This window comes from Tenacibaculum sp. Cn5-46 (genome assembly GCF_022347705.1).
Taxonomy (GTDB): domain Bacteria; phylum Bacteroidota; class Bacteroidia; order Flavobacteriales; family Flavobacteriaceae; genus Polaribacter; species Polaribacter aiptasiae.
This window is the reverse complement of sequence record NZ_JAKRGD010000001.1, coordinates 692,058-749,728: the sequence shown is the minus strand read 5'-3', so window position 1 is coordinate 749,728 and position 57,671 is coordinate 692,058. Positions and strand designations below refer to the sequence as shown.

The 57,671-nt window shown below is 29.2% G+C and carries 56 protein-coding genes and 3 tRNA genes (1 of these 59 only partly in view); 26 read left to right on the top strand and 33 right to left on the bottom strand.

Annotation, left to right across the window (positions count from 1 at the left end; translation table 11 throughout):
• Positions 1–99: 99 nt before the first annotated feature.
• The 13 genes from lanM to MHN29_RS03465 all read right to left on the bottom strand — a co-directional run bounded on the left by lanM (position 100) and on the right by MHN29_RS03465 (position 16,688).
• On the bottom strand, positions 100–1,575 hold the full coding sequence (lanM, locus tag MHN29_RS03525; protein WP_235272850.1) for a type 2 lanthipeptide synthetase LanM: 1,476 nt from the start codon (positions 1,573–1,575) through the stop codon (positions 100–102).
• A gap of 162 nt (positions 1,576–1,737) precedes the next feature.
• Positions 1,738–2,031: a hypothetical protein gene (locus MHN29_RS03520; protein ID WP_235272851.1), complete on the bottom strand. Its 294-nt coding sequence runs from the start codon at positions 2,029–2,031 to the stop codon at positions 1,738–1,740.
• A 103-nt stretch (positions 2,032–2,134) separates the two neighbouring features.
• The gene (locus tag MHN29_RS03515) at positions 2,135–3,052 is read right to left on the bottom strand and encodes a hypothetical protein (protein WP_235272852.1); all 918 of its coding nucleotides are present in this window, start codon (positions 3,050–3,052) and stop codon (positions 2,135–2,137) included.
• 82 nt (positions 3,053–3,134) lie between these two features.
• Positions 3,135–5,093: an adenylate/guanylate cyclase domain-containing protein gene (locus MHN29_RS03510; RefSeq protein ID WP_235272853.1), complete on the bottom strand. Its 1,959-nt coding sequence runs from the start codon at positions 5,091–5,093 to the stop codon at positions 3,135–3,137.
• 13 nt (positions 5,094–5,106) lie between these two features.
• The gene (locus MHN29_RS03505; RefSeq protein WP_235272854.1) at positions 5,107–5,427 is read right to left on the bottom strand and encodes an NHLP leader peptide family RiPP precursor; all 321 of its coding nucleotides are present in this window, start codon (positions 5,425–5,427) and stop codon (positions 5,107–5,109) included.
• A 91-nt stretch (positions 5,428–5,518) separates the two neighbouring features.
• Complete coding sequence (locus MHN29_RS03500; RefSeq protein ID WP_235272855.1) at positions 5,519–6,667, bottom strand: hypothetical protein; 1,149 nt, start codon at positions 6,665–6,667, stop codon at positions 5,519–5,521.
• 12 nt (positions 6,668–6,679) lie between these two features.
• Positions 6,680–9,595 carry an NHLP bacteriocin export ABC transporter permease/ATPase subunit gene (locus MHN29_RS03495; RefSeq protein ID WP_235272856.1) on the bottom strand — a complete coding sequence of 972 codons (2,916 nt, stop codon included), beginning with the start codon at positions 9,593–9,595 and terminating at the stop codon, positions 6,680–6,682.
• A 9-nt stretch (positions 9,596–9,604) separates the two neighbouring features.
• A complete protein-coding gene (locus MHN29_RS03490; RefSeq protein WP_235272857.1) occupies positions 9,605–11,800 on the bottom strand; it encodes an NHLP family bacteriocin export ABC transporter peptidase/permease/ATPase subunit in 2,196 nt (731 codons plus the stop codon).
• An 11-nt stretch (positions 11,801–11,811) separates the two neighbouring features.
• Positions 11,812–13,077 (bottom strand): NHLP bacteriocin system secretion protein, encoded by a 1,266-nt coding sequence (locus MHN29_RS03485; RefSeq protein WP_235272858.1) that lies wholly within the window; start codon positions 13,075–13,077, stop codon positions 11,812–11,814.
• 26 nt (positions 13,078–13,103) lie between these two features.
• Entirely contained in the window at positions 13,104–14,654 is a 1,551-nt protein-coding gene (locus tag MHN29_RS03480) for a TolC family protein (RefSeq protein ID WP_235272859.1), read from the bottom strand.
• A 12-nt stretch (positions 14,655–14,666) separates the two neighbouring features.
• Positions 14,667–15,185, bottom strand: coding sequence for a cyclic nucleotide-binding domain-containing protein (locus MHN29_RS03475; RefSeq protein ID WP_235272862.1), 519 nt, complete (start codon positions 15,183–15,185; stop codon positions 14,667–14,669).
• Between the two features lie 139 nt (positions 15,186–15,324).
• Positions 15,325–15,987 (bottom strand): AraC family transcriptional regulator, encoded by a 663-nt coding sequence (locus MHN29_RS03470; RefSeq protein WP_235272864.1) that lies wholly within the window; start codon positions 15,985–15,987, stop codon positions 15,325–15,327.
• 17 nt (positions 15,988–16,004) lie between these two features.
• A complete protein-coding gene (locus MHN29_RS03465) occupies positions 16,005–16,688 on the bottom strand; it encodes a hypothetical protein (RefSeq protein ID WP_235272865.1) in 684 nt (227 codons plus the stop codon).
• A 169-nt stretch (positions 16,689–16,857) separates the two neighbouring features.
• On the opposite strand from MHN29_RS03465, the gene MHN29_RS03460 reads away from it, so the two are divergent.
• The gene (locus MHN29_RS03460; RefSeq protein ID WP_235272867.1) at positions 16,858–17,616 is read left to right on the top strand and encodes a LuxR family transcriptional regulator; all 759 of its coding nucleotides are present in this window, start codon (positions 16,858–16,860) and stop codon (positions 17,614–17,616) included.
• On the opposite strand, the gene MHN29_RS03455 is transcribed toward MHN29_RS03460, so the two are convergent.
• Positions 17,608–18,369 (bottom strand): ThiF family adenylyltransferase, encoded by a 762-nt coding sequence (locus MHN29_RS03455; RefSeq protein ID WP_235272868.1) that lies wholly within the window; start codon positions 18,367–18,369, stop codon positions 17,608–17,610. The two genes, MHN29_RS03460 and MHN29_RS03455, sit on opposite strands and share 9 nt — an antisense overlap.
• A gap of 220 nt (positions 18,370–18,589) precedes the next feature.
• Positions 18,590–19,993, bottom strand: a complete 1,404-nt coding sequence (locus MHN29_RS03450; protein WP_235272869.1) for an exonuclease domain-containing protein — start codon at positions 19,991–19,993, stop codon at positions 18,590–18,592.
• 214 nt (positions 19,994–20,207) lie between these two features.
• Between MHN29_RS03450 and MHN29_RS03445 the strand changes: the two genes are divergently transcribed.
• The 5 genes from MHN29_RS03445 (at position 20,208) to MHN29_RS03425 (ending at position 24,468) form a co-directional block, all read left to right on the top strand.
• Positions 20,208–20,342, top strand: coding sequence for a DUF2256 domain-containing protein (locus tag MHN29_RS03445; RefSeq protein WP_235272872.1), 135 nt, complete (start codon positions 20,208–20,210; stop codon positions 20,340–20,342).
• A complete protein-coding gene (locus tag MHN29_RS03440) occupies positions 20,318–21,622 on the top strand; it encodes a DASH family cryptochrome (protein WP_235272874.1) in 1,305 nt (434 codons plus the stop codon). The genes MHN29_RS03445 and MHN29_RS03440 overlap by 25 nt, the downstream gene beginning before the upstream one ends.
• A complete protein-coding gene (locus MHN29_RS03435; RefSeq protein ID WP_235272876.1) occupies positions 21,623–23,128 on the top strand; it encodes a cryptochrome/photolyase family protein in 1,506 nt (501 codons plus the stop codon). It begins immediately after the preceding gene.
• A gap of 185 nt (positions 23,129–23,313) precedes the next feature.
• Complete coding sequence (gene hpf / locus MHN29_RS03430; RefSeq protein WP_235272878.1) at positions 23,314–23,616, top strand: ribosome hibernation-promoting factor, HPF/YfiA family; 303 nt, start codon at positions 23,314–23,316, stop codon at positions 23,614–23,616.
• Positions 23,617–23,634: 18 nt separating this feature from the next.
• On the top strand, positions 23,635–24,468 hold the full coding sequence (locus MHN29_RS03425; protein WP_235272880.1) for a universal stress protein: 834 nt from the start codon (positions 23,635–23,637) through the stop codon (positions 24,466–24,468).
• Positions 24,469–24,978: 510 nt separating this feature from the next.
• Here MHN29_RS03425 and MHN29_RS03420 read toward each other — a convergent pair.
• Complete coding sequence (locus MHN29_RS03420; RefSeq protein WP_235272881.1) at positions 24,979–25,578, bottom strand: DUF6134 family protein; 600 nt, start codon at positions 25,576–25,578, stop codon at positions 24,979–24,981.
• A gap of 361 nt (positions 25,579–25,939) precedes the next feature.
• On the opposite strand from MHN29_RS03420, the gene MHN29_RS03415 reads away from it, so the two are divergent.
• The 4 genes from MHN29_RS03415 (at position 25,940) to MHN29_RS03400 (ending at position 30,148) form a co-directional block, all read left to right on the top strand.
• Complete coding sequence (locus MHN29_RS03415; RefSeq protein WP_235272883.1) at positions 25,940–26,950, top strand: sensor histidine kinase; 1,011 nt, start codon at positions 25,940–25,942, stop codon at positions 26,948–26,950.
• A 2-nt stretch (positions 26,951–26,952) separates the two neighbouring features.
• Complete coding sequence (locus MHN29_RS03410; RefSeq protein ID WP_235272884.1) at positions 26,953–27,642, top strand: LytTR family DNA-binding domain-containing protein; 690 nt, start codon at positions 26,953–26,955, stop codon at positions 27,640–27,642.
• A 189-nt stretch (positions 27,643–27,831) separates the two neighbouring features.
• Positions 27,832–28,836: a cysteine synthase family protein gene (locus MHN29_RS03405; protein ID WP_235272886.1), complete on the top strand. Its 1,005-nt coding sequence runs from the start codon at positions 27,832–27,834 to the stop codon at positions 28,834–28,836.
• A gap of 13 nt (positions 28,837–28,849) precedes the next feature.
• A complete protein-coding gene (locus tag MHN29_RS03400) occupies positions 28,850–30,148 on the top strand; it encodes a hypothetical protein (RefSeq protein WP_235272888.1) in 1,299 nt (432 codons plus the stop codon).
• 94 nt (positions 30,149–30,242) lie between these two features.
• Here the strand turns inward: MHN29_RS03400 and MHN29_RS03395 are convergent, their stop codons facing one another.
• The 6 genes from MHN29_RS03395 to MHN29_RS03370 all read right to left on the bottom strand — a co-directional run bounded on the left by MHN29_RS03395 (position 30,243) and on the right by MHN29_RS03370 (position 35,002).
• Positions 30,243–31,691: a S41 family peptidase gene (locus tag MHN29_RS03395; protein WP_235272889.1), complete on the bottom strand. Its 1,449-nt coding sequence runs from the start codon at positions 31,689–31,691 to the stop codon at positions 30,243–30,245.
• A 39-nt stretch (positions 31,692–31,730) separates the two neighbouring features.
• Positions 31,731–32,345, bottom strand: a complete 615-nt coding sequence (locus MHN29_RS03390) for a hypothetical protein (RefSeq protein WP_235272890.1) — start codon at positions 32,343–32,345, stop codon at positions 31,731–31,733.
• Between the two features lie 247 nt (positions 32,346–32,592).
• Positions 32,593–32,666, bottom strand: a tRNA-Arg gene (locus MHN29_RS03385).
• Positions 32,667–32,682: 16 nt separating this feature from the next.
• Positions 32,683–32,757: transfer RNA gene (locus MHN29_RS03380), tRNA-Pro, on the bottom strand.
• Positions 32,758–32,771: 14 nt separating this feature from the next.
• Positions 32,772–32,854: transfer RNA gene (locus tag MHN29_RS03375), tRNA-Ser, on the bottom strand.
• A gap of 99 nt (positions 32,855–32,953) precedes the next feature.
• Positions 32,954–35,002, bottom strand: a complete 2,049-nt coding sequence (locus tag MHN29_RS03370; RefSeq protein ID WP_235272891.1) for an HD family phosphohydrolase — start codon at positions 35,000–35,002, stop codon at positions 32,954–32,956.
• A 105-nt stretch (positions 35,003–35,107) separates the two neighbouring features.
• Between MHN29_RS03370 and MHN29_RS03365 the strand changes: the two genes are divergently transcribed.
• On the top strand, positions 35,108–36,283 hold the full coding sequence (locus MHN29_RS03365) for an acetyl-CoA C-acyltransferase (protein WP_235272892.1): 1,176 nt from the start codon (positions 35,108–35,110) through the stop codon (positions 36,281–36,283).
• Between the two features lie 18 nt (positions 36,284–36,301).
• Positions 36,302–37,075 carry a C40 family peptidase gene (locus tag MHN29_RS03360; RefSeq protein ID WP_235272894.1) on the top strand — a complete coding sequence of 258 codons (774 nt, stop codon included), beginning with the start codon at positions 36,302–36,304 and terminating at the stop codon, positions 37,073–37,075.
• A 74-nt stretch (positions 37,076–37,149) separates the two neighbouring features.
• Here MHN29_RS03360 and MHN29_RS03355 read toward each other — a convergent pair whose 3' ends face one another.
• The 8 genes from MHN29_RS03355 to hemA form a co-directional block, all read right to left on the bottom strand.
• Positions 37,150–37,767: a thioredoxin family protein gene (locus tag MHN29_RS03355; RefSeq protein WP_235272895.1), complete on the bottom strand. Its 618-nt coding sequence runs from the start codon at positions 37,765–37,767 to the stop codon at positions 37,150–37,152.
• Positions 37,768–37,793: 26 nt separating this feature from the next.
• Positions 37,794–38,819, bottom strand: a complete 1,026-nt coding sequence (gene hemE / locus MHN29_RS03350) for a uroporphyrinogen decarboxylase (protein WP_235272896.1) — start codon at positions 38,817–38,819, stop codon at positions 37,794–37,796.
• A gap of 1 nt (position 38,820) precedes the next feature.
• Complete coding sequence (locus MHN29_RS03345; RefSeq protein WP_235276237.1) at positions 38,821–39,267, bottom strand: protease complex subunit PrcB family protein; 447 nt, start codon at positions 39,265–39,267, stop codon at positions 38,821–38,823.
• 18 nt (positions 39,268–39,285) lie between these two features.
• A complete protein-coding gene (gene hemL, locus MHN29_RS03340) occupies positions 39,286–40,575 on the bottom strand; it encodes a glutamate-1-semialdehyde 2,1-aminomutase (RefSeq protein WP_235272900.1) in 1,290 nt (429 codons plus the stop codon).
• Positions 40,576–40,623: 48 nt separating this feature from the next.
• Positions 40,624–41,016, bottom strand: a complete 393-nt coding sequence (locus MHN29_RS03335) for a VOC family protein (protein WP_235272902.1) — start codon at positions 41,014–41,016, stop codon at positions 40,624–40,626.
• A gap of 3 nt (positions 41,017–41,019) precedes the next feature.
• Positions 41,020–41,982 (bottom strand): porphobilinogen synthase, encoded by a 963-nt coding sequence (hemB, locus tag MHN29_RS03330; RefSeq protein ID WP_235272906.1) that lies wholly within the window; start codon positions 41,980–41,982, stop codon positions 41,020–41,022.
• A gap of 81 nt (positions 41,983–42,063) precedes the next feature.
• Positions 42,064–43,650: a hydroxymethylbilane synthase gene (gene hemC, locus MHN29_RS03325; RefSeq protein WP_235272907.1), complete on the bottom strand. Its 1,587-nt coding sequence runs from the start codon at positions 43,648–43,650 to the stop codon at positions 42,064–42,066.
• On the bottom strand, positions 43,634–44,902 hold the full coding sequence (gene hemA / locus MHN29_RS03320; RefSeq protein WP_235273655.1) for a glutamyl-tRNA reductase: 1,269 nt from the start codon (positions 44,900–44,902) through the stop codon (positions 43,634–43,636). The genes hemC and hemA overlap by 17 nt, the downstream gene beginning before the upstream one ends.
• Before the next feature lie 211 nt (positions 44,903–45,113).
• On the opposite strand from hemA, the gene MHN29_RS03315 reads away from it, so the two are divergent.
• The 8 genes from MHN29_RS03315 to MHN29_RS03280 all read left to right on the top strand — a co-directional run bounded on the left by MHN29_RS03315 (position 45,114) and on the right by MHN29_RS03280 (position 50,763).
• Complete coding sequence (locus MHN29_RS03315) at positions 45,114–46,001, top strand: helix-turn-helix transcriptional regulator (protein ID WP_235272909.1); 888 nt, start codon at positions 45,114–45,116, stop codon at positions 45,999–46,001.
• On the top strand, positions 46,002–46,508 hold the full coding sequence (locus tag MHN29_RS03310; RefSeq protein WP_235272910.1) for a TrmH family RNA methyltransferase: 507 nt from the start codon (positions 46,002–46,004) through the stop codon (positions 46,506–46,508).
• Entirely contained in the window at positions 46,508–47,527 is a 1,020-nt protein-coding gene (gene hemH / locus MHN29_RS03305) for a ferrochelatase (protein ID WP_235272911.1), read from the top strand. Before MHN29_RS03310 ends, hemH begins: the two co-directional genes overlap by 1 nt.
• A gap of 2 nt (positions 47,528–47,529) precedes the next feature.
• Entirely contained in the window at positions 47,530–48,120 is a 591-nt protein-coding gene (locus tag MHN29_RS03300) for a CopD family protein (protein WP_235272912.1), read from the top strand.
• Positions 48,121–48,188: 68 nt separating this feature from the next.
• Positions 48,189–49,100: a glutaminase gene (locus MHN29_RS03295; protein WP_235272915.1), complete on the top strand. Its 912-nt coding sequence runs from the start codon at positions 48,189–48,191 to the stop codon at positions 49,098–49,100.
• A 132-nt stretch (positions 49,101–49,232) separates the two neighbouring features.
• Positions 49,233–49,757: a hypothetical protein gene (locus MHN29_RS03290; RefSeq protein ID WP_235272917.1), complete on the top strand. Its 525-nt coding sequence runs from the start codon at positions 49,233–49,235 to the stop codon at positions 49,755–49,757.
• 403 nt (positions 49,758–50,160) lie between these two features.
• Positions 50,161–50,415: a hypothetical protein gene (locus MHN29_RS03285; protein ID WP_235272918.1), complete on the top strand. Its 255-nt coding sequence runs from the start codon at positions 50,161–50,163 to the stop codon at positions 50,413–50,415.
• A 123-nt stretch (positions 50,416–50,538) separates the two neighbouring features.
• A complete protein-coding gene (locus MHN29_RS03280; RefSeq protein ID WP_235272923.1) occupies positions 50,539–50,763 on the top strand; it encodes a hypothetical protein in 225 nt (74 codons plus the stop codon).
• A gap of 48 nt (positions 50,764–50,811) precedes the next feature.
• Here the strand turns inward: MHN29_RS03280 and MHN29_RS03275 are convergent, their stop codons facing one another.
• Complete coding sequence (locus tag MHN29_RS03275; RefSeq protein WP_235272925.1) at positions 50,812–51,168, bottom strand: hypothetical protein; 357 nt, start codon at positions 51,166–51,168, stop codon at positions 50,812–50,814.
• 165 nt (positions 51,169–51,333) lie between these two features.
• On the opposite strand from MHN29_RS03275, the gene MHN29_RS03270 reads away from it, so the two are divergent.
• From MHN29_RS03270 to MHN29_RS03255, 4 genes are all read left to right on the top strand, one after another.
• A complete protein-coding gene (locus tag MHN29_RS03270; RefSeq protein ID WP_235272926.1) occupies positions 51,334–51,546 on the top strand; it encodes a hypothetical protein in 213 nt (70 codons plus the stop codon).
• A 115-nt stretch (positions 51,547–51,661) separates the two neighbouring features.
• On the top strand, positions 51,662–52,564 hold the full coding sequence (locus tag MHN29_RS03265; RefSeq protein WP_235272928.1) for a hypothetical protein: 903 nt from the start codon (positions 51,662–51,664) through the stop codon (positions 52,562–52,564).
• Between the two features lie 373 nt (positions 52,565–52,937).
• Positions 52,938–53,393 (top strand): hypothetical protein, encoded by a 456-nt coding sequence (locus tag MHN29_RS03260; protein ID WP_235272931.1) that lies wholly within the window; start codon positions 52,938–52,940, stop codon positions 53,391–53,393.
• Positions 53,394–53,789: 396 nt separating this feature from the next.
• Positions 53,790–55,169, top strand: coding sequence for a leucine-rich repeat domain-containing protein (locus MHN29_RS03255; protein WP_235272935.1), 1,380 nt, complete (start codon positions 53,790–53,792; stop codon positions 55,167–55,169).
• Between the two features lie 61 nt (positions 55,170–55,230).
• On the opposite strand, the gene MHN29_RS03250 is transcribed toward MHN29_RS03255, so the two are convergent.
• The gene (locus tag MHN29_RS03250; RefSeq protein ID WP_235272936.1) at positions 55,231–55,695 is read right to left on the bottom strand and encodes an ester cyclase; all 465 of its coding nucleotides are present in this window, start codon (positions 55,693–55,695) and stop codon (positions 55,231–55,233) included.
• A 116-nt stretch (positions 55,696–55,811) separates the two neighbouring features.
• Here MHN29_RS03250 and MHN29_RS03245 point away from each other — a divergent pair, with 116 nt between their 5' ends.
• A complete protein-coding gene (locus tag MHN29_RS03245) occupies positions 55,812–56,129 on the top strand; it encodes a helix-turn-helix domain-containing protein (protein ID WP_235272938.1) in 318 nt (105 codons plus the stop codon).
• Positions 56,130–56,146: 17 nt separating this feature from the next.
• On the opposite strand, the gene recR is transcribed toward MHN29_RS03245, so the two are convergent.
• On the bottom strand, positions 56,147–56,767 hold the full coding sequence (gene recR, locus MHN29_RS03240; protein WP_235272944.1) for a recombination mediator RecR: 621 nt from the start codon (positions 56,765–56,767) through the stop codon (positions 56,147–56,149).
• 94 nt (positions 56,768–56,861) lie between these two features.
• On the opposite strand from recR, the gene MHN29_RS03235 reads away from it, so the two are divergent.
• Positions 56,862–57,671, top strand: partial view of an aminoacyl-histidine dipeptidase gene (locus MHN29_RS03235; RefSeq protein ID WP_235272946.1) — the 5' portion only. 651 nt of this gene lie beyond the right edge of the window; 810 of the gene's 1,461 nt are visible here — the first part of the coding sequence; the start codon lies at positions 56,862–56,864; the stop codon falls past the right edge of the window.

The window sequence follows — 57,671 nt, the reverse complement described above, 5'->3', positions numbered from 1 at the left end:
ATTAATTAGATTTCCCTAACCTAAAAAAGTAATTATAGTATTATTAGTGATAATTACTCAGTTTTTCAAGATTAATAGCTTTTTAAAAAAGTACTTGCTTTAACTTTCTATACTATCTACAATTATTTTTTTCTGAAACTCTAAATCTTCTACAGAAAACTTTCTAAGTTTTCTTTCAAAGTTTTCAATGCAACTTAACTCAAAGAAATTTTTAATAACTCCAAACTCAGTAATTAAATCTCGAGACGATGAATTAATTTCAAAATAAGGAACATCTCCCCTTAAAATTTGAGCTACTTCATGCTCGTAAATTAACCATAAATTAGAATTCTTTGGTACGTTTTTAAATGCTACTGCCAAATATTTTCTAATTTTCTGTTCGTATTCCTTTTTGTTTTTTAAATTTTTTGGAAGATTCATAAACCTCAAAATCTTACCATAAATATTTGTTGCTCTCCATATAAAACGCACAGGCACATTTTCAAAGTTTTTAATAGGAGATTTTTGGGATAATAAAAAAACTCTTTTTTCCAATAGGAATTTGTAACAACTTTCAAACCCTGAAATTAGTTCATTGATATATTCATTATAATAAACTCTTTCCCCTTTTAGCATAGGGATATTATGTTTATAAAAATTTTTAGTTATTAATCGAGAAACCATTTTCCAATCTTTGGTAAATCTATATAACCCTTCTTTTTTTAAAACTTTTTCATTGTACTTTTTACTATAACCAAAACCACATAACCAGTTAGATTTTTCAGATGTCATTTCTTTACTAGGTAACAGTAAACTGTTCAAAACCGAATCTGACAACTCTTCGACACCTATATCCTTAAAAAAATGTTTATACTCTTCTGATTTTTTGGGCTGAATAATAGTTTCATGATCTATTATAACAGGAGAAGAAGCTTTGGCTATTAAATTTTCATAATGAAAATCTGTACCATTCAATAGATATATGATACAAAGAATAAAACCTGATCTTTTATAATATTGTTTTAATTCTTCTTCAGATTTACATTCTTTATACTCAACAAACTCTAACCAGTGATAACTTTCTTTATTTAAAATATCATATTTATAATCTCCTAATTCAAAATATTTACTTATCCAATCCAATAAAGAATTATAAGCTATTGTAATCTTACCTGAACTAGGCTTATATACTATTTTTTTATTTTCCTCTAAGGTTAAGAGCGCAGTAGATTTTCCGTTATGTAAATCTCCTTGACCAATATTTATATCTTGAAATTCCTCTCCATCAAGTAAATTATCTCTTAATAAAAAATATTTATCCCTATGAAAAGCTTTTGTAATTTCTTTATATAAAACATCTATGTTCTTCTGCTGTGTTTTTAAAATATTTTCAATTGCTGGAAATTGATTATAAAAATCCTTCCAATTGGTTAACTCTAACTCTTTAAAATATTTGTCAAAACAAAAATCATCCTTTTCCTTATAAAGATTCATATGCTCTAGCAAAACCTGTTCAAAAGTTGTGCAAATGCTTTGCTTAAGCCTTGTATTCATATCTAATTGAAACGGCATTGTTTTTTGAGGTTGTTTAGTCATTGAATTCTATTTTAAGTGATAAATAATCTTTGTTTCCTAGTCTTACTAATGCTTCTTATATTTTAAAAGAAAACTATTATTAAAAGTGCTTATATAATACCATTAAATAAAAAAGAGGCTGTTTTTCTAAAACAGTCTCTCTTAATATTTTGTAAACTCTTATTAGTTTTGGTTAGATAAAATACACCAATCCCAAGATCCTCCAGCTACTTGCTCTAAATCTTCTTCAGAAAGCTCAACATCTTCTGATCTTACAAAATCAATAAATACTGTATCTTTTTGATCTTCTACAACAACATCCCATCCTTTTGGCATTCCGAATTTTGGACTAAACGCCTTTAATGCTTTTTCTGGGTCTGCTAATAATTCTTGCCTGAAAGCTGAATCTTGATTAGCTTTACTAATTACGTCGTTGATAAATTTTTGATTGTTCTTTCTGATTTCTAATGTTTCCATAATTTTAAAGTTTAAGTTTATAGTTAATATTTATTTGATTTCTATGATGTAAATATATTTTGATTACTAGTGATAAAAATGCCTAATAAACTGATGAAAATGTCTATACTCCTATCATTAAACACTGGTTGCTATATAGTTGCACTCTTTCTTTCTTAATTCTACTTTTCAAGTACAACTTTAGTATTCTTAAATTATCATGCTTATTATTTTTATAGCTTAAAAATTCATTGTAAGCCATTTCAAATGATTTTGTTCCTCCTTCTTGTTTTGTTAACAAACGATTTAGTAACACCCATTTATTAATCTGCTTTATCAATGGTTCTGATGTTTTTGTTAAAACAATAGAGTTAATCAAATTGTTTTCAGTTATCAAATTGTTTCTTACAATACTCATTATTGTATTGTTTATAATCCCTATTAACATTAAATGCTTATGTGGATTAGCACTAAAATCATGTGATGGAATAAAGTTTTCACAAAATGATGGTAAGTGATTATTTGTCAAAAAATGAATATTTTCTAGTACTATATTTTGCCATTCTTTAATTTCATTAAATACCAAATAAACTCTAGCTAAATTATCTAGCATTTGAGAGATATATACCCCTATATTATGTGATGATGAGTAGTTTTGTAAAGTCACAGCATATTCAATACTTTTTTTCACCATTGAAATTGTACTGTCTCTTTCTCCTTTTTTAAATTCTAAATAAGATTTCCCTGGTAAGTATAATAGCTGGCTGCAATAAAATTCAAAACTTTCATAATTAAATAAATCATTCATGTAAAGTATAATTTTATCAAAAGCTTTTTCTGATGCATTCAATTCCTTTTCTCTAGCCAATAAAAAAGCAGCATGAATTTTTAAGTTTAATTCTTCTATTTTTAAAGTATTAGACTCTGAAGAGTTTGCCTCCATTAATTCCTTAACTAAGGTAATTACACCTGGGACTGTATCTTTATTTTTATTTGCTAAAACTTGTGAAAGTAAGTTTTTATTTTTCTTCTGAACATCCACTCCTTATTCTCGTTATTTGATTACAGAGTAAATGTACCTTTAAGTTATTCGACAGAAATGTCAAAATAACTGACAAAAACTTTTATTCAATTTCTTTCTTTAGACTTACGAAGTACATTTCTAGTTCTCCTTTTCCTTTAGTTGATATTTTTCCTCTATATTCAAAAACTAAATCTTTTTCATCTTTAACCAACTCATACGTTTTATTACTAATGTTAACCTTTCCTACCTCTCCATTACTTTCCATTCGGCTTGCTATGTTAACTGTATCTCCCCATATATCATATTGAAATTTTTTAACACCAACTATTCCTGCAACAATAGGCCCTACATGAATACCTATACGCATATCAAAGGCTTGTTTATTTTTTTCAAAATTTTCCTGTTTTCTATTTGTTATAAACAATTGCATTTCAATCGCTGCTAAAATGATTTTTTTTACTGCATCTTTATCTGGTTTTGGTAAACCTCCTGCAGCCATATAAGCATCCCCTATTGTTTTAATTTTTTCAATATTATAATGCTCAATAATTTTATCAAAGGCTTTAAAACATTCATTTATTTCTTCTACTAATTCCTTCGGAGTTAGAAGAGATGCTTTCTCAGTAAATGATTTAAAATCAGTAAATAAAATTGACGCCGTTTCAAAATCTTTTGCATCAACATATCCTTTTTCTTTTAACTCTTTAGCTACTTCTTCTGGAAGAATATTATGTAGTAAATGTTCTGAGCGATCTTTTTCTACTTGCAATCTTTCTTTGGATTTTTTTACAAATCGCAACCTGCTAAAAATTCCAATAGCCATAATAAAGATAAAAGCTCCCACTATTATAAAAACGTTACGCTGTTTCTCTTTTTTTTGAACTATTTTTTTATGCAACAATTCTGCTTTCCTTGTCTTTTCAACATGCGCAATACTATCGAGAATCATTTCTTTTTCAAACTGCATGTTAAGTATTTTATCAGAGGTTTGCTTTAGATTTAAGCTGTCTTTCAACCTATGCATTTGTTCATTATACTGTAGAGCAGCAAATAAATTATTTGTTTCTTTATATGCCTCATACAAACATTTACAGGCCTCCTCTTGAATTGAAATAGCGTTTATTTTTTCTGCTATCTCTAATCCTTTCTTACATTTCTTTATTGCTTCAAATTTATTTTTAAGCTTTTGATCTATATTTCCTATAGCTATAAGATTTGAACTCTCATAGAGGTTATTATTTATTTCTTTTGAAAGTTTTAACGATGTTTTGTAATTCAATAATGATTTTTGATAAGCTTTTTTTAATTCATACAATTTACCCAAGTTAAATAATACTTCTATCTGAATTTGCTTCTCATTATTACTTTTCGCTATTTTTAGAGACTTTTTAAAATTATTTAAAGCAGCATCATAATTTTGCTCTTTTAAATCAACATCTCCAATACTATTTAAAACTTTAGAAAGCGATATCATTTCTTTTTTCTGATTATAAACCTCTTTTGCTAATAAGAAATTTCTTTTAGCTTTTTCTAAATCATTTAACTCTAAATAAATTCCTCCAATATTTTGAGTAGCAAAAGCAACTTGAAGTTCATTATTAAGTTTATCTTGAATACTTAAAGATTTTTTATAATAATCCAATGCCTTAGAATAATTCCCTAGGTAGTAGTATATAGCTCCAATGTTATTATGTGATGAAGCTACTCCCTTTAAAAAATTTGATTTTTCAAAATATTCTATACTTTTTGTATAATTTGAGAGCGCTTTTGAAAACTCTCCTTGGTAGTAATATGTTGTTGCTATTTTACTGTAACAATTCCCAATAAATTTATTGTTCCCTAAACTTTGATAAATAGTTAAACTGTTTTCAAGATGACTACGAGCTACTTTATAATCTCCCTCTTTTAAATACTTTCTACTTGTTTTGAGTAAACTATCTGCTACAGATTTTTGATCTAATTGACCAAAAACAGAAAAATGACAAAATAAAAAACAGAGAAGCATTATTATTAGTTTATACTTCTCTATTAAAATAATATCTTTAAATGATTTTTTCACTTAACTCATTTCTTTAACCTCCAATAACACCTGAAAGTGGATCATCTATTATCGGTGGTGTAGGATTTCCTCCTCCTGCTACAATTTCTAATTGTTCTTCAGTCAACTCTATATCATCCATATCTGGTTCTGCTGGAATATTTATATAAATAATTGACGAATCAGTTTGATCACGAACAACTATAGTTTTTCCTTCTGGTACTCTAATAGTTTCTCCTGTTAAATTCTCAATAGTTGGGATTGGATTATTAATTAGCTGTTGCTTAAATTCATTATCTTCCCATGCTTTATGAACAATTGTTTGGAATAATTTCTGTTCTCTAGTTAACTCCATAATTAATGCTGATTAAAATTTTTCATGTAATAAAATTACTCTTTTGGGTAGGTAAGAAAATGCCAAAAAGGCTGACATAAATGTCAGCAAATTATAAACTCTCTTTAAAAACCTCAACTTTTTGCTTGCTTTTATAACATTTAATCAACTCATGAAGTCCATTTTTAGAAGCCATAGTAACCATGTCTACCTCACAAATACTTTTAATTCTATTAATTTGATCTTCTGATGTTATTATTTCTCCTAACTTGGTATCAAAATTTAAAATAGTTTCACTTATTTTTCTTACTAATGTTTTTAATCCATCAAAAGCATTTATTGAAAGTTCTATTGGTTCTTGATAATTTTCTAAGCGCCCTCCTTTTCTATAACTAGGGTAATTTTCTAATCCCATAAAGCATAAAAACCACTCCTTATTAAACCGACCTGTTGCTTTGGTTATTCCAGCATAATCGGCAATAATTTCGTCATGAATATTATTAGCCATACATCCATAATATTGTAATGTAAATAAATGAGCACATTCATGTTCTCTTCTTATAATTAAAGATAAATTCTTCCAATTATTTTCTGAAACTCCAATATGTGTACTCTCGATTCCACTGTATTTTTTTGTACTTAAAACAATTAAATTGTCTTTATATAAATAAGGTTTAGGAATTATATTTTCTTTAAAAAATTTATTCCAAGTACTTGAAGAATTTTCATTTAGCCATGTTGACTTTAATCTACCTATTCTATCCCAATTATTGATACCTTTAATAAATGAAGCTCCCATTGAACTTGGTATTTTTTTAGGTTCATTTTTATTAGATAAAGCACAAATAACAGTATTAAAATCTTTATTATTTGAAACTGTAATAACTGGAACTTTGCCTATAACTGGCTTGTCATAAATTTCTAAAGTAATCTGATCAGGCTGATTTAACTCTAAATTAGTTTTGCTTTGCTTTGGTTTTCCTCTTAAAGTAACATTTTTATAATCAAGAGTTTTAGATATATTTTCTTCTACTGGGAATTGAAACTGGACTAAATACTTTTTCAAAGTTTTAAAAACACCTATTTCTTGTGACTCACAATAGTAATTTTCCCATGTTTTAACAAACTCATTATTTTGACTATAATCTTGAACTTGATTTTGACTAACAAACTTATTTTCGCAATAAATTAATAACTCTTCTACTGCTTCTTCACTTTTAACAAACTGCTTTAAGAATACTCTTTTTTCACTGATAGTCATCCTTAAATATTTTTATGCTATTTGTCGTTTAGCTAAACTGGTAAACACACCATTTTTCTGTATCAGCTCTTCATAAGTTCCTGACTCCACAATTTTTCCTTTATCTAACACATATATTCTATCTGCATTTTTAACAGTACTTAGACGATGAGCTATAACAATTCTTGTTGCTTGAAGTTTATCTAAACTTTCTGATACTATATTTTGAGTTCTATTATCTAAAGCACTAGTAGCCTCATCCATAAATAATAAGCGAGGTTTATGAACAATTGCACGAGCAATCATTAAACGTTGACGTTGGCCTCCCGAAAAAGTCCCTGCCCCTTCACTAATAACCGTATGCATTTCCATTGGCATTTGTTTTATATCTTCCTCCATACCTGCCATACGAGCAGCTCTCCATGCGTCTTCTAAAGTAAGCTCTGAATTTCCTACAATATTTTTATATATACTTCCTGACATTAAAGCTCCATTCTGAAGTACAACACCAATTTGTCTACGAACCAAATCTTTATTCATTGAATCAAATGCATCACTATCATAATAAATTGAACCATTTTCAGGCTCTTCAAAACCTAATAACAACCTCATTATTGTAGACTTTCCAGACCCGGAAGTTCCAACAAAAGCTACCATTTCTCCCCTATTTATTTTAAATGATACATCTTTTAAAACTAATGGTTGTTCTTCATGATACCTAAATGATACAGAATTCATTTCAATTTCTCCAACAAGCTCTCCTGGATCTGTACTTTGCTCTGAAGATTCAGGTGTTTCTTCTAAAATGGGTTTTACCCTCTCATAAAGTGTAATAATATTAAGCGAAGTAATTAATGCTAAACTCATTTTTAAACAATCTCTTAGAAATTGATTAAATGCACTAATAAAAGCCATAAACGCTCCTACTGAAATCATAGTTCCAACTACAGTAGCACTACTCACAGTATAATAAATAAAGGCAAAGAAAAAAATACTTGTAAATAATGGATAAGAACTATTAAATACTTCAACAAAATTTTGATAACTTCCTGAATTAAAACCTAATTGTTTCAATGTAGAAAACTTATTAGCCCATAGTGTAAAAATTCTTTTTTCTCCTCCTGTAATTCTTATCTTAGAAACCCCTGATAAAAACTCAAAAAGAAAACCTTGTAAATCACCTTGAACATCTGAAATTTGTCTATCATATTTTAGTTTTAACCAACCTATAATTGCCATGAACATAATTGCAACTATTGCTAATCCTACTCCAATCCATGCTAAACTAGATTCATAATAAAACAGCAAAATTAAATTTACAAATGAGAAAGCTCCACTTAAAACTGCTGTCATTACAGTAGTTGATAAAATTTGGCGTATTCTATTAATACTTAAGGCTCTATTAGTTAAATCTCCTGCCGAAAACTTTTTATAAAACGTTACAGGTAGTCTCAATAAGTGATCCATAACACCTGCTTGCATATTAATACTCGATTTAGTTTCTACTCTAAGTTGTAAAGCTCCTTGAACCAACTGTAATCCGGCGGTTACTAAACCAAGTATTAGCATAATGGCAAACACCTCGAAATGAAGCGATTTATCAGCTGTAGGGATTACATCATCAAACATAACACCTGATAAAATTGGCACTAACAAGCCTATTAAACTACCTAAGCAAGCAGCTAAAATTAAATATTTTAAATCCTTTTTAATCCCTTGAGAAGCAAACTTCACTATCTTTTTTACTGAAGTCATTGTATTATTAAACCCATAAAAAAACATATAACTTATCGGTTCTAGTTGCTCTGCTACTTCATAATTAACTTTTTGTTCTTCTCCTGTATAAACATCTTTTAAAAGATAAATACTAGGGCTACTTTGTATTAGAGCTACTGGTCTTTTGTTTTCCTTATAAAACGCTAATAAATGTCCGTTTTCTTCTTTCCACCAAGTTCCTCTAAGAATTATTTTTCTTACTCTTACTTTTGAAGATTGTGCTATTGCATAAAGCTGATTTGCCGTGCTATTTTTATACGACTCCATGTATTTAGGTGCTTCAAATTTAAAACCTACAGCACTTCCAATAAGCTTACAGGTTTCAAATAAGTCACTATTTACTTTCTTATCCTTGGATGATAAGGAGAATTCTTCTTGTTTTTTACCTGTTACAATTGTTCTTAACTGATTTAGTGTTTTGCTTAAATCAGATTCTTCTGATGTCACCTTATCAATAATACGGTTTTGCTCCTCTTCTTTTTCTAACTTACAATTTTCAACCAGTTTTGTATAAAAATGATTTTGTAAATCATTCATTGACAGCATAAAGTAAATTTCGTCTTTAAGAACCTCTCTTGTACTTAATATTTTTTTTACTTCTATATTTTTATTTTTGACTTGTAACCATAAATCATTTGAAACTGCAAAAGGGTATTTAAAATTTTCATTTGAAACAATCAAATTTGTATTTGCATACTTTGAAAACTCTCCATGACTTATTACACACCATACTAAACCTTTAGATGGATAAGCAACTGTTTCTTTTTTTAAAGTTATAGCTTCAGATAATGTTAATGCTTCATATAACCTAGGTGCAATTACTTGCTGTATTACCTTTGCTGTTTTCAAAACCCATTTATCAATCATACTTTTTAGGAAAAGATGATCTATTTCTAATAGTTTATTTTTATTTATTGCTATTAAAGAAGCTCCCTTACTTACTAATAACAACTTAATATTTTCCTCTTTTGATTTAGATGTTATTAGACTAAATAATATTTCTCCTGATTTAGCACTATACAAGTACTTCAAAGCACTTAAATATTCTCCATTTTCATCTACAACTGCGTAAAAAACATCTACCTCTCCAGAAGTAATCATCCAAAATCTATCATTCTCTCTAAGAATTAACGAATGATTTGCTGCTAATTTTATTTTCTTATTTTCGAACATATACCTCTATTATTTTGAATCAATTAATTTGGCATATGAGCCATTCATATTTAACAACTCCTGATGAGTGCCTCGTTCTACTATTTTTCCAAACTCCATCATAATTATTTCATCACAATCAATAATAGTACTTAACCTATGTGCAACAATTAAACATGTACAACCTCGTTTTTTTATATTATCCATTACAATTTTTTCAGATTTAGGGTCTAAAGCACTAGTAGCTTCATCCATTATTAAAATAGTTGGATTTAAAGCTAAAGCTCTTGCTATCTCCAGTCGTTGGCGTTGACCTCCACTAAAGTTTGTACCTCGTTCTAAAACCATACTATCATAAGCATTGGTCCTCGCTGCAACTACATCATGAATTGCAGCATCTCGAGCAGATTGGATGATATGTTTTTCTGGTATTTTCGAATCCCAAAACGATATGTTTTCTTGAATAGATCCTTTGAACATTAAAACTTCTTGATCTATTACAGCTATTGATTCTGTAATTACAGCTCTAGGAATTTCTCTCCTTAATTTATTATCAAATCGTATTTCTCCTTTCCATGGTTCGTATAAACCTGAAGCTAATCTTGCAACGGTAGATTTTCCACTTCCGGATCCTCCTACTAGAGCAACTCTGCTTCCAGGTTTTAAGCTTAAACTAAAATTCTCTATTAAAGCAGGCATAGTAGTATTGTAACCAAAAGTTACATTTTTCATTTCAAAATGTCCTGTCAACTTATTTAAACCAACTTGGTCTTTACTAGTCTCGTTTTTCTTTTCTTTTTCATCAAACTCACTAGCAACCTCATAATTTAAAACATCGTCAATACGTCCCATGTCCCCTTCTGTTTCTTGAAGAAGCCTTCCTACACTTACCAATTGATTTACAGGTTCCATAAAATTGCTCATTAAATACAAAAAGGCAACAAGCATTCCTAAAGTCATCTGTCCATCCATAACTCTCATTGCTCCAGTTCCCAAAACAACAGTTGTTGTTAATGACATTAATAAAGGAGGAATTATATTTAAACGTGTAGTTAACCACCCCAACTCTTGTTGGGCATTCATCACTTTTGCTAAATAACCTGTCCATGTTGTAAAAAAATCATTTTCTCTTCCAGAAGCTTTTAAAGTTTCAATCATACTTATTCCTGAGGTTGTAGTTCCAAGGAGTTTTCCATTCTCATTCATAAATCTTCGGTTTCCCTCTTTACGTGCTCTAGAAATATATTGTAAAGCAACAATATTCAATGCAGCCATAACTATACCTATAATAGTGAGGACAGCATCATATGAGAACATTAACATCGCATAAAAAACAACTACTATTGCATTTAAAGCAGCATTAGCCAAATCTCCACTTAATAATTTAGCTACCTTATCATTTAAGGACACTCTACTTCCAATTTCTCCACTATAACGCTGTGTAAAAAACGCTATAGGCAAATGAAATACATGCCATAAGAATTTACTAGATGTGGTTAATGCTAATTTGGTTTCTAATCGTAATAAATAATATTGCTGTAAGTAAACTAATATTGAATTGATTATTAAAATACCACTCATAACTAACAGCAGTGGCATAATAAATTCTGAAATACCGTTTACTAAATATTTATCAATAAAAATTTTTGTAAACGAAGGAATGATAAGACCTGGTATTACTAAAAATAAACTTGCAAGAACAATATATGTTATGCTCATTTTTGAGTTTTTTACTCTTAAAGCTAGTGAGCTTATCAACCCTTTTTTCTCATTACCCTTAACAAAACTTTCTCCAGGTTTAAATGTCAAAACCACTCCTGTAAATGCTTCATCAAACTCTTCATAACTCACATGATATCTTCCTTGAGCAGGATCACTTAAGTATACCTTATTTTTTGTAAAACCTTCGAGCACCAAAAAATGATTAAAGTTCCAAAATACAATAGCAGGCATTTGTAATTGCTTCAATTTCTCTATAGATTTAGCATACCCCTTTGCTTCCAATCCATACTCCCTTGCTGCTTTTAATACATTAGTAGCCTTTAATCCATCTCTAGAAACTCCACAAGAAATTCTTAACTTCTCTAAAGGAACAAACTTTCCATAATATCCAAGAATAATACTCAATGAAGCTGCACCACACTCTACTGCTTCCATTTGCAAAACAGCTGGAGTTTTTACTGGACGTGCTAACTTTTCCTTATTTAGTTTAACCTTCTTACTCATACTTTTGCATATTAATACAGATCAAAGAATTTTTTTAAAGCAGGAACAACAATAGCAACAGGAGGTTCGGTTTTTACCGTTATCTTCCCCATACATGATGTTCCTTCATTAATAGCAACTTCTGGCCCTTTGGCTGATGTCCACTTAAAACCACTAAATGTGTTCTTGTCTTCTTCAAATTCAACATAAACTTCAAATAATGCTCCTTTAGTTAATAATCCAGATACTAATTGATCATTTTTTACTGTCATCATCATTCCTTTTTGTGTTATTGGAAAATCAGACACATAAGTCACTTTACCTTTCATAAAACCATATTCTTGTGGCTGAACAGTTGAAGGAACTACCAATGCTTCCATTCCTTCTTTTATTTTTTTTCCATCCTGAGAAGGGATATACAGTACTCCTCTAAGTTTTCCTTCACTAACAGTTTCTTTTTGGTTTTTCAATTTAAATAATGGTGCACCTTGACGAACCACTATACCCGATTCTGATAACAACTCTACAACCTCTCCTGTATAAGGACTTCTTATTTTTGTTTGAATATCGTAGCGCTCTTTTAAATGCTTCAACCGTCTTTCTGTCTCAGCTATGCGCTGCTTATTTATATTAATATTTTGTTGATGCTCAAAATCATTATTCAACTGTATGTTAGAGGTTTGAACTGTTTGTATTTTTCTTAACTCAATATTAGCTAAAGTTTGTTCTATTTTCTGTTCAGTTTTAACCACCTGTGATTTTGTAATCAAGCCTTTTTTCAACAACTCCTTTTCATTTTCTAACTGACTCTTTAAAAAATTTAAATTAGCTTGACTAGATTCTTCTTGTATCTCAATAAACGAATGCTCTTTTTTCAATATTTGTTCTTGCATTTTGGAGTTCTTATTTCCAAATGAAAACAATCTTTTCAAGTCATATTTTTGTTCTTTTAATGCTCCTTCTACCTGCTCTATTTGTTGAAATAACTCAGGTTGTTCAACTGTAGCTATAATATCTCCCTCATTTACTAGATCGCCAATTTTCACATCAAGATTTATTAGCTGCCCTTGAGATGTAGCTACAACTTCATGAATTTCTCCTCCTAATAATACTCCAACAACATTAAGTTTAGTTTTTACATTCCCCAAAAAAGACCATGTAATTCCTGTTAATAACACTATTGCTATTGTAAACAAAGCTATCCATCCCTTAGGACCAGTAACTTTAATGAGTTGATCTAATTTTTCTGGTGTAGATAATTTTTCAACTGCTGCTTTTCTAAAAAATCCTGCTGCCATAATTATTTTTTTAATTTTTTATGTTTTTAGTTAGGGATAGTAAAAAACAAAGCCCTATTTATATTGTTCTTATCGACAGATAATGTGCCTGTTTCGTATCTGAGGTTCATAATAGCTTTAGAGAATTCTTTATGAGCTTGTAAGTATTCTAATTGTGCTAGGGTTAATCGTTCTTGAAACTGTATAAGGTTTAATAAAATGGTAATTCCATTTTTAAATTTTAGTTGTTCATTAGCATAAACCTCTTGATAAAACTTTAAAGCTTCTTTTGCTTTTATCAACACCTCAACACTATTTTCTAAATTATTGAGAGCTATTGATACATTTAAGTTTATGTTTCTTTTTAAATTAACTGTTGTTATCTCTTGATCTTTTAATGCTACTTCACCTTTAATAAAATTTCCTTTAGCCAGATTATTATTAAGTGGAAATGTAAAGTTTAATCGTACTCCATAGCCTAAATCTCTTCCTTCATTTCTTGAAAATGCTGCTAATGCTCTTCCTAAACCATTACCGCTATTCATCCCTCCATAACTGACAAATCCTGTTAAATCTAACTGAGGTTTTTTATTATTTTCTGAAAATTTTAGTTGTAACTCTAAAGCTTCTTGTATTTTCTTGGCTGCCTCAATATCAGCTCTATTATTTTGTGCTATTGTAAAAAAGTTGACTTTATTAAGTTCTTTATTATATCCTGATTCGTTTATTGTTGGAAATTGATCTATAGGAATTCCTAATTTCTCACTATCATCTTTACTTAACCCAATAGCTCTTCCTAAATTTAGTTTAGCGTTATAAAGTATTTGTTCAGCAACTTTTGTTTGACGTTCTTGATTTGCTAAATCTGCTTTAACTTGTGATAAATTTCCTGCTGGTCTTTTATCTGCTTTTACTAATTCTTGAGTTATTTCTAGAACTTGTGCTACTCTTGCTTCATTCTCTTTAAAAATTGTTAAACTTTTATGAGCTGTTACGTAATCCCAATAAGCAATACTCATTTGTAATAATTCAAATGAATTTGCAAATTCTGCTGTGTGATTTGTACTTTCTAAATTTAATTTCGAAGCTTCTTCTAAAGCTGTTGAAACAGCTTTTCCTCTCCCTCTTAATAAAGGTTGAGTTAAAGATAATGTACTTAAAACAGTATGATTATCAATATAAGCCCCTACATTTTGATTAAAACTATTAATTGGATAATTATCTGTAGCTAGTTTATAATCAACTTTCAAATTAGCGGTAAGACTAGAGCGAAATATTTTTTTCAAACCAATTGAAACATCTGTTCCTTCCGACTTTAATTGACTATTAATTATGTTGTTTCTTGGATCAGCTTCTAATAAATTAAACTTATTCCGCTTTAACGATACTCCTGAAATTAATTGATAATCAAATACACTATTTTGTATTTTCAAATTACCTTCAGCTCCAGTTACAGTTAATAAATTCTGTTTAACCAAAGGATTTTCAGTAAGGGTAATTTTTGATAATTTGACTAAGTCTACTGGAATACTTTTTTGACAAAATCCATGAATCACACAAAACAACAATACTATTATTATAACAATTTTACGCATCATATAAATAGTAATTTATACTTCAGAAAATTTTTGAAGTATTTGTCCAAACCTTGAACCTGCTTGTGAAATACCATCTAAAATATTTTCATCTATTACATCTAGTTCTTCAGGATTACCATACCCCAATTGACTAGTGGTTTTTCTTAATCTATTAGATAAGAATAATGAGATTGCATAATAAAAATTAGCTTTAAACTCTAAATTATCAGACAATCTATTATCCATTAATTTTCTAGAAATACTATACACAGAAGTTGATTGTGTTGCTATCACTGATACTGAAGGTGGTCTAGATTCTAAAAATGACATTTCTCCTACAATTTCTCCTGCTCCTATAAGTGCTATATTCTTTTCACTTAAGCCATCAGTTATAGATAGTTGACCTGAAAGAACTATATACAAATTCTCTATAGCTTCTCCTTTACGTATTAATCTATCACCTGCCTCTAAATCTTCTTTATTACCATTGTTTATCATCCATTCTATATCTAAATCATTTAAATGGCCTAACAAAAAAAGTACACGTTTCATTTGCTTCTGTATTAAAAGTTAATATGGCTAAAGGTATATTTTGAAGCTATTTTAAAACTGCCAAAGAATCAGTTGAAAACGACGTATAAAAAGCATATTACTCTCATTATCGAGTAAATACAGTTAAAGCTAAAACATTCTAAAGTCTTCTTTCATTGAGAAGTTTCTTTGGGAATACTCCATATTGCTGACTAAATAACTTTGAAAAATAATGTGTATCGTAATAACCTACAGCATAAGAAACTTGAGAAATAGAATCGTATACATAATCGTCAATAAACTGTTTTGCTTTGTGCAATCGTAATATTCGTATGTATTTATTAGGAGTTAAATGTAAAAGACTTTTTATTTTTCGATGTAACTGTCTTTCACTAACTGCCATTTTGTATGATAAATCATATAAGTTTAAGTCTCTATGTTTTATATTTTTATATACTTCATTTTCCATTTCTACTAACCATGAAGTATCTTGTTGTGAAATTTTATTAGGGTTAATTTCTTTTTTACACATAAACTGTACTCTTTCATTACCATGATATATTTGATAAATTAAAGGAGCTTTTTCTTTTGACTTTCCGTCATTAGCTAATTTAACAACCTCTTCTATTAAACTTGCAATTTCTTGACTACTATTAAAGATTATCTCATTTGTTGTTCTTTCTGGTTGCTTATTTGTAATAACATCAATTGTTGTTAATTTTTTATTAGCTTCTATTATAGACTTCAGGGGGATTTTAATTTCTTTTATTAAATCTATTAAAACATCTGAAGAATTTAAATTATTTATTTTCTCTAAATTCATTTTGATTGTTTTAATATTTAAGCACTCAATGCTATTGCTGTATTACTTGTTGTATTAATTTTCTCTTTTGAAGAAGATATCATGTATTCTTTATCAGAAACAGCCTCTAATAAATGTTTATTTTTCTTATAAAATTCAATTACGCCATCATAAGTCATTGCAATTGGTATTGTTTCTGAACCTAAATAATTTACAGACTCACCTATAACCATAGCCTTAACTCCTAAAAGATTTAAAACCCTTAGCAACTTACTATCACATTCAGCAAAAGCCATATTACCTTTATGTTTACATATAAGTTTAGCTACACATACTAACAACTTTTTAAATAAATTAAAATCACGCACATCTTTATTTACTGCAAATCGTCCTATATGGTAAATATCATTTACATTGGGAGTATTAATTGTTAAAAGCGGATTGATTCCAAAAATTTTCTGAAGAGGTAGTACATCTATAAAGTTCCATTTTAAAACTCGAATTGCTCCTACTATTGTTCCTTCTTCATTTCTAGTAGTAAAAACTTCTGAATTTTCATAAAACTTTAGTTCCTCTTTATAAATCGTGTTTACATCATTTTTATAATTCTCAGGAATGTCATTCTGTAAATGATGTTTGAAGTTTTCGGTAACTACAAATTCAGCTAAATCTAATAATTGATTTTTCTGAAGCTTTTCTAAATAATTTTTTGTGAGTATCATAGTATTAAGTTTGGTACTCAAATCTATTTATACAAACTTCAAAAATCGTTACACAAAAGTGTAGAAATGAGACACTTAAACACAACTACACAAAAGAGTAGTTACGATTTTACCCTTTTGTGTAATTCTTTTAAAAATGCTATATTTAGCAAGCTTAAAAAAAAATATAATGCCAGATATTAATAACTTTTTCTCTTTTATTAATAAAGTTGATTTTGTTTCTGAAGAAGATCAAAAGCAAGCTATTAATTATTTAGAATCAATCGATGCTTTTGCCAGAACAACATACAAAAGCTTATATGTAATTGATTATGAAAAAAAAGGGTTTGATTATGTTTCTGACAACCCTTTGTTATTATGTGGGAATACTGCTGAAGAAGTAAAAAAAATGGGGTACGCATTTTATTTTAAGCATGTAATAGAGTCTGATCTAGAACTTCTTTTAAAAATTAACACTATTGGTTTTGAGTTTTATGAAAGAGTACCTATGGAAGAACGCAAAAATTACACTATTTCATATGATTTTCACCTGGTTAATAAAGAAGGTGAAAAAACATTGATTAACCATAAAATGACTCCTCTATTTATGACTTCAGAGGGAAAACTGTGGAAAGCAATTGCAATTGTTTCTCTTTCTTCTGAAAATAAATCAGGGAATATTAAAGTAACAAATAAAAAAGATAATAAAGTATATCACTACGATTTAAAAGGAGATTTCTGGAAGGAAACTGAATCGACAAAATTAACCAGCAGAGAAAAAGAAATTCTTAAACATTCAACCAGAGGATATACAATAAACGAAATAGCTGAAGCTATATACGTCTCACCTGATACTGTAAAATTTCACAGGAAGAAATTATTTGAAAAACTTGGGGTAGCTAATATTTCTGAAGCTATTACTTATACTACAAACAATAAATTAATTTAAATCATTCATTATTGTTGACAAATAAAATTCTGGAAACTGTTTGGTTTTTTTATTAGTAGCAATATTATACAAAAGATGTGTACTCATAGCTGCTACTAACCAAGATGCTATTGATAATTGAGGCGGTGGTAGAACTTTTTTCTCTTTCATATATTTTTCCATAGCCTCTTCTAACCAAGCATGAGGTGTTCTCCAAAATTTTAAATAACTTGTAGCATATTCAACCATTTTAACTTCGTTGAATTTTTGATTAGGCTTTTCTATTGAATCTAACGGTAAACCTTCTGGACTAATCACTGTTACTAAACCTCCCCAACCTAAATTATATGGGTGCAACACCGGAATATTATTTTTCTGACAAATTTTATCAAAAGTCAAAGGTACATCGGATGTAAAATCTAAAGCATTAATAGCAATCCTATGACCTAAAATAAACTCTTCAACATTTTCAGTTGTTAAAAAACAATCGTGTATCTTAATATTAGCTTCTTTATTTATAGACAACAACCTTTTTTTTATAGCTTCTACTTTACTAGTTTTTAAATCTGCTTCTGTGTAATTTTGTCTATTCAAATTTGATAACTCAACTTCATCTCCATCTATTATAGTTATATTTTCGAAACCAAGTCGCAAGGCGCATTCTGCTATAATACTTCCAATTCCAGAACCTCCAAGTACAACAGGACAATTCTTTATTGTCTCTTGTTCACTTTCTGTTAAATAGATTCTATTCCTAATATATCTTGTTTCCATAGTTATTAAGTTTATTACAAAGCTAGTTCAAAACAAACGACACATTGCTACCCTAAAAGGTAGGTTTAGTAATTCTTAGCCCTTTAAATGTTTAGCTTACCTTTTTATGATCTTACTTATTTTAATCTTAAAAATAAGTTTTTCAATTAAAAGAGTTGTATACTTTTTATGAAGAAGATAAAATTATATACACAATAAAAAACATGTGCTTATTACACAATTAAAAGCCAAATAAATTTGGTGTTAAATTTATGTTTGTATGAAGTACTGATAATACGCTATCAGGGTTCTTTTTAATATAACTCTGTAAAATTCTCTGTATATCTCTGTTATCTTTTTGCTTTGTTAAAGCGAGTAAATATTGTTCTGTAGTAACTTCTTCCTTTTGTTTGTTCATATAACCGTATCCCATATAAACACTATTCAATACTAGAACATAACTAAATTCTTTTTCTTGTTTTCCTTTTTCCAAAATCACAAAGTTTTCTGCTTGAAACGTAACAGATTCTAGTGCTTTTTTTACTCTAATATTATAGTCGCTAACTGCTTCTGTATTTCTACATACTCCTTTGCATTTTTTTATTTGATAATGAAAACAACTACTTACATTGGTTTGAAGATGACAATATTTAGGACATAACTGAAATTCTTCACACAAACGCTCTACAAAACTTCTTGCCTCTGTTGAAGAATAAAACTTAATCATAGGATTTGATACTACTTTTAAAGTATTCCACGCAAGATGCTTTACTCCTTTTCTATCTTCAAAACTAAATAGTCCATAACTTTCACTTGAACGTCTTTGAGCTCTATTATACTTGGGGTATAATCTTTTTATTTCTGCAGATTCTAACAACAACGCCAATAACTCATTTCCTGTTTCTGTAAATGTAATATTTGCTGTTACCATACACATATTCATTTCTTTCTTCTTCTTATCATAAAAATGGCTTAAAACACGTTGCTTTATATTATTAGCTTTACCTACATAAATAACCTCCTTATCTTTATTCCAAAAATAATATACTCCATGATTTTCTGATAATTTATCAAAAACATCTTTAGAAAGTAACGGAGGTAATATTGCTTCACGAGAACGATGATGTAAAAAAGAATCAATAATACTTAGTGTGTTTTCTTTATCTATCGTAAGAAGCTTTTTAAATAAAGTAACTGTAGCTTCTGCATCTCCTTTAGCTCTATGCCTATCTTTAATTTCTATTCCTTCTGACAAACATAATTTCCCTAAGCTGTATGATTTTTTATTAGGCAGTAATTTACGAGACAAACGTACTGTACACAATTTTTTTCTTTTGTAATCAAAACCCAAAGAGTTAAACTCCTTTCTAATAATTCCATAATCAAAATTCACATTATGAGCTACGAAAATACATCCTTCTGTTATTTGAAATATTTTCTTTGCCACCTCAGGAAAAGTAGGAGCTCCTTTTACCATAAAATTGGTTATACCTGTTAAGTTTGTTATATAAGTTGGAATAAAAGTTTCTGGGTTTACAAGCGTAGTAAACTCATCTATTACCCTATTATCTTCTAAAATAAAAATACTGATATCAGTAATTTTAACACCTCCATCTGTTTCTATGTCAACTATAGCATACTTCACTCTCGCTATTCTTTTATTTATTATAATTCTAGGCTTTAACTTAATTTCTATTCCCCTAATTTATTAAGTATTAATATACTCTAATAGTCGTTATTTTAATTCATTAAAACTACACTTTTCATTAAAACTAAAAGGTATAACTTATTTTGTTTAATCATTTTCAAATAAAGTTAAACAAAATTAATTATATTTGATTAAATAAATAACATTACAGTTGAAAAAAGAACATTTACCTTCAAAAACCTGTCAATGTTGTGGTAAACCATTTACATGGAGAAAAAAATGGAAACTTAATTGGGAAAACGTAAAATATTGTAGTAAAAAATGCAGTTCAAAAAAACAGCTATAGTATGGTTTACAAGTAATCTTAGGGTTTTAGACAACAAACCTTTGTATGAAGCTTGTGTTAATTACGAAAATGTTATTGGGCTTTATTGTTTTAACAAACATGATTTTACTGAAACTCAATTTGGGATAAAAAAAATAGAAAAATTTAGAGCTAAATTTTTAGTAGAATCAGTACTAGATCTATCTAAAAACCTTAAAAATTTAAATATTCCTCTCTTTTGCTATTTTGATTTCCCTGAAGATATCATACCACAATTTTGCTCTGATCACAATGCTGATGCTATCTATTTTCAAAAAGAATTTACTTATGAAGAGCTTAAAGTTATAGAAATTATAACTCAAAAAATTTCTAAAAAGACTACTCTTTATAGCTATTACGACCAATTTTTATTTCATCCAGAAAATATTCCTTTTACATTTAAAAACATTCCAGAAGTTTTTACCAATTTTAGAAAAAAAGTAGAAAAACATGCTACAATTGAAAATCAGTTATCAGTTACTCCTAAAAAAGGAACAAATCTTATTAAAGTAACTTCTCAAATTTCCTCATTAGAAGCTTTAGGATTTAAAAATTTTGAAGTTAACCCAAATACTGCTTTTCCTTATTTGGGAGGAGAAAGTCAAGCCACAAAACGTTTGTTATACTATTTCTTTGAATCAAAAAAAATAAGTTTTTATAAAAAAACAAGAAACGGTTTATTAGGCACCGATTATAGTTCTAAATTCTCTCCTTGGCTTGCTAATGGTTGTATTTCTGCAAAAACTATTTATTGGGAGATTAAGAAATATGAGCAACAACACGGTAGTAATCAATCTACATATTGGATGATTTTTGAACTTATTTGGCGTGATTATTTTAAGTATTTATCATTGAAACACAAAAACAAATTATTCAAACTTGAAGGCATCAAACAGGTTAATTATCAGTGGAAAAAGGATGACAACTTAATTCAATCTTGGATTAACGGTAAGACTTCTAACGAATTTGTAAACGCTAATATGATAGAACTAAAATTAACAGGTTGGATGAGCAATAGAGGAAGACAAAATGTAGCATCATATTTTACTAAGGAACTTATGTTAGATTGGAGAATTGGCGCTACTTATTTTGAAAGTATCTTAATTGATTATGATGTACATAGTAATTATGGTAACTGGCAATATATAGCAGGAGTTGGAAACGATCCAAGGGATAGAAAATTTAATACTCAATTACAAGCTAAACGGTATGATTCTATGGGAAAATATCGACGTACTTGGCTACAAACCAATTTATTTTAAATGAAAGCAGCAACTATTGTATTCCCTAATCAATTATTTAAAAATACAGCTATATTAAGCAGTAAAATTCCTCTATACTTATTAGAAGAATATTTATTTTTCAAACAATATAACTTTCATAAACAAAAGCTAGCTTTTCATAGAGCATCTATGAAATTTTATCAAAACTATTTACTTGAAAAGGGGTTCAATGTAAACTATATAGAATCTTCTCAAAGCACAAGTGATATTCGTACTTTAATTTCTCATTTAATAGAAAATGATGTAGAAGAAATACACATTATTGACCCTACCGATAATTGGCTAGAAAAAAGAATAAAAAAATTTGAAAGCCAAATAAAAATCCAGATTCACAATAACCCGCTGTTTATTAACAGTAAAAAAGAATTATCATCATTTTTTAAAGCTTCAAAAAAAAAGTTTTATCAAACATCATTCTATAAAGAACAACGCATTCAAAGAAATATACTAATTACTAATGGAAAACCTGAAGGAGGTAAATGGACATACGATATTGACAATCGAAAAAAATACCCTAAAGATAAAATTCCGCCAACAATTCAGTTTCCTCAAAGTAACATCTATTACCAAGAAGCTAGAAAATATATAAGTAATTATTTCCCTAATAATTTAGGTGATCTTGAAAATCAACAATATTACCCTAACACTTTCTCTGAAGCTGAAAATTGGTTAACTAATTTTTTTGAAACTAGATTCTTAGAATTTGGTACTTATGAAGATGCCATCGTAAAAGATAAACATTTCTTAAATCATAGTATATTATCTCCACTTATTAACACGGGGTTACTATGTCCTTTACATGTTATTAATACTGCTATAACTTATGCTAGTAACAATAAAGTTCCAATCAATTCTTTAGAAGGGTTCATACGACAAATTCTAGGTTGGCGAGAGTTTATCAGAGGAGTTTATGAAGTAAAAGGTTCTGAAAAGCGAACTAAAAACTTCTGGAAGCATTCTAGAAAAATCCCTAATGAATTTTACAATGGAACAACAGGAATTTTACCCATAGACCATACTATAAACAAAATCTTAAAAACAGGTTATGCACATCATATAGAGCGGTTAATGATTTTGGGCAATTTTATGCTCTTATGTGAATTTGACCCAGACGAAGTTTATAGATGGTTTATGGAGTTTTTTATTGATAGTTACGATTGGGTAATGGTCCCCAATGTATATGGTATGAGTTTATTTTCTGATGGTGGCTTAATGTCTACAAAACCTTACATAAGTAGTAGTAATTATATAAAAAAAATGAGTGATTATCCCTCTGGTAATTGGCAAAAAACATGGGATGGTCTTTTTTGGCGTTTTATGGATAAAAACAGAGCTTTTTTATCTAAAAATCCTAGACTAAGAATGCTTATTAATAATCTTGATAAAATGGATTCAGAAAAACAAAAACAACATTTTAAAAACGCATCTGATTTTTTAGACAGTTTAGGAAAACTTTCAAAAAACAGACAATTAAATTTACTGTAAACGGGAAAAATTCAATTAATATTTAAACCATTTCTTCCATCTCCTCTAACTCTCGTGGCTATTAACTATTAAAAATAATAGCACATATTCTACAAAAATACCTCAAAAAACTAAGACATAAGCTGATATATATCATTCCAAAACATATTTCTTACAGCTAAATTTGAATATCAAAACAAAAAAAAATGGAAATACATATTCAATTCGTTAAAATGCCTGTAAGTGAAAATTTACAAGAATTCATTCAAAAAAAACTTGATAAACTTTATAAAAAATATGATTGGCTTATAAAAGCGCAAGTTTATATAAAATATGAAAATGACCCTACATCAAAAGGTAAAATCTGTGAAATGGTTTTAAGTCAATCTGGTCCTCAAATATTTGCTTCTTCTAATGAAGACAACTATCAATTGGCTGTTAAAAATACAGTTAGCGATTTAGAAAGACAGTTAAGTAAGCGTAAGCAGATTATGAAGTCTCATTTATAATTTCTAAAACCTACTATTATGAAACATATTTTAATACCAACCGATTTTTCAGAGAATGCATGGACAGCCACTGTTTATACACTTAAACTCTTTGCTAATGAACAATGTGTTTTTCATTTACTTCATTCAGCACCAGTTAAGTCATCAAGAATCTCTTCTTTTTCAAATAAGTTAACCCGTGTAATGCAAGAAAATGCTGTAAATGATTTAAAACATTTACTTGAACGAGTAGAAAAAACATTTGCGAACCCTAACCATAGTTTTAAAATATCTACAAGTACACATGATATTGAACAAGCTGTATCTATTGCTGTAGAAAACCATGACATAGATTTAATTGTTATGGGAACCAAAGGAGCAACAGGAGCTAAAGAAATTTTCTTAGGTAGTAACACTGTAGAAATTATAAGTAATCTTTCTAAATGCCCAATATTAGCAATACCTACTGGTATCGAATACAAAAAACCAGAGAACATTGGTTTTTCTAGTGGATTTAAACGTTTATACAATAGTACTGAACTAGATGAAATTAAATATCTTATTAGTTTGAATAATTCTAAATTAAACGTATTACATATACAAACAAATGAAGAATTAGATACTAGTCAAAAAGAAAATTTAGATTCTTTACAAATGTATTTGAAAAATGTAGAAACTAGTTATACTGAAATAACTCAGTACACAAACATAACAAATGAAATTATCGATTTAATTGATACTAATGAAATTGATATTTTGACTATGATAAAATACAAACACAGTTTCTTTGAAAACTTATTTAGAGAACATGTAATAGCTAATTTAGGACATCAATTAACGATTCCTTTTATGGTTATACCTGCTACAACATAAGTTAATTAAAACATATCATAAAAAATTAAAACCCTTATTAATTTCTAATAAGGGTTTTATAATTGTAATAGTTTTTCTAAAAAACTTATTTACACAACTACATGTGGTAATCTTATAAAAGATATAATTATATTTTAATTTTCAAGCAACTCTAATTCAGTGTATCAATACTTAATTGATATTAATCATTTCTTTTTTTTGCTGAATAGTGTTTTTTCTCAATCAATTATCCAAATAGTTATTTATTTAAATTATATAGTGTTTGATTGAATATTTTTTATAAAACCTAAACTTAAATTCAAATTTGCAATATAAATTCAACTATAATTTTCTGATAAGAAATGATATTGTACATTAGTTTTTTAACATTATTAAGTATTTTGTTTTTAATTATATCTTTTAAGAAAAAGGATGCTGAAGGAAAAAAAATTTCATTAACCTCTATTGTTATTGGAGTTTTATTATTGGTTTATCATTTAATTTTAAAGTAATTAAAGTTTAATACTATTTTTAGCCTTTTCTTAGAATCATCTTTATATCAAAAAAGTTACGTCTAATAATACATTTTTTTAAAATACCATCCTTATTGTATATGTATGTATCTTTATATCTACTCTTAGGATTTATTAAATCAAACTTATTTTCATTTATTTTTGACACTATTTTGTAAAATCCTTTTACCTCTTCAAATATCACCTCTTTATTTTTTGGCTTATTATGAGTTAACATTACTGTACTCTTAAATATAGGTTTATCATGATAAATTTCTTTTCCGTTGGTTATTATATGATACTTGTTCTTTTTATATTTTAAAATTGCTTTTTCTCTTATTTTTTTATTCTTTTTAACTTCATAAAAACTGCTTTGTAAAATATTGTTTTTGTAAACCGTTTCTATATACGTTGTTATTTCTTTTTTCCCAAAGAAACGTATTGAGGAAAATGAACTTGTTTTGTAAATAGTTTTTCCATCTTCTTGGATCCTATTTGTTATTACTGTACCTATTTTTTTTCCAAAGATTTTTATATCATAAACATATTCTTGACTACAAACCTGTGTTATATTTATTAGCAGTAATACTATTATTATTTTTTGAAATTTGGTTTTCATAAACTAAAACATTGTTTTTAAACTAATTCTTACTTTCTAATACTCTTGTCAACGAATGTAAAAACGATTAAAAGACTGTTAAAACCTATTCAATGGAGTCAACAATATTTAAGTAAAACTCTAAAAAACAAGATTATATGTTTTTTTTCTATTTTATTTAAATAAACAAATGGTAATACACTAAAAATTAGCAATTAATTGAAAAGAATAGATCCTCTTATTTAACTATGAATGATTTAAAATCTCCTTAATTTTATAATTAATAAAGCTTTTTATTGAATAATTACTCTGTTCACACCTGATATTTCGTGTTTTATTGAATATATATTAAAAAACAATCCTTATTTGGTATTTTTGTATAATGCGTAACAACTTTAAACACTTGGTTTTTTGGAGCTTATATGCTGTGTTTTTATTTGTAATATTCAATTTAGTTACGGATAGAAAAACATCAATAATAAAGACATCTACAATTATACTTTCTCAAACTATTGTCTTTTACTTAAACTTTAAATGGATTCTACCAAGATTTTATGAATTAAAAAAATACGCTCTGTACATACTAACAAATCTAGCTCTTGTTTTTACAGGAATAATTATCTCTTTTTTTATTACTAAATTAACTCCTCAACATATAGAACATGAAGAAGAATTTCCTCATGATGATATGGTTTTAGATAATTTGGAAATTATTGTTATGAATGCTATGCCTATTATATTAATCATTTTTGTTAGTTTCTTTTTATATACTTTCTTAAAACGTAAACAGCAAGAAGAAAAGGAACTAGCAATTGTTACTGCAGAAAAAAGCTTTTTAATACAACAAACTAATCCTCATTTTTTATTTAATACTCTCAATAATATTTACTCTTTAACGTTTGATAAAGCTCCAAGAGCTTCAAAGGCTATAATGCAATTATCAAGAATGTTGGATTATTCTTTATATGGTGAAAAAGAAGGGACTGTAAGTTTAAATGATGAAATTACTTATATTAATAATTTTATAGATTTATTTAAACTTAAAGACAAAAATATTTCTGATATCTCATTTAATTATTCTCAATCAAATTTAAGTCAGAAGATAGCTCCTATGTTATTGATACCGTTTATTGAAAATGCTTTCAAGCACGGTAATATTGAAGATACAGAAAGTAATGCTTATATTAAAATTGAATTAAAATCTATTACTAATCAAATCATTTTTAACTGTAGTAATTCTTTTGTTCACCAAAAAAATGTAGATAAAACTGGAGGTATTGGTATAAAAAATGTTACCCGAAGATTAGAATTATTATATCCTAATAATAAACATCAATTAGAAATTACTAATCATGAAAACGATTTTATTGTTTCTTTAAAAATTACCTTATAAAGATGTATAAATGTATTATTATAGATGATGAAGAGCCTGCTCGTGATTTATTAGAAAAATATTGTGCTAAAATTGATGATTTAGAAGTTGTTGGTTCTTTTAAGTCTCCTTTAAAATGTATTTCTATTATAGAAAATGAAGATATTGATATTCTTTTATTAGATATTAATATGCCTGATATTTCTGGAATTGATTTTTTAAAATCTCTAAAAAAACAACCTAAAGTTATTTTTACAACTGCTTATAGAGAATATGCTTTAGATGGTTTCGAGTTAGATGCCTCTGATTATTTATTGAAACCTATTGAGTTTTATCGATTTTTAAGAGCCATTAATAAAGTAAAACAAACGTTCCTTAAATCGAATATAAATAGTAGTAAAGAATTAACTGGTAGTATTCAACTAAAGTCTAGTAAAAAGATTTATAAAGTAAATTTTGAAGATATAATATATATTCAATCACATCATGAATATGTAATGTATCATACCAAGTCTGTTGGTAAATTAATGGTTTATGGTACTATGAAATCTGTAGAAAATATACTTCCTAACTCTCATTTTTATAGAATTCATCGTTCTTATATTGTAAATTCTATTTATATAAAATTTATTGAAGGTAATTCTATAGTTCTTGATGATAATAGATTGCCTTTAGGTGAAAGCTATAAAGTTGATTTTATAGAGAAATGGTAGATTACAAATTCTCTATTAATCTTATTTTATTTAAATAAAAATGAATCATTTTCAATGAATCATTTTTTTTAATTATTAATTGCTTTTCCTTCATTTTATTTAATGTTTTATAGCTTAATTGAATTACTTTTTTGACAGAAAACTGTGTTGATATTTTTGAGTCAGATTAATTTTTTATGAAAATATAATATGAAGAATTCAATTTTAGACTTAGTTGAGAGCTCTACTTTTGTAAGGTTAAAAAAGTTTGAGAATATAAATTTAGATTTTAAACTAGAACAATATAGTATTACTGGAAGTATTAAAGATAAAAACGCTTTCTATTTTATTCTTAAAGCCAAACAGGAAGGTTTATTAGCTGAAGGTGGTACAATTATAGAATCTAGTTCTGGAAACTTTGGAATAGCACTTACTGTAATAGGAAGACAGCTTGGACATCCTGTAAAAATAGTTATCGATAAAAAGACTTCTCGTAGCATGAAAAAAATACTAGAAACCTATGGTGCTGATGTTTTAGAAATTGGGGAAGAACATTGTGATGAAGTTGGTTCTATGCAAAAAGCCAGAATGGCCTATGCTCAAAAAATTCAAGAAAAAACACCTGGTAGTTGGTATGCTTGTCAACATTTAAATCCTATGACCTCTGAGGTACATTATCATTTAACCGCTTCAGAGATTGAGAAAGAGTATAAAGGTGCTCCTGATGTAATTGTTGTAGGTGTATCTACTGCTGGTCAATTAGCTGGAATTTCTAGATATTTTAGAGAAAATTATCCTAAAACAAAAATTTGGGGTGTTGATGTTAAAGGCTCTGGAATTTTCACAAAAGATAGACACCCTTATAAAATGACAGGTTTAGGTTTATCTTTTACTCCGCCTGCTTTTAATTGGGATTTAGTTGATAGAGCTTTTTGTGTTGATGATGAATTGAGTTTTTCTTTTTGCTATTATTTAGCAAAAAAAGAAGGCCTTTTATTGGGCGCTTCTTCTGGAACTGTTATTGCTGCTACTTTAAAAGCCTTAAAGACAGAAGAAAACATAAAGAATGTTTGCATGATTAGCGCCGATTCTGGTTTTAGGTATTTAGATACTTTTTATGATGAACAATGGTTAAAAGAAAATGACTTACAAATTTTTAATGAAGATCAATGCTTTCATAAAATAGACACTGTTATTGAACATAAAAGATCTTAATTCTAAAAATTGCATGAGATTTAATCAAATAATCAAACTCTGGAAGCAGTTTATTCCATTAAGTTTAACAGATATGGCAATGGCTTTAGGTGAGCCTGTAAGAAATTATGCCATTGCCTCTTTACCTAATGGTGAATTAAACTTGGCTTCTTTTGGAATCGCTAAAAGTTTAGCAAACTTCTTTGAAGCTCCAATAATTATGGTTCTTCATGCTTCTAATGCTTTAGCTCAAAATAAAGAAAGCTCTAAGAAATTCTTACGGTTTACTCTTGTTTTTTCTCTTTTGTTGGCTGGTCTATTTTTGTGTTTTTCTATACCTAATGTTTTTGAATTTTTAGGTAAGAAAATTTTTAGTTTAAGCATTGAAGTATCAGAAACAACTAGAAGAATTATTTATTTTATATTTTTATTTCCATTTGTCATCGGTTGGAGAAGATATTTTCAAGGTATACTTATTCAGCAAAAAAAAAATAATGTTGTAGCACAAGCTTCTTTAGTAAGATTATTTTTTGTGATTGGAATTCCTATTTTAGGTTTACAATTAGATTGGTCTGGTTTAACTTGTGCTATAAGTTCTTTACTTGGAGGACTTTTTGTAGAGGCTGTTTATGTTAGCTATTTTAGTCTTAAACTATTTGATTTTAATAATATAGAAAGTCAAAAAATTGAATCTTTACCAAAAACTTACAAAGAACTATTTAACTATTATTTCCCGTTAGGTTATTCTATGGTAATAATTTGGGGGACTAGAACTCTTTTAGTCTTTCTTCTTAGTTTTGCTATTGACTCTAAAATTTCACTTATACTTTGGCCAATTATATGGGGGATTGTATTAATTGTTTCTAATGGAACAAGAATGGTTCAGCAAGTATATATTTCTAATAAAGAAGATTTTTCTTTTGAAGCAATTAGGAACTTTTGCATTACGGTTGGTATCGCTTTTACAATTTTATTTTTATTCTTAATCATAACTCCATTGGGAAATAGTATTATATATATTTCAATGGGCAAACTTATTAGTTATAATGCTTTAATTTTAAACTGTTTGAGTTATTTTCTATTTTTTCCTGCCTTAACGACATTCCAAAACATATTACAAGGAGAATTAATTATTAGCCAGAAAACAAGAGCTATTGGAATAGCTGCTATTCCTTCTCATATATTGTTAGTAATCGTTGCTTATGGTTTAATTAAAATGAATTTTTCAGGCTTAATATCCTTGGCCATAGCTTTAAACTTAGGACTCATCTTTGAAATATTGTTTCTCTTCTTTTTTATACGTTATGAGTTAATGTTCAAAAATTTGAATTAATTTTCTAAATTCTTTATAAAAATCCCTTTAAATTAATAAGCCTTACTAAAATTAGTAAGACTTTTTCTATAATTAAGTCTAATGAAAAATTTACTTATTTATAATTCAAAATTTCAGTAACAAATTCAATCCAATCTTGTTTAGGAATATCTTTACTTATATAATAATCTGGTTGAATACCTTTGTTATCAATTGTCATTTCAGGAATACGTAAACTTTTCGTTAAACTATATCCTAATTTAAGATTATTACAAGGAGAGTTTACAAAATACATATTTGAAATATCTAAAACTCCAACGGTAGTTGCTCCAAATAATTTTACTTTCTTACTTTGTTTTGCTGCTAATAAAAACTGTTCAGCAGTACTACCATTCCCTTTATTTATTACAATACCAATATTTTTGGGGTACTCATGGATAGTATCAAAAGAAGTAACAGATACAGGGTCTTTTTTTAGCATAACGAATTCACCAATATGCTTAGAAAGTGTATCGTATGATTCTTTTGCCCATTTTTTACCTTTTTCGTCAAATCCATAATCTTCATTATTAATAAAATCCAACATTCTCTGATTATTAAGAGGCGTAGACAAGTATTGAACTCCTACTGTACGAATCGGATTTGTATATAAAATAGGTAATAATTCATCAAAACTAGAATCACTTCCACCTCCATTGTTTCTAATATCTAGAATTAAATTTTCAGTACTTAATATTGTAGCTTTATTATCTTTAATTACAGCATCTATTTTTTTCTTTTCAGAACCTCTAAAACTTGGAATTCGTAAAAGCACAGTTGTGTTGTTTATACGTTCAAAATAAGGGTCATTTGCCGAAATTGCCTTAATATAATTAGACATTTTTTTATTTTTCTTAAGTATTGGATAGCTACGTTCTAAGTTAATATATCCCATTTCTATAAAGTTAGAATCAAATAAAGTAGCTTTTTTAAAGTCAAGTTTAGAATGATCACGTAAATAAAATTTAGCGGCTCCTTGGGCGTCTATTTTTAACTTAACTTGCCCTTTATTCCAATAAACTCCATCTGCTTCAATAATAAATCCAACATAAATATCTCCTTCTTTTTTAATTCCAATTGTATAAGGAGAAGAAACCCAAATACCTTCAAAATCGTGAGCTTTTTTTGCTGAAAGGTATTTTTTAAATGCCTCTAAATCGATAGTTCGTTTTTCCCAATCTTTAAAACTTGCTTTAATTTCAGCATTACTTTGTTTCTTTTTTGAACTATTGGTTGGAGTTTGTATACTACGAATACCAAGATGCCCTGATCGTAAAAAAGTTAGCCATTCAGAAATCGCTTGTCTACAAGCATCTAATGTTTTTATTGTTGCAACTTTCTTTTTATAAATAGCGGTATGGTTATTATAAGCCTCTTTTCCTTTATTATTGATTGCAAAAGCAAAACCTGCATCATTTTCTTCTATAGTCTTTTGCACCCATTTAAAATTAGCTGTACAATCACACTTTTGAGAAAATACATTGAAAGTTGTTATAAATAGTATAAAAAATAAATACTGTTTCATCATGTTGTTTTAAATTGTATGTAATGTTGTGTTTATATCTTATTCTAAAAACAGAATATCCTCAGAAGCTTTATAATTAGAAATTTCTTTAGTTATATTTTTTTCTAAATTATTTTTAAATCCTTTTCTAACTACTTCCCAATGATCTCCGAATACAGACTTATAACAGATACGTACTGAAATTTTGTTGGAATATTTATAAATATAATTCATTAATAACGGATTTAAAGACCAATCTATTAATAAAAAATCTTCACCAGGTTTAATAACTCTATTTAAAAGAATATCGTTTCCATGCCTTTTTACAATAGAATCTGGAATTTTAGCTACTTTATAAAACTCTTCCCAATTTGATATAGGCTTTCCATCAAAAGTAATTTTAGTTTCTGTTACAATAGCAGGACCAATACCTCTATTAGAAATTATAAGTGAGTATTTATTCAAAGTATCATTATCAAAACTACGGCTCATACCAATACTCAAACTTGGCCAGGCACTAGATTTAGATTGCTCTAAAAAAATCTTGGTTTGCTCATTCATAATAGAAGCTTGTCTTGTAGAAATCATAAGCGCACCAATACTAGCTAACAATACTCCAAATGCTATAATTAAGTTGACATCAAAGCGTTTTTTGTACTTTTTACTTTTTTTCATAATAATTTATTAGAGTTTGGTTAAAGTGCTAACAAAAATATTCTTTCCTATAATTAAACATTAAATTTTAACATAAAAAATATCGTGTTAAAAAAGGAGAATATTTAACTATTCTTATTGTAGAGTTTTAAACAGATTTTCACTCTTTTACCATTAAAAGTATTTCTATGGTAAAAACTCTATTTTTATTAAGCTTTTGAAACTCTAGAAAACAAAAAAGCCTTACTATTTCTAGTAAGGCTTATTGTGATCGCGACAGGATTCGAACCTGTGACCGTCTGCTTAGAAGGCAGATGCTCTATCCAGCTGAGCTACGCGACCAGTAATTCTTATTTTGTCGGGGCGGCAGGATTCGAACCTGCGACCTCCGCGTCCCAAACGCGGCGCGATAACCGGGCTACGCTACGCCCCGAGTGCAATTCTTAGCGGAGAGACAGGGACTCGAACCCTGGCGACCAATAAGGTCGACAGATTAGCAATCTGCTGCATTACCACTCTGCCACCTCTCCGGAGGCTTTCAAAGCGTTTGAAACTTTGAATTAAAAATTGCGAGTGCAAATATATAACCGATTAAACATTCACGCAAGTTTTTTTGAAGAAAAAAATCACTAATCTGGATACTCAACACGTAAGTGGTAGATATTCATCAACTTATTCTTAATAATTTTTTTTATTTTTTCTATTTCTCTAAACGTAATATCCGAATTTCGGAACTGATTATCGTTTTTTTGCTTGTTTATAATCTTATCAATTAATTCATCTATGGATTGTGCTGTTGGATTTTTCAAACTCTTAGAAGCTGCTTCTGCCGCATCACACATCATTAAAATTGCCGTTTCTTTAGAAAATGGAATTGGTCCTTGATATTGAAACTTCTTTATATCTATTTCTTCATCTGGATTATTCTCCTGCTCTTTTTTATAAAAGTAATAAGTTACACTTGTTCCGTGATGTGTTCTTATAAAATCAATAATTCTATCAGGTAATTTATTCTTCTTAGCTATTTCAATTCCGTTAATTACATGATCTAAAATAATTCGAGCACTATCTTTAGGTAACAAATCGTTATGCGGATTAACTCCTGTTGATTGGTTTTCTGTAAAGTACATAGGTTGTACCATCTTCCCTATATCATGATACAAAGCTCCCGTTCTTACTAACATTGAGTTCGCCCCTATTTCATTTGCTGCTGCTTCGGCCAAATTAGCTACTTGCATAGAATGTTGGAATGTTCCTGGTGCTTTTTCATTTAAGTCTCTTAAAAGCTTCGAATTCGTGTTAGATAATTCTAATAAGGTAACATCGGAAACCAATCCAAATAGTTTTTCATAGAAGTAGATAAAGAAAACTGCTAAAAATGATAACAATCCATTTGCTGCAAACAATCCAAAATACAACCAATTAATTTTATCTGCGTTTCCTTCTTTTAAAATTGAAAATGCAAAATAGGTAATCATATAAATCAGTGTAATTTGTCCTATTGAAACAAATAAACTAGCTCTTTTATACAATTCAGAAACCGTTAAAATAGTTACAATCCCTGCAATAATGTGTAAATAAATAAATTCAAAACTATTAGGCACAATAAATCCTAATAATAATACTGTTAATACATGAGTAAATAATCCTAACCGTGCATCAAAAAACGCTTTTAAAACAATTGGTAAAATACTTAGAGGCACAACGTATAAATATTCTGAATTGTACTTAACAACCATTGTTTGTACAAAAATCATTAAGAATATATTGAAGAATATAAAAGTTACTTTATTATTGTTTTTATAAATCTCAAGTCTATATTTCTCTAAGAAAAGTAATAACATTAGCAAGGCCAGCGATACTAAAATTGTATACCCAAAAACAATCCAGTTATAATTCGATTCTGTCCAAATTTGAGAGCTAGAAGCTAACTCATATGATTTTAATACATTAAACTTTTTTCCTTCAACAATATCTCCTTTTAAAATAATCAACTCTCCTTTCGATACTTTACCTTTGGCTAGTGAAATACTATTTAAAGCCTCTTGTAGCTCTCTTTCGCTATATTTCACATCATAACTTACATTTGATCTTAAAGTCTCTGATATGTATCTTAAAATTAGTTGTTGTTGATTTACATTTAAATCTTTTACTTTTTGATTGACATAACTTAAAACTTCATTGGATTGAATCAATCTAGAAAAAGGCACATCTTCTATAGAATTTCCTTTTCTTAAAATAACAATATCTCTTTTATTAGCTTTTGCATTACTAATCGCATCTAATAAACCATATCTGTATATAGAATTAATAATACTTTTTCCTATTTTTTTCAGAAACTGAACTTCTTTAATAGATAAAGAATCTGATGGTATAATTTTACCCTCAAACTCTTCCAATACTTTTGTTTTAATACCAGTATCTACAACAAAATATTTTTTAGCATTTGCTTCTATATTTTTAATCTCCTCTTCTTTTTCTTTATCCGTTTTTTGAATTGCAAAATCAAAGGGTGAGTATAAATTATCATACTGCCATGGCTTACCTTGAGGAAAATCGTATTTAAACTGTCCTCCTTTAGGAAATAAGTAAACAATTGCTGTAACGGTTATTAAGAATAACAATACTTTGTAAATTATCGCATTGTTCTTATACAATTTATTGATAAAATCGTTCATTTTTAGCTTTTAAAAATGTAAATATAACCTTTCTCTATTATTTGAGTACTTGTTATAAAATGGTTATTTTCGCAGAACTAATCTTAATACAACATACTCAATAATATGAAAGAAGTAGTTATCGTATCGGTTGCAAGAACTCCAATAGGTAGTTTTTTAGGAACTTTATCAACTACACCAGCTCCAAAATTAGGAGCGGTAGCAATTAAAGGAGCTTTAGATAAAATAAACTTAAAACCAGAAATGGTTGAGGAAGTTTTTATCGGAAATGTAGTTTCTGCTGGTTTAGGTCAGGCACCTGCACGTCAAGCAGCTATTTTTGCTGGAATTCCTGATACTGTTCCTTGTACAACAGTTAACAAAGTTTGTTCTTCTGGTATGAAATCTATCATGTTAGCAGCGCAAACAATTGCCTTAGGCGATGCTGAAATTGTTGTAGCTGGTGGTATGGAAAATATGAGTATGATACCTCATTATCAACACGCTCGTAGTGCTACTAAATTTGGTCCTGTAAAAATGGAAGATGGTATGCAAAAAGACGGTTTAGTTGATGCATATGAACAAGTAGCAATGGGTGTATGTGCTGATGAATGTGCTACTGAGTATGAATTTTCTAGAGAAGATCAAGATGCTTTTGCTATTGAATCATACAACCGTTCTGCTAAAGCCTGGAGTGAAGGTAAGTTTGCAGACGAAGTTGTTCCTGTAGAGATTCCTCAACGTAGAGGAGAACCAATTATTTTTTCTGAAGACGAGGAGTACAAAAACGTAAAAATGGAAAAAATTCCTGCTTTACGTGCTGCTTTCACCAAAGAAGGAACTGTAACAGCTGCTAACGCTTCAACAATTAATGATGGTGGTGCTGCTTTAGTATTAATGTCTGCTGAAAAAGCTGCTGAATTAGGATTAACTCCTTTAGCCAAAATTAAAGGATATGCTGATGCTGCTCATGAGCCTAAATGGTTTACTACTGCACCTGCAAAAGCATTACCTAAAGCTTTAGCTAAAGCTGGAATTTCTATTGATGATGTAGATTATTTTGAGCTTAATGAAGCATTTTCTGTAGTAGGATTAGCTAATATGAAAATTTTAGGATTGTCTGCAGATAAAGTAAATGTAAACGGAGGAGCTGTATCATTAGGTCATCCTTTAGGTGTTTCTGGAGCTAGAATTATAATTGCTTTAACATCTATATTAAAACAAAACAACGCTAAAATTGGTGCTGCTGGTATATGTAACGGTGGTGGTGGTGCTAGTGCAATGGTAATTGAAAGAGTATAATTTTAATAAAAGCTGTTAATGTCTTTCGGAATTTGTAATTTAAGTGTTGTTCCTCTTCGACTAGAGCCTACTGATGTTTCAGAAATGGTGAATCAGGTTGTTTTTGGTGAACATTTTGAAGTTTTAGAAAAAACTAAAAAGTGGAGTAAAATTCGTTTAGCCTTTGATGATTATGAAGGCTATATCGATAACAAACAATACGAAGAAATTTCTAATGAAGACTATAGTCTATTATGCCAAGAAAAAAAGCATTTTGCAGGTGAATTAATAGACTTTATTACTGATGATAGTCATAACTTAACTACCATACCAATGGGAGCTAGACTTCCTTTGTTTAATAACAACAAAATAACCATTAATACTACTTCCTATTTTTATGAAGGGAAGGTGTGTAATAAACAATTAACAAAAGCTGCTATTATAGAAACTGCATATTTGTTTTTAAATGTTCCATATTTATGGGGAGGTAAATCCCCTTTTGGAATTGATTGTTCAGGTTTTACACAAACAGTATATAAATTATGTGGTTATAATCTTTTACGTGATGCTAAACAACAAGCAACACAAGGAGATGTATTAAGTTTTATTGAAGAAAGTGAACCTGGAGATCTTGCCTTTTTTGATAACGAAGAAGGTATTATTACACATGTTGGTATTATTATGAACGACTATAATATTATTCACGCTCATGGTAAAGTTCGTATTGACAAATTAGATCACAGTGGTATTTACAATGTAGATACTCATCAACACACACATAAACTTAGAGTAATAAAGAGATTAATTAATTAATCTCTTTATTTTAAGCATAAAAAAACTCTTTCTTTTCAGAAAGAGTTTTTTATTACTATTATTTTAATAAACTTTTATTTAATTACTGGTTTAATAAAAGCTTCTAATTCTTCTTCGTTGGCTGCATTTACTTCATCCCACCCCATATCTTTGGTTGGAGATAGTGCACCTCTTTTAAAGTCTAAAATTCTTTTCTTACCTGTTATTAGATATGCAGAAGGATAATCTAATTTATGAATAAATCCAGCAACTCTAATACTTGATCTATCAGCTAATTTTTCTTTAGAAGGCACTAAGAAGATTCTTTTATCTAATTTTTTTGCCATTCTTTTTACTCCATCTTCTTTATCCCAAAAAAGCATGATAAATTCTACTTTATCACTGTACTTTTCTACTAACTTATTTAAAGCTGGTATTTCTCCCCAACAAGGCGCACACCAAGTAGCTGCTGTTAATAATACAATTGGTTTTTTTATTGCATCTGTACTAATTGTTTTCCCATCAATAGAAGTAAAATCGTAGTTTGAAATGTACTTATCTCTAATACAATTGTAAACAATATCGTCTAATAATGCTGCATCATTGCTTGAAGTTGCAATACAATCATCAACAATATCTTTATAATAAATCTTCTTTTGTGCAAAAGTATTCGAGACAGCTATCAACGCTAAAACCAGTAATAATCTCTTCATTTTTAATAATTTAAGGGGATTAAATTTTAAATATTATACTCCTTTACCGCATCAATAAATGCCTTTGCATTATCTAGCGGAATATTAGGTAAAATTCCGTGCCCCAAGTTAACAATATATTTGTCTTTACCAAACTCATTTATCATTTGGTGTACCATTTTTTTAATTTCAGCAGGTGGAGATAGTAATCTAGATGGATCAAAATTACCCTGTAATGTAATATTTCCTCCTGATAAATAACGTGCATTTCTTGCCGAACATGTCCAGTCTACTCCTAATGCTGATGCGTTAGACTTGGCCATTTCTCCTAACGCAAACCAACATCCTTTTCCGAAAGCGATTACTGGAGCATCATCTTTTAATGCCTCAATTATTTGATTAATGTATTGCCATGAAAATTCTTGATAATCTGTTGGAGATAACATTCCTCCCCAAGAATCAAAAACCTGAACAGCATTTACACCTGCCTGTACCTTAGCTTTTAAATAAGCAATTGTGGTATCTGTTATCTTCTGTAGCAATTGGTGTGCCAAAATTGGTTGCGTGTAACAAAACTCCTTTGCTTTATCAAAATTCTTAGACCCTTGACCTTGTACTACATAACACAAAATAGTCCATGGTGAACCTGCAAAACCTATTAAAGGAATTTCGTCATTTAATTTTTCTTTGGTTGCCTTAATTGCATCCATTACGTATCCTAATTCTTCATGAACTTCAGGAATTATTACGCTATCTAAACCTTTTTTATCTCTTACTGGATTTGGTAAATAAGGACCAAAATCTGGCTTCATTTCCACTTCAATATTCATTGCTTGTGGTATTACCAAAATATCTGAGAATAAAATTGCAGCATCCATTCCATATCTACGAATAGGTTGTACTGTAATCTCTGATGCTAATTCTGGAGTTCTACAACGTGTAAAGAAATCATACTTCTTTCTAATCTCCATAAATTCTGGCAAATATCTTCCAGCTTGACGCATCATCCATACTGGTGGACGATCAACAGTTTCTCCTTTTAAGGCTCTTAAAAATAAATCGTTTTTTATCATTTTATTCTGTTACAAAGACTATGTCTTTCTTTGTTTTTGGTATTTTTACTATATGTATTGGTTGTGTAAGTACCATAGTAACCATATCCGTTGGCTTTGGACCTTTAGACTCTATTGTTACCAATAACTTACTTTTTTCTTCCTTTATTTTTGAAATTTCTACTGAAAATCCTCCTGTATTTTTTTGAGAATCTATAGCTACCACTATTATACTCTTTGAAAAATCTATCAAATCATTCATTTGATTAGCTACTTCAGCTTTTTTCAAAAATGATTTCCAATCTTTTTCAGTTTTAATTACAAGATTCTCTTTTTCAAATTTCTCTAAACTATCTCCTGGTAATGTTCCTTTATATAAAGAGTTTATCATTGTTTCTTGATTTTCTTTATTGCTATTAGGGCATGATGCTAATAGTATACTAAAAAAAATTGCGAACATTGTTTTCATAAACTCCTATATTTTAATTTACATCTTTGAAACAGCTTCCATAGATTTATCAATTGCTTTCGCTATCTTTTCTATATCTTTTTCTGATAAAGCTGATGATAAAAACCATGCTTCAAACTGTGATGGAGGTAAAAATACTCCATTTTTCATCATTTCCCAGAAAAACACAGCAAACTTCTCTGTATCACATGTTTGTGCTTCATCAAAATTCGTTACTTTTTTATTCGTAAAGAAAGGATTGATCATCGATCCAAACCTATTCACTGTAATTTCTATTCCATATTTTTTTGCTGATTCTAACAAAAACACCTCTATAATTTGAGCTATTTCGTTAAACTTCTCGTATGGATTTTGCTTTTTTAACTCGGTTAAAGTAGCAATTCCTCCTGCCATAGCAATTGGATTACCACTTAATGTTCCTGCTTGGTACATTCCTCCTAAAGGTGCTACCATTTCCATAATTTCATTACGTGCTCCGTAAGCTCCTACTGGGAAACCTCCTCCTATTACTTTTCCTAAACAAGTAATATCAGCTTCTACATCAAATAATTCTTGTGCTCCTCCAAACTTAGATCTAAAACCTGTCATTACCTCATCTACAATTAATAAGGCTCCTTTTGATTTTAAATACTCTTTTAACTCCTTTAAAAAGTTATTTTGTGGAGTTACAACTCCCATATTACCCGCTACTGGTTCTAAAATAACACCTGCAATATCATCATGCTCTTCAAAGTGCGCTTTTACACTTTCTAAATCATTATAATTGGCTATTAAAGTATTCTTTACAGCTCCTTCTGGCACTCCTTTTGAGCCAGGTAAACTTAAAGTCGCTAATCCAGATCCTGCAGCTACCAATAATGCATCTTGGTGCCCATGGTAACAACCTGAAAACTTAATAATTTTGTCCTTTCCTGTAAAAGCTCTTGCTAAACGTATTCCACTTAAAACTGCTTCAGTTCCTGAGTTTACAAAACGAACTTTATCCATTCCTGGAAATGCATCACAAACTATCTTTGCTAATTTAATTTCGTTTTTAGTTGATGCTCCAAATGAATATCCATTTTTTAAAGCTTTTGTAATTGCCTTTTGTACTTTTTTATGGCGATGACCTAATATCATAGGCCCGTAAGACAATACTAAATCTATATAAGAATTACCATCTACATCGATAATTTTACTTCCTTTTGCTTTTTTAATAAACAATGGATTCCCTCCTACTGAAGCAAATGCTCTTACTGGTGAGTTTACTGCTCCTACTAGATTTACTAATCCTTGTTGATATAATTCTTGTGATTTTTTAAATTCCATAACTCTACTTTAGTTATCAATTAAATTATTTTTTAGTCTGTGAGTTGTTTATTTTAATTCTAACAAATCCCACAAATTTCCATATAAATCTTTAAATACTGCTACCGTTCCATATTCAGCTTCTTTAGGCTCTCTAACAAACTCAATTCCTTTAGCTATCATATCTTTATAGTCTCTCCAAAAATCGTCTGTGTTTAAAAAGAGAAAAACTCTTCCTCCTGTTTGATTTCCTATAAAGTTTTTTTGCTCTTCTTTAGATGCTCTTGCTAACAGGATTGATGTTCCTTCTGAATTTGGTGGCGCCACAACAACCCATCTTTTATTTTGCTCTGGTTGATATGTGTCTTCAATCAAAGTAAATTTAAGTTTTTTTGTATAAAACTCAATTGCTTCATCATAATCTCTTACTACTAAAGCTATATGTACTATTGATTGTTTCATTTTTTATCGCATTAAAACTCTTGCTGCTTCTTTAGCAAAATAAGTAATGATAATATCGGCTCCTGCTCTTTTCATAGATAATAAGCTTTCCATCATTACTCTTTCTCCATCTATCCATCCTTTTTCTGCAGCTGCTTTTACCATTGCATATTCTCCACTTACATTATAACAAGCTATTGGACGATCAAAATTTTCTTTTAAATCTCTAATAATATCTAAATATGATAATGCTGGTTTTACCATTAAAATATCTGCCCCTTCTTCGTCATCAAACGTAGCTTCACGTAATCCTTCATCTCTATTTGCTGGATCCATTTGGTAAGTTCTTCTATCTCCAAAGCTTGGTGCAGAATCTGCCGCGTCTCTAAATGGCCCATAAAATGCTGATGCATATTTTACTGAATATCCCATAATTGGTAAATTCGGATATCCTGCCTGATCTAAACTCTCTCTAATCATGGCTATTGTTCCGTCCATCATTCCTGAAGGTGCTACCATATCTACTCCAGCTTTTGCATGTGATATTACTTGCTTTGCTAAGTTTACTAAAGTAGCATCGTTATCAACATCATTATCACACAAAACACCACAATGTCCATGAGAAGTATATTCACAAAAGCACACATCTGTGATTACGTATAAACCTGGATAATTCTTTTTAATATAACGAACAGCTTGTTGCATAATTCCGTTATCATTCCATGTTTCTGTTCCTACCTCATCTTTTTCAGTTGGAATACCAAATAAAATAACCGCCGGTATGTTTAAAGCAACTACCTCATCTAATTCTTTTGAAACAGTATCTAAAGACCAACGTTTTATTCCTGGCATAGAAACAATTTCTTTTTCTATTCCTTCTCCTTCTTCAATAAATAAAGGATAAATAAAATCGTTTACCGATAATTGATTTTCTCTTACTAATCTTCGGATTCCATCTGTTTTTCTTAGTCTGCGTGTTCTAAACATAGTTTATCATATTTTCAAACAGAGCGCAGTTGAGATTTTTTTTACAAATATCTCTATACTGCGCTCGTATGACATTTTAATTTATTTTTTTACAAAGTGTAAATTCACCAATTCTATTACACTTTCTACTGTAGGTAATTTTGCAACTTCTACCTTTTCAAAATGTTTTCTTGCCTCTTTAGCTGTGCTTTCTCCTATACAAAAAGCCACTTTATCTGCTGCATTTTCTTCCATGTAGCTTTCAACTGTAGATGGACTATAAAATAATACTCCGTTTACTTTTTCATCTACTTTAGCTGGGCTATACATCGTTTTATAAGCTTCTACTTCATTTACTGTAATTCCGTTTTCTGCTAAAACACTTGGTAATGTATCTAATCTTAAGTCGCTACAAAAATATGTTACTTCCTGACCTTTTATTTCATTTATAAGATACGATGCTAGCTTCTCTGCATTTCTTTCTGAATGTGTAACCTTACCTATTTTTTGCTCGATTAACTTTTTTGTTCTTCGACCAACACAATAAATATTTTTGAATTTCAATTCATCAGAAGTAAATGAGTTCGCTATTGCTTCTACTCCATTTTTACTTGTAATGATTACATTTTCAATTTCATTTTTAACAACTTTAGGTGCTATTCTATTAAAACGAATTTTAATAAAATCGCTATCCTCAACTGCTATAGAAGTTGGCAATAACTTCTTTTGAATTTCTGATAATTTCTTTGTTGAAAATATGGCAAACTCTTTTTCAAGCCCCATATCTTCCATCATTAATTCTTTCCCTCCTTTATTAATTACATAGTCTGCACAATCTTTTGCTAAGAATTTATGACGCCCAAGCTTTCCTTTCTTATTTACAGAAATCTTTTTCTTACCATCTCTACTTAACAAAATACCTTTAAAGTTGATCTCCTCAGTCTTATCATCAATATAAGCTAATGCTCCAATTGGCGCTGTACATCCTCCTTCTAGTCTATTTAAAAACTCTCTTTCTATCCCAACACAAACTTGTGTTTCATAGTGATTCAATTGCTCACATGCATCTTTAGAGAAATCATCATTTTCTAAAGCTGTAATCATAATTGCACCTTGTGCTGGTGCTGGTATCATCCATGAAAGACTAATTGCTCCTTTTGGTCTTATGCCTATTCTTTCTAATCCTGCTGCTGCGAAAACAGCTCCATTCCAATCGTTGTTTGCTAACTTCTCTAAACGTGTATTTACGTTTCCTCTTAAATCTACTACTTCATGTGTTGGATAGCGATTTAACCATTGTGCTTTTCTACGTAAACTACCCGTTGCTATAATTCCTTTTGGCTGTCCAAAAAACTCTTCATTATCTTTTAACACCAAAATATCAGCATAATTTGCTCTTTTTAATACAGCCGCTTGCACAATTCCTTGTGGTAATACTGTTGGAACATCTTTTAATGAATGTACTGCAATATCAATATCGCCATTTAACATAGCGATATCTAAATTTTTAGTAAATATTCCTGTAATTCCTAGTTCGTATAAAGGTTTGTCTAAAACTAAATCTCCAGTAGATTTAATTGGAACTATTTCACATTTATACTCTAACTCTTCTAATTGCTTGCGAACTTTGTTTGCTTGCCACATAGCCAATTGGCTATCTCGTGTACCTATTCTAATTATCTTCTGCATGGATAGTTTCTAAATTTGCTCCAAACACTTTAGCCATTACTTCTATACTTTTATTTACAGAAGTTTCTTCATCCTTTAAGTGTTTTACAAACTGTGTAGTTATTTTTTGGATAAATCTTGATGTTATAACTTCTGCTTGAGTTTCATCAAAATCTTTTATTTTTTTCTTGTGGAAAGCTATTTCTCCTTGTTGAATTGTTTTTAACGATTGCTTTAATGCATTAATTGCCGGTGTAAACCTTCTATGATTTAACCACTCTTGAAACTCTTCATTGTGTGTTTCAATAATTGCTTCTGCAACAGGGATTTCTTGTTGACGAATTGCTAAGGTTTCATCAGTTATTTTAGATAACTCATCTACATTTACCAATGTTACATTATCTAATTCAGCTACTTCTTTAGAAACGTTTGCTGGCATAGACAAATCTAAAATTAACAACTCTTTATTTGTTAAAATATGTTCTTTCTTAATGGTTGCTTCTGAAGCTCCTGTAGAAACTATTAAAACATCAGTATTTGCAATCTCCTTATTTAAGTTTTCATACTTCGCATTTCTAATTGAAGTATTTTCTTTTACAAAGGCTATTGCTTTTTCTTCTGTTCTATTAATTAAACTTACTGTTTTATTTTGCGTGTATTCCGCTAAGTTTTTACAAGTATGCTTTCCCATTTTACCTAATCCAAAAACTAAAACATTTTTTGAATTATAGTCTTCTAGGTTTTTAATCATGTATTGAACAGCTGCGTAAGAAACGGATGTTGTTCCTGAACTTAACCTAGTTTCATTTTTAACACGCTTACTTGCTTGCATTACATGATTTAGCAATCGCTCAAAATATGCATTAGTAGTACCAGCTTCTTTAGCTAATTTAAAAGCTTGTCTTAACTGACCTACAATTTCATAATCTCCTAAGATTTGACTATCCAATCCTGTTCCCATTCGAAACAAGTGGTTAATCGCCTCTTTGTTTTTATATACATTTGATACTTGAGCAAATTCTTCTACAGATCCATTTGAATACTTACAAAGCATTCCAATTAATTGAAATGGATGATCTGCAAAACCAGTTATTTCTGTTCTATTACAAGTTGAAAGTACAAAAATACCTTTCATACCTTTACTCTTAGCTTCCTCTAAAAGTGCTACTTGGTTTTCTTTAGAAACACTAAACTTCCCCCTAATAGTTGCGTCAGCTTTTTTGTAGCTAACTCCTATATTGTATAAATTCTTGTTATGTTTTTCTTCTACCATTAAGTCTTCGTCAATAAAAAGTGGGTCAAAAATATAAAGTTTCCTCATAAAAAAGTATCGCTAAAAGAACTTTTAATGTCGTTATTTGTTTTTTATCGTAAAATTAATGCTAAAACACAGATAAAGTGTATTTTTGCAATAAAATCAACTATTAAGGATGGATTACATTAGAATCATTCTAAATAAAAATTTTTAATTTATCTTTTGATCTATGTCAAAAAACATCGCAGAAAGTACATTTAGAGAAGTTTCTTTAGAAAAAGGTTTTTTTGTATTAAAATTCCAAAACAACTCTAACAAAACAGAAGTATACAAAAGAGATATTGACAGCTCTTACATTCAATTACATTACTGTGTTAAAGGAAATTGCAAGTTTCATTTTAACAACAATAGTTATACTTTTAATGTACTTGACAAGCATTCAATTTTCTTATATAACCCTCAACAGAACTTACCTATCAACTTAGAAATTCTACCAAAAACATCTTTGGTTTCAATAATTATATCTATTGAAAAATTTCACGCGTTGTTTTCTAACGAGGCTAGTTATATTCCTTTTTTAAGTGACGACAACAAAAACAAAAAGTATTATGATAATACTGAGATAAAAGCAAACACTTTAATAGTTCTTCAACAAATTCTAACAGCCAAAAACCAAAGCTCTATGCGCAACCTTTATATTAAAGGTAAAACATACGAACTTTTAAGTCTTCATTTTGATAATGGTGAAAACACCAATGATGAATACTGTCCTTTTTTAGTTGATGATAGAGACGTTTTAAAGATTAGAAAAGCAAAGGATATTATTATTTCAAAAATGAGTGAGCCTCCTAGTTTACAAGATCTAGCCAATGAAGTAGGTTTGAACTTAAAGAAGTTAAAAGAAGGGTTTAAACAAATTTATGGAGACACGGTTTATAGTTTTTTATTTGATTATAAAATGGAACATGCTCGTAAACTTTTAGAAAGCAACCAATTTAATGTAAATGAAGTTGGTATTCAAGTTGGATATAGTACTTCTAGCCATTTTATAGCTGCTTTTAAAAAGAAATTTGGCACCACCCCAAAACAATATGTAATGAGCTTACAAAAAGAATAAATGAAACAACTAACACATTACGACATACAAAACGCTCAAAAAAGTTTTCCCATCACCATAGTTTGTGATGCTATAAGGACACCTGAAAATATTGGGATGTGTTTCCGTATTTCTGAAAGTTTTGGCGTTCAAAAAATATTCCTACATGAAAATTCTCCAACAGTTGAAAATAGAATTGTTAAGAAAACTGCTAGGAATACATTAAATCAAATTGACTATGAATACTATACCAGCTTTGAAGAAACTATTAATAAATTAAAAGAAGAAGGAAATACCATTGTAGGTATTGAAATCACGGACGAAAGTGTAAACATTCAAGATTTTGATTTTTCTTCTAAAGAAAAAATAGTATTGCTATTAGGAAGCGAAAGAAACGGAATTGAAAATATAAATTTAGTAGATGCAACTGTTGCTATTCCAATGTTTGGACGCAACTCTTCTATGAATGTAATTCATAGTTTAGCTATTGCTCTATATGAAACCACAAACCAACTGAAAAGCATATAATGAAAGGAGTTTTACTTGTAAACTTAGGCTCACCAAAAAGTACTGACCCTAAGGACGTAAAAGAATATTTAGGTGAATTTTTAATGGATGAACGCGTTATTGACGTTCCATTATGGCTACGTACTTTTATTGTAAAAGGTATTATTTTAAATACTCGTCCAAAAAAATCAGCAGCTGCTTATAAAAAAATATGGTGGAAAGAAGGTTCACCACTAATTGTTTTATCTGAAAGACTACAAAGCAAAGTTCAAGCAAAAACTGAACTTCCTGTAGCATTAGCTATGCGATATGGAAACCCATCTTTAAAGACTGGATTACAAGAATTGCACGACAAAGGTGTTACCGAAGTCATGTTAGTCCCACTCTACCCTCAATTTGCTATGGCAACTACTGAAACAATCGTTGTGTTAGCTGAGGAATTACGTAAGGAGTTTTTCCCTCAAATGAAGATTACTGATGTGCCTGCTTTTTATAACAAACCAGAATACATCAAAGCTTTATCTAACAGTATTAAAGATTACTTATCTGACAAAGATTACGATCATATATTATTCTCTTACCATGGAGTTCCAGAGCGTCATATATACAAATCAGACATCACAAAAAGTCATTGTAAAATAGATGGTAGTTGCTGTAATACTCCATCTAAAGCTCATGAATTCTGTTACCGTCATCAGTGCTTACAAACTACTAAGAACGTAATATCTGAATTAGATTTAGATGAAAATAAAGTTTCAACTTCATTCCAATCGCGTTTAGGAGTAGATCCTTGGTTACAACCATATACTGATAGAACTATTGTAAATAAAGCCGAAAAAGACGGTATTAAAAAACTAGCAATTGTTACCCCTGCCTTTGTTTCTGATTGTTTAGAAACTTTAGAGGAAATTGCCATGGAAGGTAAAGAGGAGTTTTTAGAATCTGGCGGTGAAGAATTCTACACTGTCCCTTGTATTAATGATAATGACGAATGGGTTGATGTTTTAGCTGGATGGATTAACGATTTTAATAAAAACTAATTATGGATTTTTTATATGTAAAAGCTTTACACATTATTTTTGTAGTAACTTGGTTTGCAGGGTTATTCTATATTGGTCGTTTATTTATTTACCACGTAGAAGCTGAAAAAAAAGACGAACCTGCTAAATCTATCTTACAAACTCAATACAAATTAATGTCTAAGCGCTTATGGTATATAATCACTTGGCCATCCTTATTTTTAGCTAGTTTTTTTGCTTTTTGGATGCTTTGGAAAAACCCTATTTATTTAGAGATGCCATGGATGCATATTAAACTTTCTTTTGTTTTAGCTTTATATTTTTATCATGGATTTTGCCATAAAATATATAGTGAACTACAAAACGATAAAATACGCTACACCTCTACCAAGCTTCGTATTTTTAATGAAGCTCCAACCATAATTTTATTTGCTGTTGTTTTTTTAGTTGTTCTAAAAGATACTATTAATTGGGTATGGGGAGTTGTAGGTATTATTCTTTTTGGTGTTTTACTAATGATGGGAATTCGTTTTTACAAAAAAATTAGAGCTAAAAAATCTTGGGACAAATACGAACAAGAACTTATTGACGAAGACAAAAAATTAAACAATTAAAATAACTAAGAGTTAAGTTTTCAATTCCAACTTTTAAAACTCAACTATCCTTTCAATTATCTTCATTAATGGATTTCACAGAAGTAATCAAAGAAGTATACAAAAAAACTAGTAACATTGAGAATAAAGGTGAATTAGCCACTTATATACCTCAATTAGCAAAAGTAGACTCAAAAAAGTTTGGGATTCATATATCTGCATTGGATAATTTGAGCTTCGGTATTGGAGATTATTCTGAAAAGTTTTCTATTCAAAGTATTTCCAAAGTTTTATCATTAAGTTTAGCTTACCGAACTCTTGGGGAAGATATCTGGAATCGACTTGGAGTTGAACCTTCTGGTAATGCTTTTAACTCTTTAGTCCAACTTGAAACTGATAATGGAATTCCACGGAATCCATTTATAAATGCTGGCGCTATTGTTATTTCAGACATTCTTCTCAGCATACTAGATAATCCTAAAAATGACTTTTTAGATTTTGTAAGAAACATAAGCAACAATCCTAAATTAAACTATTCTAGTAAAATTGCTACTTCTGAAAAAGAAGTTGGATTTAGAAACATTGCCTTATGCAACTTTATTAAATCTTTTGGAAACATAAAAAACAATCCTGATGATGTTCTTGATTTCTATTTCGACCTTTGCTCTTTAGAAATGAATTGTAAAGAACTTTCCGAAGTCTTTTTATTCTTAGCAAACGAAGGAAAGACAACAACGAACTCTCAAATTTTAACCAAAAGTCAATCAAAAAGAATCAATGCCTTAATGCAAACTTGTGGGTTTTATGATGAGTCTGGAGAGTTTTCTTTTAAAGTAGGATTACCTGGGAAAAGTGGTGTTGGCGGTGGAATTATAGCAGTTCACCCAGGAAAATATAGCATTGCTGTTTGGAGCCCTAAATTAAACACTAAAGGAAATTCCTACAAAGGAATGAAGTTTCTTGAAGAGTTCACTACAAAATCAGAATTATCTATTTTCTAATCTTTCTAAATAATATCTATTCAAATTAACAAAACCTTCAATTCATCTATAGATTCATTCGATTTATCTAATTATTTCAACTTAATCAATTCTCAAAACTAATTTTAGTCCAAATTTTTAAATTAGAATGAGATGTCAAACTCCTTTTTAGAACTAAAACGCTTAACCAACGAGTCTTTTAAAGACTATCTTATAAGAATTAGGAAAAACAATGCTTTTAATCATATTCCTGATGAAGTCTTAAAACAATGGATGTACCCTCATTTTAACCAATCTTTTACTATTAAAAATTATTCATCGATTAATTTTTATGAGGTAAAGTTTAGTCTAGTTGAACTCACGACAAATCAAATTAATAAACTTACCATACTCAACAAATTCAGTTCTTACGTAGATATGAAATCAAAACACAAAAGTTTTGAGAGTTTTTCATATTTAAACCCTAGAGATCTTAATCATTGGAAAAATAATAAAACTTGGGCTACACCTCCAATAGTTATAAAACCTATAGATTTCCCTGAGCTAGACAATACCAATATAAAAACTAAAAAAAATCATCATTTAATTGAAGGACATAATCGATTAGGCTATTTTAAATCTATAAACTCTTTTTCTAAATTAGCAGACACTCATAAAGTTTTTCTAATTAGAAAATAAATCTTTCTTCTAACATTTTTCTCCTATATATTCTCCCCCTAATTAGTATATATTTAGGAGTTCAACCTTGTACATTATTTTGGCAAATTACAAACTAGTTCTTACCTAACTCAACTGAACAATATCTCTTTTTCCTTTAATTACACATTTGAGCACCTCAACTATACATTCACACCACTCATCTAATTCACTACAATCCAACCACATTACCTTAGTATCTTTGAAGTATAAACTAAAAGTTTTTTTTAATAGTTTGATTGATTAGTTAATTTAGAAAAGAAGTATCCGGAGGGACAGCTTCTTTTCTTTTTTATAAAAAGAAAATTAAAAACTCACTTATTTTAGGGTAACACTTTTACTCTTCTGGAACATAGTAGTAACATTAATATAAAATTTAATTACTATGTTAAAAAACATTTCAAACTTAGGAACAACTCTTAACAAAAAAGAACAACAATCTATTAAAGGTGGATTATTTGAAGAATGCCCTCACGCAACTATTGAATATAGTGATTGGTCTATGACTAGTAATGGTGTTGGATGCGGAACAAGAACTGCTACAATTACCGGATCTTGTGCTACCTATGGAAACAATACACACACCGAAACTAAAGTATGCCCAAAAGAAACTGGTTTAGTGCTTCCTGAATTACCATAATAAAGTTCTAAACTTTATTCGTACTAAGCAAGCTTAAAAGCTTGCTTTTTATTTTTATTTTCAGGGTAACATTTTTCACTTTCTAGAACAGAATAGTAATATTAATCTAAAAATTTAATTACTATGTTAAAAAACATTTCAAACTTAGGTATAAACCTTAACAAAAAGGAACAACAATCTATTAATGGTGGTGGACTTGAATTTGGTCCTTGGTCTCATTATGTAAATGGTGTAGGTTGTGGAACAAGGACAGTTTTTGTTGACACTGCGGTTTCAAATCATTCATATACTGAAAGTCAACCATGCCCAATGGAAACTGGCTTAGTTACTCCAGAAGGGCCAAAATAAAAAACAGGTTTTCACTAAGCAGGTTTAAAAACCTGCTTACTAATTTATTTAATTAACTGTATAAACCTTAAAACAACCATTGCCATCCACTTGGTCACCTATTGAAATCCCAACAGATTTAAATCCTTCTTTAGCATTTATAATCCTTTTTACTCCATCTTTAGTAATAAAAGTAACACCCAAACTCTTTATTTTTCCATATTCATTAAAAACTGTAGTATCAAAATTTAAATCCATATCTGTTTTTTCATTGAAGTCTTGCTTTAATCTTAACAAATCTGGTTTACTTATATTTTTATTAACATGTAAAGTAACATAGTCTTCCTTAAAAGAATTTCTTTCTTTATTAATTTTACAAGCTCCCCAAAAAAGTACAAGCGATACAATTGCAATTTTAAATTTCATTTTTATTTTTTTTAGCAATATAGTACTTTGTTAGTTATTTTCCGTTACCAAATCCGTTATCAAAAATGAAAATACTCAAATATACATTTCTTACTTACGCTTATGAAATTACCCTAAACCGTACACCTTAATTACCTTTATTTGAGAAACTTAAATTTTCATATTATGATAAACAATATTTCAAACTTAGGTGTAACTTTAAACAAAGAAGAGCAACAATCTATTAAAGGTGGAGGCTACGGTTCAGTTACTTGTGGTGATGGAACTGTATTTGAAGCTACTGCAGAATCAATGGATTCAGTAGTTCAAGGTGGTACTTTCTGGTGTCTACATCACGGACATGGTAATCCAATAAATTTTACTTTCAACCATAGATAAAACACCATCCTTTTATTAAATCAGCTCTCTATTCAGAGAGCTTTTTTTATTCTTTACAACCATTAAACATAGTTTTCTTTTAAGTATATTCGCTATAAACTACCCCCACTATACAATGAATGAGATAAAAATTTCTATAAACGCTTTTGGTTTCACTGGAAACGACTATGTAGAAAAAGAAGTTCAACAAGAGAACATTCTTATCAAAAACTCTTCTGACAATTATTTAAATGAAATAGATTTAAAGCAAATACTTGAAACTATAATTCTTTCTATTAAAGAAATAAAGTCAATGTATCCTGATAAACAAATCAACGTAATTAAACACGATAACAATAGATTAGAATGTATAAAATTTGAGGTTACATTTAACGATAATACTAACACTTCTAAAACATTAGAAGAGCTATCTTTTTTTGAATTAGCAGCTAAGCACGAAAGTTTAGCCCTATTAATTTTAGAATATTGTAGAGTTACTGATAATGGAGAAGAAGGTAATAGATTAATAATAAGAAACGAATATGATCAAGGACCTCCTGCCGGAACTTATGCCATACTTTCATTAGTTCTCCAAAATAAAAAATGGATACCACATTATATTGAATTTTTAAGAACCAATGATTTAGAACACGAAGTTGAACAAATATGGGATATCGAAGCTATCTTAAAAAAATATGGTTGGTGTCCTGAAACTTATAAATTAGCAATTGCCCGAAATATTAGTTGTTGTGGACAAGCTGGCAAGGAACAATTTGAAAGATTTATAGAAAACGGTCTTAAAGAATCACTTAAAAACAAAAAAATTAGAGACCTTTTTTTAAACAATATTTTAAATGAATTTCAAGAATGGAAATCTTTTAAATTTAGACTAAAAGATGGTTCTTTTAAGTATTATAAAAAATACATCATTTCTTATGTACAACACTTTGAAAAACTATTAACAAAAAATGAAATTGCAAGTATTGAATCTTTTCTCTTACAAAAATGGGATGACTACAATAAAACAATTGTAATTTAATTTCAAAACTAACAACATCATAAACTAATGTTTTCTTTTATTCTGTAACATTTGTTACAATAACAATAACCCACTTATTATACATTTACAGAGATAATTAAACAAACAATCTTAGACAACAAACTAACTGCACTAATAATGATTTCCCTCAATTTCCCTTGTGCAGTTAGTATTTTCATTAATTAAAAAAGTTTTCTCAAAACTTACACTTAACTGATAATCAACCTTTCACATTCTTTCTTAGCCCTATAATAAATCACTGGTTAAAAAGAGGTTTTATTTTTTTAAATTCTTCATAACATCAATTTTATTATAATTAATAGAACATAAAAAGCTCCTTAAGGAGCATAATTATTAATTAAAAACAAAAATTATGGAAACATTAAAAATTGAAATCCCTAAAGGGTTTATCGTAAAAAATTTTGACAAAGAAACTGGTGAAATCGAACTTGAGGCTATACCTAAAAAAATAACGGAAGCCATAACAACTATTCAAGATGTTTTAGATGATAACAACATCACTCAAGAAAAACTTGACAAAATGTTTGAGAACACCCCAGAGCATTTAAAGTATCAATACATCATTGAGTTATTATGCAAATCTTTAAATGAAGAATGGGTTCCAGATTGGAGCAACCCTAATGAACACAAATATTATCCATGGTTTAAAATGAGTTCATCTGGATTTCGCTATGATGACCATGGCCGTTGGGTTACATTTTCAGACGTTGGATCTCATCTTTGTTTTAAAAGCCCAGAATTGGCAAAGTATGCCGGCGAACAGTTTACGGATGTTTTTAGAAAATTCATGATAATAGAACAACTCTAAGAAACATCAATTATTTAAGGGGAATCCATATCTATTTATAAAATGTTTCGATAAAGTTCTATTGCTTTAATTTTTTACTCTTAAAAAGCAAAATAGATATTAAAAAATTACCATAGTTTATTTTATTCAGGGGGCCGAATATAATAAAAACTATATCCTTATTTTCATATAAAAAATATAACTAAATACTTTTTTTTAATAGCTATTTAGTACTAACACACCTTAAAATAAATTTACTTTTAAGTATATTAGCTATAACCTAGGAAAAGCTTATAAAAAGAATCTAAAACCCTTATTCTTCTATTAATTCCTATCAATACTTTAGAACAGAGTCTTGACAAATATAGAACTGAAAAGCATTACAAATGCTAGAATTTTTAAATATGAAAACAGAAAATGAGTAATTACAAAGAAAATATTAGCAGCTATATACATGAAGCCTTAATTTATTTAAAAAAAACTAAAAATTTATGGATAAAAGAAGACCATCCTGAAATTATTAGGCGATTTGAAAACTGGGATTGGAAAACCGATCTAATTAAAATTGAACAACGCTTACAATCAGCATATAAAAAAATTCCTTTTGAAGAAAACATAGGTACCATTGCTATAAATTGGGATGATTACTACAACAATGGAGTAACTCTTTATTTTGGTTCTGAAAGCGAATACCAAGAATGGGGTGATGATGATTGGTTAGATTGGGAAATTGATTTGACAGATGTAATAAACCAAATATTTGAAGATATTGACAACTGGCACAATGAAATGGAAGTTGAACTAGATCTTTTTAAAGAATTGTTTTTAGGACTTGTTGAAACGGCAGCCATTCATTCTATAAAAACCGAAGAATTCAAACAACTTAAAAAACAAGATACTTATTTAATATCTAGTGCTTTATGGCATGACTCAGAGTACGACATGATATTTAATTCTAAAGAGCCTGTTGCTTACAAACTATCTCTCCGTGAAGAATACAAAAAAACAACACCCGAGGTTCTAGAAAAAGGCTATTATTCTTTTTTTGGTGAAAAACATAACATCTCAACAAAATGGATTAGAGGCAATGGCTCTAAAGAAGGAATTATACCGGAAGAAATTGGACTCTTTCAAAACGTAGAGGAAATTAAAGCAAAAAATGAATACCTAAAAGATCTTCCTGATACATTATTCTCTTTACCCAAACTACAAGATTTAGACCTATCACATAATAAATTAGAAAGTATAAGTCAAAACATTACCAAACTACAAAACCTAAACGTATTTGATATATCAAATAATCATTTAAGTCATTTACCAGACGAATTAGCTGAGCTAGTAGAGTTAAAACGATTAAACATTGAATATAATCAACTAACAAAACTCCCCCCCTTAGAAAAACTCCCCAAATTAGACTCACTAAGCGCTCATAATAACAATATAGAAGAGTTTGCAGAATTGCCTCAAAGTCTTACTTGGCTTAATTTAAACTCGAATGAGTTAAAACAACTCCCAAAATCTATTACCAACTTAAAGAACTTAAAAACTTTAGTACTCTCAAAGAACTCTTTTAGTTCTTTTCCTAAAGAAATCCTACAACTAACATCTCTAGAAAGTATAGAACTAGGCGGAAATCCCATAGAAGATTTACCCAAAGAAATGCTTTCTCTACCAAATTTGAGAGAGTTAAGAGTAATTCCAAACAAGTTTTCTATTGAAAAACGCAAGGAATTAAGAGAAGTTTTTGGCGATATTTTATTTGTAGGTTACGATAGTGACTCTAACTCATTTATGTAAAAAACTTTTCTTTATACCTAATTTAAAAAACTCTCTATTATAAAATATAGAGAGTTTTTTATTATTCAGATTTCATTTGTTCAAACATATCTAAAAGGTTTTCAACATGCCATATTTCAATAATCTTACCATTTTTAATCTTCATTAAATCATGCCCAACAAAATCCACTTCTTTGTTAGTGGCAGGAACACCAAAAAATTCACCAGTATGTTTTCCTGTCATTCGCCAACGCACAAAAACTTTATCATTACCTATTAACTCTAGTACCTCAAATTCATGATTAGAATTTGAAAAACCATTTTTTAAAGCTAAAGTTAACCCTTTAATCTCTTCAACAGCATCTCCTCCATGCCCATCATGATCTATTAAAGTATCACTTAACAAATCATTCATTTTTTCTGGTATTCCATTATCTAAAATTTGATAATACTGTTTTGCTATTTCATTTCTATTATTCATTTTTTCTGTTTTTACACAAGCTGTGAAAGCTAAACTCGTGATTAATACTATTACTGTTTTATTCATATTTTTTTGATTTTCGTTTACAAAACTATACCTTAACAAACTAATAAACAAGTACATACAAAAAAGTGCGGTACTTACAAAAAAGTATGTAAAACTGATAATCAATTATTTACCTTATGAAAAAAAATGAAAATAAATGCCCTGTAGCCACTGCTTTAAAAATATTAGGTGGAAAATGGACTTTACAAATAGCATATGAAATAGGAAATGAAAAACGAAGATTTGGAGAATTAAAAAGATTAATTCCTGAGATTAGCGAGAAAATGCTAATTCAAGAATTAAAAAAAATGACCTCCTCCAACATCTTAAATAGAAAAGCCTATCCCGAAATTCCACCAAGAGTTGAATATTCCCTTACTAATAAAGGGCTAAAAGTATTACCAATACTTGAGCAAATAGAAAACTTTGGATTGGAATTAATGAAAAAAGAATAACAGTTTTTATAAAAAAACTAACTACCTTTTATTGATTGCTCGAATGGAATTCTATTAACAATACTTCTTCCTAAGGTAACCTCATCAGCATATTCTAACTCCCCTCCTACAGCAATACCTCTTGCAATAGTAGAAGTAGTTATATTGTATTTTTCAATCTGCTTATATATGTAGAAGTTTGTAGTATCACCTTCCATTGTAGAACTTAAAGCAAAAATCAACTCTTTAATTTCACCTTCTTTAACTTTTTCAACTAACGATTCTATTTTTAAGTTTTGAGGTCCAATACCTTCAATAGGTGAAATTTTACCTCCTAATACATGATACAAACCTTTAAATTGCGCAGTACTTTCAATAGCCATTACATCACGGATATCTTCAACTACACAAACAATTTCTTCATTTCTATTTGGATTACTGCAAATGTCACATAGAATAGTATCAGAAATATTATGACATTTTTTACACGAATTCACATCATTTCGTAAGTTGGTTAAAGCCTCTGCTAAATACTTTGTATTTTCTTTAGGTTGCTTTAATAAATGTAACACTAAACGAAGCGCTGTTCGCTTACCAATACCTGGCAATCGACTTACTTCATTCACTGCATTTTCTAATAATTTTGATGAAAAATCCATGCTGCGAATTTACAATTTTTCAACTAAGAAACGACCAATATATTTCATCTAAAAAAAGTATCTTCGTACTTTAAAACTAAACTAACAATTCACAATGAATTCTGAAATAAAAAACTTAGAACCTAAGGCAGTTTGGAAAAATTTTGCTGACTTAAATGCTGTACCTCGTCCTTCTAAAAAAGAGGAAAGAGTGATTCAATTTATGGTTGATTTTGGTAATAACTTAAATTTAGAAACCATGGTTGACAAAGTTGGAAATGTAATTATCCGCAAACCAGCTTCAGCAGGTATGGAAAATCGTAAAATGGTGGTAATGCAAAGTCACTTAGACATGGTTCACCAAAAAAATGCCGATACTGATTTTGATTTTGATACTGAAGGAATCAAAATGTTTATAGATGGTGATTGGGTTAAAGCTGACGGAACTACTTTAGGAGCCGATAACGGATTAGGAGTTGCTTCTATTATGGCTGTTTTAGAATCCACTGATATTGTACACCCAGCTATTGAAGCTTTATTTACCATTGATGAAGAAACTGGTATGACTGGTGCTATGGGTCTTGAAGGTGGAATTTTACAAGGTGAAATCTTATTAAATTTAGATACCGAAGAAGATGATGAAATAGGTATGGGATGTGCTGGTGGTGTAGATATTACAGCTACTAGAACTTATAACGAAGAAGATACTCCAGAAAACACCACTGCTTTTCAAATTTCAATTACTGGATTAAACGGTGGTCATTCAGGAATGGACATTATTAAAGGTTTAGGAAATGCCAACAAAATAATGAACCGTTTATTATTTGATGGTTTTACCAATTTTGGCTTGCGTGTTTCTGAAATTAACGGAGGAAGCTTACGCAACGCTATTCCACGTGAAAGCTTTGCTACTGTGGTAATCGAT

What these genes read in the sequence shown, in the direction of transcription:
- lanM (WP_235272850.1), bottom strand. Translation starts at nt 1,575, where the DNA reads ATGACTAAACAACCTCAAAAAACAATGCCGTTTCAATTAGATATGAAT.
- MHN29_RS03520 (WP_235272851.1), bottom strand. Translation starts at nt 2,031, where the DNA reads ATGGAAACATTAGAAATCAGAAAGAACAATCAAAAATTTATCAACGAC.
- MHN29_RS03505 (WP_235272854.1), bottom strand. Translation starts at nt 5,427, where the DNA reads ATGGAGTTAACTAGAGAACAGAAATTATTCCAAACAATTGTTCATAAA.
- MHN29_RS03500 (WP_235272855.1), bottom strand. Translation starts at nt 6,667, where the DNA reads ATGACTATCAGTGAAAAAAGAGTATTCTTAAAGCAGTTTGTTAAAAGT.
- MHN29_RS03495 (WP_235272856.1), bottom strand. Translation starts at nt 9,595, where the DNA reads ATGTTCGAAAATAAGAAAATAAAATTAGCAGCAAATCATTCGTTAATT.
- MHN29_RS03490 (WP_235272857.1), bottom strand. Translation starts at nt 11,800, where the DNA reads ATGAGTAAGAAGGTTAAACTAAATAAGGAAAAGTTAGCACGTCCAGTA.
- MHN29_RS03485 (WP_235272858.1), bottom strand. Translation starts at nt 13,077, where the DNA reads ATGGCAGCAGGATTTTTTAGAAAAGCAGCAGTTGAAAAATTATCTACA.
- MHN29_RS03480 (WP_235272859.1), bottom strand. Translation starts at nt 14,654, where the DNA reads ATGATGCGTAAAATTGTTATAATAATAGTATTGTTGTTTTGTGTGATT.
- MHN29_RS03475 (WP_235272862.1), bottom strand. Translation starts at nt 15,185, where the DNA reads ATGAAACGTGTACTTTTTTTGTTAGGCCATTTAAATGATTTAGATATA.
- MHN29_RS03470 (WP_235272864.1), bottom strand. Translation starts at nt 15,987, where the DNA reads ATGAATTTAGAGAAAATAAATAATTTAAATTCTTCAGATGTTTTAATA.
- MHN29_RS03465 (WP_235272865.1), bottom strand. Translation starts at nt 16,688, where the DNA reads ATGATACTCACAAAAAATTATTTAGAAAAGCTTCAGAAAAATCAATTA.
- MHN29_RS03460 (WP_235272867.1), top strand. Translation starts at nt 16,858, where the DNA reads ATGCCAGATATTAATAACTTTTTCTCTTTTATTAATAAAGTTGATTTT.
- MHN29_RS03455 (WP_235272868.1), bottom strand. Translation starts at nt 18,369, where the DNA reads ATGGAAACAAGATATATTAGGAATAGAATCTATTTAACAGAAAGTGAA.
- MHN29_RS03440 (WP_235272874.1), top strand. Translation starts at nt 20,318, where the DNA reads ATGCAGTTCAAAAAAACAGCTATAGTATGGTTTACAAGTAATCTTAGG.
- MHN29_RS03435 (WP_235272876.1), top strand. Translation starts at nt 21,623, where the DNA reads ATGAAAGCAGCAACTATTGTATTCCCTAATCAATTATTTAAAAATACA.
- hpf (WP_235272878.1), top strand. Translation starts at nt 23,314, where the DNA reads ATGGAAATACATATTCAATTCGTTAAAATGCCTGTAAGTGAAAATTTA.
- MHN29_RS03425 (WP_235272880.1), top strand. Translation starts at nt 23,635, where the DNA reads ATGAAACATATTTTAATACCAACCGATTTTTCAGAGAATGCATGGACA.
- MHN29_RS03420 (WP_235272881.1), bottom strand. Translation starts at nt 25,578, where the DNA reads ATGAAAACCAAATTTCAAAAAATAATAATAGTATTACTGCTAATAAAT.
- MHN29_RS03415 (WP_235272883.1), top strand. Translation starts at nt 25,940, where the DNA reads ATGCGTAACAACTTTAAACACTTGGTTTTTTGGAGCTTATATGCTGTG.
- MHN29_RS03410 (WP_235272884.1), top strand. Translation starts at nt 26,953, where the DNA reads ATGTATAAATGTATTATTATAGATGATGAAGAGCCTGCTCGTGATTTA.
- MHN29_RS03405 (WP_235272886.1), top strand. Translation starts at nt 27,832, where the DNA reads ATGAAGAATTCAATTTTAGACTTAGTTGAGAGCTCTACTTTTGTAAGG.
- MHN29_RS03400 (WP_235272888.1), top strand. Translation starts at nt 28,850, where the DNA reads ATGAGATTTAATCAAATAATCAAACTCTGGAAGCAGTTTATTCCATTA.
- MHN29_RS03395 (WP_235272889.1), bottom strand. Translation starts at nt 31,691, where the DNA reads ATGAAACAGTATTTATTTTTTATACTATTTATAACAACTTTCAATGTA.
- MHN29_RS03390 (WP_235272890.1), bottom strand. Translation starts at nt 32,345, where the DNA reads ATGAAAAAAAGTAAAAAGTACAAAAAACGCTTTGATGTCAACTTAATT.
- MHN29_RS03370 (WP_235272891.1), bottom strand. Translation starts at nt 35,002, where the DNA reads ATGAACGATTTTATCAATAAATTGTATAAGAACAATGCGATAATTTAC.
- MHN29_RS03365 (WP_235272892.1), top strand. Translation starts at nt 35,108, where the DNA reads ATGAAAGAAGTAGTTATCGTATCGGTTGCAAGAACTCCAATAGGTAGT.
- MHN29_RS03360 (WP_235272894.1), top strand. Translation starts at nt 36,302, where the DNA reads ATGTCTTTCGGAATTTGTAATTTAAGTGTTGTTCCTCTTCGACTAGAG.
- MHN29_RS03355 (WP_235272895.1), bottom strand. Translation starts at nt 37,767, where the DNA reads ATGAAGAGATTATTACTGGTTTTAGCGTTGATAGCTGTCTCGAATACT.
- hemE (WP_235272896.1), bottom strand. Translation starts at nt 38,819, where the DNA reads ATGATAAAAAACGATTTATTTTTAAGAGCCTTAAAAGGAGAAACTGTT.
- MHN29_RS03345 (WP_235276237.1), bottom strand. Translation starts at nt 39,267, where the DNA reads ATGAAAACAATGTTCGCAATTTTTTTTAGTATACTATTAGCATCATGC.
- hemL (WP_235272900.1), bottom strand. Translation starts at nt 40,575, where the DNA reads ATGGAATTTAAAAAATCACAAGAATTATATCAACAAGGATTAGTAAAT.
- MHN29_RS03335 (WP_235272902.1), bottom strand. Translation starts at nt 41,016, where the DNA reads ATGAAACAATCAATAGTACATATAGCTTTAGTAGTAAGAGATTATGAT.
- hemB (WP_235272906.1), bottom strand. Translation starts at nt 41,982, where the DNA reads ATGTTTAGAACACGCAGACTAAGAAAAACAGATGGAATCCGAAGATTA.
- hemC (WP_235272907.1), bottom strand. Translation starts at nt 43,650, where the DNA reads ATGCAGAAGATAATTAGAATAGGTACACGAGATAGCCAATTGGCTATG.
- hemA (WP_235273655.1), bottom strand. Translation starts at nt 44,902, where the DNA reads ATGGTAGAAGAAAAACATAACAAGAATTTATACAATATAGGAGTTAGC.
- MHN29_RS03315 (WP_235272909.1), top strand. Translation starts at nt 45,114, where the DNA reads ATGTCAAAAAACATCGCAGAAAGTACATTTAGAGAAGTTTCTTTAGAA.
- MHN29_RS03310 (WP_235272910.1), top strand. Translation starts at nt 46,002, where the DNA reads ATGAAACAACTAACACATTACGACATACAAAACGCTCAAAAAAGTTTT.
- hemH (WP_235272911.1), top strand. Translation starts at nt 46,508, where the DNA reads ATGAAAGGAGTTTTACTTGTAAACTTAGGCTCACCAAAAAGTACTGAC.
- MHN29_RS03300 (WP_235272912.1), top strand. Translation starts at nt 47,530, where the DNA reads ATGGATTTTTTATATGTAAAAGCTTTACACATTATTTTTGTAGTAACT.
- MHN29_RS03295 (WP_235272915.1), top strand. Translation starts at nt 48,189, where the DNA reads ATGGATTTCACAGAAGTAATCAAAGAAGTATACAAAAAAACTAGTAAC.
- MHN29_RS03290 (WP_235272917.1), top strand. Translation starts at nt 49,233, where the DNA reads ATGTCAAACTCCTTTTTAGAACTAAAACGCTTAACCAACGAGTCTTTT.
- MHN29_RS03285 (WP_235272918.1), top strand. Translation starts at nt 50,161, where the DNA reads ATGTTAAAAAACATTTCAAACTTAGGAACAACTCTTAACAAAAAAGAA.
- MHN29_RS03280 (WP_235272923.1), top strand. Translation starts at nt 50,539, where the DNA reads ATGTTAAAAAACATTTCAAACTTAGGTATAAACCTTAACAAAAAGGAA.
- MHN29_RS03275 (WP_235272925.1), bottom strand. Translation starts at nt 51,168, where the DNA reads ATGAAATTTAAAATTGCAATTGTATCGCTTGTACTTTTTTGGGGAGCT.
- MHN29_RS03270 (WP_235272926.1), top strand. Translation starts at nt 51,334, where the DNA reads ATGATAAACAATATTTCAAACTTAGGTGTAACTTTAAACAAAGAAGAG.
- MHN29_RS03265 (WP_235272928.1), top strand. Translation starts at nt 51,662, where the DNA reads ATGAATGAGATAAAAATTTCTATAAACGCTTTTGGTTTCACTGGAAAC.
- MHN29_RS03260 (WP_235272931.1), top strand. Translation starts at nt 52,938, where the DNA reads ATGGAAACATTAAAAATTGAAATCCCTAAAGGGTTTATCGTAAAAAAT.
- MHN29_RS03255 (WP_235272935.1), top strand. Translation starts at nt 53,790, where the DNA reads ATGAGTAATTACAAAGAAAATATTAGCAGCTATATACATGAAGCCTTA.
- MHN29_RS03250 (WP_235272936.1), bottom strand. Translation starts at nt 55,695, where the DNA reads ATGAATAAAACAGTAATAGTATTAATCACGAGTTTAGCTTTCACAGCT.
- MHN29_RS03245 (WP_235272938.1), top strand. Translation starts at nt 55,812, where the DNA reads ATGAAAAAAAATGAAAATAAATGCCCTGTAGCCACTGCTTTAAAAATA.
- recR (WP_235272944.1), bottom strand. Translation starts at nt 56,767, where the DNA reads ATGGATTTTTCATCAAAATTATTAGAAAATGCAGTGAATGAAGTAAGT.